The following is a 57671-nucleotide window of genomic DNA, read 5'->3' as shown; positions in this document are numbered from 1 at the left end:
ATTCGCCTGTCATCACGGAGACATCCAGATATAAACTTTCGGCAGAGATTAATCTGGCATCTGCGGAAATGCGATCGCCTTCTTCCAATTGCATGACATCGCCGCGCACCAGTTCTCTTGCAGGAATTTGCTTTAATTCTCCATCTCGATAAACTTTCACCTGCATCGGCAAGACTTTCTTCAATGCTGATAGTGCTTTCTCTGCTTGAAACTCTTGCCAAAAGCTGAATATCGCGTTAATCCAAATTACCGCCCAGACTGCCCAGCCCAATTCAGGGGTACGCGAAATAAAAGCAAGAATTCCTGCTACCCATAGCAACAGCGCCATAAAATGCGTTAATTGATCAGCAAACCTTAGCCACAATGGACGATGGGCAGGTTCAGGTAATTCGTTTGCACCAAATTTTTCTAGTCTCTGTTGGGCTTCGTTTTGGGATAGTCCATTGGCAGTAGTACCTAAAGATTGGTATACCTCTTCAAAGGACAAAGCCCATAGCGGTTGATGAAGTGATGCCATGCTCGTCTACTCCTGTAGTGAAGACTACACGCTGATAGTCTGGAATTGTTGGCATAGCTAAAAACTCAAACCCTTTGTAATGGGTTATTTATAAAGCTTAAAAAATATCCTTGAGTCTGCTTCAGCAGGACTTGAGCTTTTAGCCAAGAACTTGGCTTCTTAGTTTGGTTACCATGAACTAAATCTATCACTAGAAGCTTTCGCAAAATCTTAAGACTCTAAAACCCAAGAGAGAATGGCAGCACTTCGCGCTGCCTATTCTCTCTTGGGTTTAAATCGTGTTTCGCACGTCGCAAATGGCGAAAAATGGGAAGAATCGCTAAGCGATTCTTCCCATTTTTCGCTTTCGGCGAACTGACGTTAAAATAGTGAACGTGTTTTAAAGACCCTCTAACTTATAACTGGTGTTACGTGAAAGGAATTTTTGCGATGGCATAAGTCTAGGGCTTGCCCTGTGGCGCAGCCCCTACGAGATCTAAAATTTACAGGTAGGGGCAATCCCCCCGTGGTTGCCCTGTTATGCTAGCAGCAAGAGGTTCATCATCTGAGTTCTACGTAACATCAGTTATAATGCCAATATGTTAGGCAAGCTACTTGATCGCCGCTATCGCATTGTCAAAGAACTCGCTGAAGGAGGTTTCTCGCAAACTTACCTTGCGGAAGATACGCGCTTGCCCAAAAATCCCCAATGCGTCGTCAAACACCTTAATCCCACCATTGACGATCCTGTTTTTACTCAAAAGGCGCTAGAACTATTTAAAGCTGAAGCTGAAACATTACAAGAATTGGGAAAGCATGATCTCATTCCCCAACTTTACGCATATTTCCAAGAGAATAAAGAATTCTATCTCGTTCAAGAATTTATTGCAGGACATCCACTCAGTAAGGAAATGTCCCCAGGTAGTCAAATGGCTGAGGCGCGGGTTGCCCAAATTGTTAAAGAAGTTTTAGAAATATTGCAATTTGTCCATAAATACAATGTCATTCATCGAGATATTAAACCTAGCAACTTAATCCGTCGGCACAGTGATGGCAAGCTAGTGTTGATTGATTTTGGTACTGTCAAACAAGTACAAATGGAAGTTGCTAGCGCCCACCACAAAGCAAGGGTAACCTTACCCATTGGCACACCTGGATATATGTCCTACGAACAAGAGCGGGGTCAATCGGTATCCTGTAGTGATATCTATTCTTTGGGAATGGTGGCTCTACAAGCTCTCACAGGTAAACATCCTAGTCAATTTCCAAGAGATCGCGATTATGAGATTAACTGGCGGAGCTATGCCAAAGTCAGTCGTGAATTTGCCGCAGTTTTAGATCGGATGACCCGATGCAATCCTCGCGATCGCTATCAGACAGTTGATGAAGTCTTAAGGGATATGGCGAGACTGCCAAAATTAAGTACTGCTTCTCCCAGAATTACTGATGATAGGGATGAGGTTAAGCCAAATACTTGGTTATTACCATCAGCGATCGCTTTATTAGCATTAGCTGGCGGGACTTATTTGTTAATTACAGGATGGAATCCTTTTAAAAGCAATATCCTGCCGAGTAACACCCCTAGTCTTTCTATCTCCACACCTACCTCTGCACCGACGATCGCTCCCTCACCATCTGTTGTAGTTCCGCCTTCACCCATACCTATGCCCGATCGCAAAATTAGCTATGCTCAACTAAGCAGCTATCTCCAAGCAAAAAACTGGAAAGCTGCCGATCTCGAAACCTATCTATTGCTTCTTAAGGCTGCTGGCAGTCAATCTGATCGTGATGGGACATTTCACCCCGATGAATTTAATCGGATTAGTTGCGCGGATTTGGTTTTAGTCGATCAACTATGGACACAGGCAAGTAATGGCAAACAGGGATTAACGGCTCAGAAAAAGATTTACGAAGATTTTGCTAAAGATATTCGTAAAACATACGAAAATATTGGTTGGCTGAGTCCGACGGGTGAACTTGCGATCGATACAGCCTACGATCGCCAAACTGCGCGTTGGGAATATATCGAAGGTCGTCAACCTAATTTCAAGTCTCCGCCCGTTGGTCATCTGCCATTTTTACTACGCGATTCCAACAAAAACTTAGAGCGTATGGCTACGCTCTATCGATGCTCGTCTTAGTTCAAAACATAATATGACTACAAAACCCAAGAATTAGCGGCGCTTCGCGCCGCTAATTCTTGGGAAGAAAGTTTGTTTTTTAGTTCATAAAAGTGTCTTCACACTTTTATGAACTGGTGTAAACGCTAAACAGGATAAAAACATGAGATTAAATTCGTGTAAACTCTTTCTCTTGTCGATGATTGGTAGCTCTCTTAGCTCTATATTTTTGGCTCATCCTGCGATCGCTCAAGTTGCCGAAGTCCCTAGCCCTAAGCCCAATGGCGACTTTAGCACGGCTTTTCAACGTGGTAATCGAGGTTTCTATACGATTAATAAATGGTTAGTCGTGCAGTCAGCAGGATCTGGTGCAGAAGACTATGCCTTAAATTGTCGCTATACACCGAATGGACAGATTAGGTCGCAAATCCTCAGAGGAGCGATCATTACTGCGGTTTTTAAGGAACCTGTAAATTTAGGTCGCCCAGAGCCTCCTGATGCTGCCACTGATGCGATCGTTTTAGATAGCGAAGGTTCTCCTTGGCTGCGTGTTCAAGGGTCCCAGAATGAATTAGCCTATCCAGTCAAACCTGCAAGTTTTGAGCAATTAGGAGAATGCTACGTCAAAGCAAATTTGAAGTACATAGCTCCGATCAATCCCGAATCTGTGATTGCTTACAACAGAGAATCGCTTACATACTGTAAGAATCAGTCCTTGTATTGCCAACCTAAACTTTCAAAATGGCTATCGTTGTAAGCGATTAGCTTAGAGCTAGTTTGAGAAGTATCCTAGCTAGTAAGTAGCTATAGCAATGCAATAGATAGGACAAATCAAAACCCAAAAGATGAGTGGCGGCGCTACTTGTTTTTTGGGTATTACAGCGCTTTGCGCTCAAAACCCAACCAAAAAATTTTGTCTGTCACAGCTTTATAGCACTTTTCAAAATTTTTCTGGATTTTCACTCATAGCAAAGCGCTCTATGCTATTGTGACTATGGGAATAGGTAAAAAATTTAACCAATTTAACAAGTACCTGCTTGGAAGTAGTCTTTAGCGACTATATTCTTAAGCTCATGTTTTGTCTAAAAATTTCGTATGTCAGGGAATAGGCGCATCAGATTGCACAATCAAATATTTGAAGATCGAATTGAGCGATCGCCTTTTCTTTGCATATTTTAAAAATGCTTCATTATTCATGCTCCCCCATGAAAATGAAGCAGGTCGTAAGGCGCAGTTGTCCACCGCTACATACTGAGATATCTGTGCCTTGCTTTTGCTTTCGATATTACAGTGCTTTGCGCTGTAATATCCAATAAAAAAGGTCAGCGCTAGCGCTGACCTTTTTTAACGTCAGTTCGACGAAAGCGAAAAATGGTAAGAATTGCTAAGCGATTCTTACCATTTTTCGCCATTTGCGGCGTGCTTCGCACGCCGCAAATGGCTATATCGAACTCACGTTTTTTTATGTGAAGAATCCAGACAAATCATAGAGACGACGAAGAATAGCCATAATTTTTTTATCGTAATTGGTATCTTCCGCCCAACGTCCTGAAAGCTGACTTAGCAATGGCGCAGTACCACGTTTGACAAGACTAAACCTTGGATCAACTAGCGGCTGTACCAAGGGTTTGGTGGTGGCATAGGCTTTGAGATGTTGGATCTGCGCCCTGACCCCGATGCGCCGATCGCTAAAGCTATCACCTCTAACGCCATTACCGATCGCCCCTATACCAGCAAAATTATTTTGTTCAGGTTTAACATCCCCACCAAATTGGAGGAACCCAGTTTCTAAACACATCTGACAAAATGCGATGTCATAGTTAACGCCCTCGATCGCGGCTTCTTCACGATAGATTGCGGGTAAGTCACCATAGAGATTTAAAGGCGCTTTATTGAGCCTTAGAAGTCGTAAAAGTTGAACTTCGGAGGTACTACCATCGCCCATGATCCGATCCATGCTACCCGTGAGGACACGGGAACATAATTTTTCGCGACTAGATGCTTGGGTATTTACTAAAGCATTTTGGGCTTGAACAGAATTTTGACCGAGACGATCCAACGTAAATAATGCGATCGCCCCAGCCCCAAATTGAAGAAACTGCTTTCTTCTCATAACTGTTCTGTTTTATCTAAATTAATAGTTGATCTTGTTGTAAGTAGCTCACCATAATTACAACCTAAAACCAGAAGCTGTCCCGCCCGCTACGCAGGCGGGACAGCTTTCTAGGTTTTTAGTTTACTTATGCCTAGCTACTTAATAAACGTTAAGTAAATTTTGTGGTTTTTGACAAGGGGGATTTGACGGATATTGAGTTCTGGGGTCATTGCAACTGCGCGGGTCTTGGGAGTAGGCTGATGCACTGGAAATAAATGGCATTAACAAAGCGGAAACGGAAAGAACAGACAGTAAAAACTTCATGGTTTTAACCTTGGTTGTAAATGAGTTAACTATGATAAAAAACTAAATATCTAAAGAATTTAACAGGCTTTTTGCTTGAGGAAATTCGGTATATCAAGCCCAGCTTGATTAGTAGCCTGCGAATTGCCTGTGTAGAGAAGGCTTTCAGAAACAGCAGAGATTATTTCTGGGTCTTGAGTTGAGACTTTAGCTAAGTCCAGAAACAAGCTCTCGATCATCTGCATTGACTCAATGACGCGATGCTTGATCTTGATGCGATCGGTGGCTGACCAAAAGGATTGAGACTCGTCAATCGAACAGTCCGTCATCAATAGCTCAATCTCATCTAGTAAATGATTTAGAGGGCGATCGCAGTTTTGCTGTAGATCATCTTCAGGCTGCTGCACCAACCGAGGCTGAAAATGATGGGTATAGATGGGCGGCGTGGGGAAAGCATCACTTTGCATATGTCCTCCCTTATCGCTGTGTTACTAAGTGAGGATAAACATGATGCGTGCAGCGATCGGCTCTTTCAGCCAAATGCTTAGATAGGTGCATCTGGGGGTAGGGCAAATCTGCTAGCACCTCTAAAATGCGGCAAAAATCTCGCTGTTGCCTTCTACCATTGAGGAACTGCGGCATTTCCGATGAATTAGAGTTTTTTTGCAAGTATTGGCGCAAATTGGCGATCGCATTCCAAAAGCTACACATTTCCTCATAGGTACAAGCCAGTAAAAACGCTTCGATTTCATGCAGTAGCTGCGAAAAGCGATCGGCAATACTGGGTCGAATCGCAAACTGTGATCTTAGGGGCGATCTTTCGCTTGGGTGACTCGGTATTAATCTAAGGTGACGTTGGGGCAAATGATGGGGTGCGCTCATGTTTCAAGGCCTCTGTTTGTGAGGTTATATGAGGAAAAGTCGTTTTTTGTCGGAAAACATTATTTCCCTATTGCTATATGCACTTACCAGTGATACAAGAGTTAAATATTCTTTATGTGAGGATAAGTGAGTTTAGCGGTCACAGGTTGATTGAAGTTGTATAAATCAACTGCAATAGCCCTTGTTGACAAACACAATACAGTTCAAATTTCAATTTGCACACCAGAAAAAATAGTATTTTTTGTCAGTAAATACATGAATAAAGCCCAGAATACTAATTAGTAAGATTCTGAATTCTTTGTATTTATCTAATACAAAAATAGTTCACTACTTAATAAGTAGTTTAGAAGTTGTATTTGTATTAGCCTGAAAAAATAATTTTCATTTAAAAGTCGCCAATCAAGTCGCTAGTATGTTGTAAAAAGTCAAAACAAGATCTTTAAATATTTTGTTTGTAAAAACAAGATTTTAAGATAAATTTGTCTGCGAGTATGGATTAGCCAATACCTACAAGGCTCTATTTATGTAGATATATCAGAAAAGACAAGAAAAAATTGGTGCATATCCAAGCCAATGTCAGACTAAATCAGGATTTAGGAAAAAGCTGGATAAATCCATTGCAAATACAAAAATATATGTTATTTATCTAACGTGAAAAAACAAGAATATGTTGATTTAATTATCTGCAATTGCTGTAATTAGTCATTATAAAAATGTGGCTCATTAAATTGCTAGATAAATTTAGATCACAAGTAGATCGCAAGACAAATTCAAACAAATGTAAAACATTTATTTGAATTCTAAAGTTTGAATTCTAAAGTTAATCCAACTTTTGCATTACTAATCCGATACCGAGACATTAAATTGAGAGGAGTTACGACCATGACTACGATGACTATTGAAGACGCGATCGCAATTGTTGATACAGCCCTACAGCACAAGCGCTTGAGTAATATTCAGGAGCAAGTATTTCGCCAAACATGGGATGGCAAGACTTATGCTGAGATTGCGGAGACTTGCGGATACGATTCTTCTTATATTCGTGACGTGGGTTATCGTCTGTGGAAAATCTTGTCCGATGGCTTGGGAGAACGGGTGACTAAGCACAATCTTCAAGTCGTAGTGCGGACTCAAGCCAAGAATTTTCAGGTTAAGGCAACTCAACAGGAGTCAAATCAGACGAGCGCTCACAATCCTCACAACCCTTTGAGTCTCGTCAATCCTCACAATCCTGAGTCGATTGCTACCGAACTAAATACCAAGCGCTGTGACTGGGGCAATGCGATTGATACTTCAATTTTTTATGGTCGTACCGAAGAACTTAGCAGGGTCAAAAGTTGGGTGATTGACGATCGCTGCCGACTTTTAGGGGTATTCGGTATGGGTGGTATTGGTAAAACCGCTTTTGCCACAAAGCTTGCTGAACAGGTGCAGTCAGAATTTACATTAATTGCTTGGAAATCCCTACGCAATGCGCCCACTGTAGAAACAATGCTTGCCGAATTGGTCAGCTTTTTGACCAACCAAGCGATCGCTACTTTGCCCCAAGATTTAAACAGTCTCTTGGGTATGTTCATTCCTGCCTTGAAGCAATCACGCTGCTTGATCGTGTTGGACAATGTGGAATCAATCCTACGCAGTGGCGAAACCACAGGACAATATAGTGAAGGTTATGAAGGCTATGGCGAATTATTCCGTCAAGTTGGTGAAGTACGTCATCAAAGTTGCTTGATTTTGACTAGTCGCGAAAAACCCCATGATGTATTGCCTCCCGATAGCAGCGATCTCATGGTACGTTCTCTGCAATTAACAGGGCTAAAGGAAGAAGCGCGGCAAATGTTTCAGCCAGAATTGGCGATCGCCCCTGCAACTCGTAAATTGATCGATTTCTACTGTGGAAATCCTCTTGCCCTGACAGTGGTATCACGTTCGATTAACAGCATGTTCGATGGTGACATCCAAGAATTTCTCGATCAAGATGCCAATGTGTTTGGCGATATTCGTTATCTCCTCGATCAACAATATGGTCGCCTTTCAGAACGCGAGCAACAGGTCATGTATTGGCTAGCGATCGAGCGCGAACCCATCACCACCGACAATCTACGTCAAGACATCGTGCCAATGGTTTCCAAATCCCAAATTTTGGAATCAGTGATTTCTCTACGCTGGCGATCTCTAATTGAGAAGAATGCCAATAGCTTCACGCAGCAGCCTGTGGTAATGGAATATATGACCGATCGCTTGATCGATATGGCTTACAACGCGGCGATCGAGCGTAGTCCTGAATTCTTGATGAGCTATGCCCTCGTTCAACATCGCGCCGAAGACTATATTCGCGAAACTCAGATTCGTTATATTTTGCAACCTCTGACCAATCGCCTCTTGGCGCACTATGGCAGTGTCGATACTTTACAACGTGAATTGCATAGCTTACTTGAGACTTTGCGCGATCACCAAACAGCGATCGGCTATGCCCAAGGCAATATCATGAATCTCCTGCGGGCTTCGCAAACCGATCTCACTAAAAGCTTTTGTCGTTTCCCTGAAAGGGTGACAGAGCATTCTGATCTACAAATTTTAGGGAGATTGCTCGAAAGCGATCGCGCTGGCGGACTTGCCACATGGGATCACCGCATTCCTTGGGCAAATAATCCCCTCGCTCAACAGACTTCCGAATCCAAAACCCAGATCCGCAGCAAAAATCTCTACTACCAATGGACAGAAGGTTCTCTCGAACAGTTGCAACAGGAACTGAAGCAACAACCCAAATTCCGCAAGAAATATCATGCTTGGTTAAATGAGACAGAATTTGCAGCGATCGATGCTGATTTTGAAGCCGTAAAAATTACCGACACGCTCAATCAACCCGTTGATGCCAGATTGGTTTTCATTAATGAGGTCAACATTGTTGAGCCTCCTGTCGGACTGCCAACACCTAGCGATCGCCGCGCCCAAGCCAGAAAACAAAAGCAAGATTTGCGAGCCAATCGCTCTAAGCGACTCGGCTAAATAAAAAAGCTTCCTTTTGGGAAGCTTTTTTATTTACTGGTGTTACGTGGAAGGAATTCCTGCGATCATCAAGGTTGGGGGCTGGCACGGGGGCACAGCCCCTACAGTTTCTAAAATTGTACAGGTAGGGGGAATTCCTGCGATCATCAAGGTTGGGGGCTGGCACGGGGGCACAGCCCCTACAGTTTCTAAAATTGTACAGGTAGGGGCAATGCCCCCGTGCTTGCCCTGTCACGCTAGCAGTAGAAGATTCATCATCTGCGTTCCACGTAACATCAGTTATTTAACCTCTTTAAGTAAATTTGCTAGACGGGGATACTTAGAAACTAGACCGAAAGTTTCGGGAGAAACAACATCATAGGTGAAGTGACGCTGGGCAATGCAGAAACGATCCCACTCAGCAACTTCAATGCGGAATAGTTTGATCACCGTATCCACTAGCCACGGAGTTAATTCAAACTGCCAGCCCACTTTTAAGTTCAAATGTTCGCAGAATTGTGTAATTAAATCCTGTACAGTTAAACGCTGCATTCCTAAAACCAGACGGGCGGGGGATGTGGGTACTGAGGTAGCCGTGAGCAAATGTGTAACGATTTGAGCGATATCGATCGCATGGACAAAATGGAAACTACCGTCTGTTTTTAAAAATCTCGCATAGGGTACATATTTGAGAATGTCTTTGAGTCCCTTGGAAAGATGGGAATAGGGCTTATCCGCAGCACCACCAAAAACAAGAGTAGGAAAAACAGTAATTAGGCGATCGCGAATAATTGAATTTTCTAGAGTCTCTAGACAAGAGTGTTTGGAAGCGATGTAAGCTGTGCCAATTTCCCCTGCTTCGTGAATAATTTGATTATGAGAATCGAGAATGCTAGCGGTGGAGAAATAGATCGCCCGTTCGCATACCTGTGGATCGAGCATTGAAAACAGTTCAATGGTTTTATCGCGATTAACGATAAAGGCTTCTTCCCCACCCCAACCTGCGGCTGTACTCACCACAAATTCCATTGTCCGCAGCAAGTCTTTATGATTACCGATATTCTGCATTGAATCTTCGATTACATGTACATTCGGGCGATCGCTGAGGCTGATTTGTAATTTGCGGCGATCGCGTACTAGCAGATATAGCTCATAGTCAGTTTTTGCTAAGAGTTCTTCAATCAAATAATGTCCAACACAACCACTCGCACCTGTAATAAAAACTTTTTTTGGCATTCTCTTAATAGCTCTTAGATTTTAATAATGGATAATCAAGTCATTGCTAAGCAATGACTTGATTGCTGACTTGATTGCTGACTTGATTACTGTCGTGAAAGATTGATATATCCTTCAGGACAAGTTGGGTCAGAAGATAGTTTAAATTTGGGAGGCATTCTACGGGTTGGCTTTAGACTTTCACAGATGAGGGAGAGAGAAATATCCTCATTCATTTCAGATGACTTTGTGATGTAAACTAAGCCAGTATAGGATTTTAAATTATCTACTTTAGCCAAAGCCGTTGTTTGCACGGCTTTTTTGTTATCCAAAACCACAATTTGATATTTGTAGTTTTCGGATTCAGACCCGATTCCTAAACCTAGATCCTTCAGTTTGTTAGTAAAGTACTCTTTTTCTAAAAAGAACGCTTGATGACCTCGATTTATAGCTCCAATATATGTCTCGCCTTCCCTTTGCATTGCAAGCGATGCGGGAGAAACTGAACTTGGGAATTCGATGTTTGCATCAAGTTTGGAGTCAGTAGAAATGCGAGTTAGTCGAAACATATTCGGCATCAGCACAGTACCGACAATATTAGGTAAATTACCTAAAGAGCTTGCATACTGCATTGCCGCAGGTACAATTAATTGCTGGATAATTAGTTGCCCTTTCGAGTTAAACGAAAAAGTTGTTCGGGAACCAAAACTACCCTGAAAAACATCTAGATATGTCTGTCCATCCAAAGAATTAATTTGATATTCAGATGCAACTCCGATCTTTCTAGTCGGATGAATCAGATAAAGCTTGCCGTCAGGCGTAAATACCATAGTGAGAGGCTCTGATTCATTGTTTGGCTCTGTTAGTCGCCATGTGCCAAACAATTTCTGGGCTTCAGCAGGTAGCTCGACTGGCTCAGCCGCGAGCGCCTGACTGAGGGGAGCTAAACTATCACGGGGCATAGCCAATAATGCAGTATTTACACCAATAGCGATCGCGAGAGTGATCATTAATTGATTCAGCCAGCGATGGGATGAGATTTTAAAGAGAAGATATTGCATAAGTACTAATTATATCTACAGTAGGGCATAAGAAATGGCATAGCCATTTCTTAATTTAATATAAATTCACCAAAGTGAACCAACACTTTCGTGAATTAGAAATCAAACCGAGTAAGGGGTTTAGCTTTGATCGCAGCAGCCTGCTCCAGCAAGGACTCAGCAAAAGCGATCGCCTGAGACACCGTATTACTAACGCCCTCCTTATCAATATTTTTTCCTTTTTCCTTTTTCCTTTTTCCTTCCTTCCCTTCCTTCCCTTCCTCAACATTCATTCCCGAAGCAATCTGCGCTAGCTCCTGTTTCCGTTCTTCCAATTCTAATAGACGAATTTGTACTTGAGTCCGATCGCCGATTACCTGTTTGCTGACATGGAAATGCCGATCAGCGATCGCGGCGATTAATGGCTGGTGAGTCACGCAAAGGACTTGAGAACTGCGGCTCAGTTGCCAGAGTTGCGTCGCGATCGCTTGGGCGACGCGACCTGATACTCCTGCATCAATTTCATCAAATACCATTGTGCCGACATTCGCATGATTAAATTCTGTAGATGCTGTTTGAGATTCTTGGGTTTTCTGCTTCACAAAACAGGTTTTCAGCGCTAATAAAAATCGACTCATTTCTCCTCCTGAAGCTGTTTCTGCAAGAGGTTGTAGAGGCTCACCAAGATTGGGGCTGAACTCAAAGACTATGCGATCGCCGCCTAATGCGTTGGGTTCACTCGGATAAATCCCGACCTGAAATCGAACTTTTTCCATCGCTAGCATTTTCAAAGCATCGATTTGCACTTGTTCGAGAGCGATCGCCGTTTGCCGACGTAATTCTGTCAATTTTTTACAAGCTTTCAGTAAGGATTGCAAATCAGCCGCCGCTTTACGTTCCAGATCTTCAATAGAAATACTTTGATCGGTGAGTTCAGCAAGTTCAAGTTGAAGCTTTTCGGTATAGGCGATCGCTTCGGGAAGCGTGCCATATTTACGACAGATTTGCTTGATTTGATTAATTCGTTGTTCGATCGCTTCCAATTGTTCAGGGTCAGATTCCAGACGATTGGCATAATTGTTGATCTGTCTCCCTGCTTCTTCGACTTGAGCAAGGGCGCTAGAAACTAATTCGAGAATGCCCTCAGCTTCATGATCGAGCGTGACCATTTCCGTAAGAATCGATTCTGCTTGTCCTAACAAATCCGCGCAAGCATTACCACTGTCATTCTGATAGAGCGCTTCATACACGGCATAGCCCTGCTTTTGTAATTCCACACTATGGGCTAGCCGATTGCGATCGCTTTCGAGATTTTCCAATTCATCGGGATCGTCTAAATTCGCCGCCTCTAGTTCCTTAAGCTGATAACGCAACATGTCCAAATGCTGCAACCGATTGCGTTCATTTTGCTGACGATCAAATAGGGCTTTACGCGATCGCTCCTTTGCTTCAAATAGTTTCGCGACTTTTTGCCTTTGCAATAACAAAGCCTGATTAAAAGCTTGATCGCCAAAACTATCTAGCCATTCCCTCTGTTGAGCAGCTTGACTCAGTAAAATCGTCTGACCTTGGGCTGTAATCTCGACAAGGCGATCGCGCAATTCTTGAATCTGTTGCTTATTTACAACCACGCCATTAATGCGGGTGCGATTGCTCTTTGCTGTAATTTCACGGCTACAAATCAGCGTTTCGGCATCAATTGCATCAATTTCTTGAATCTCTAGCCACTGGGCGATCGCCTCATTAGTCGAAAAAGTTGCTTCGATATTGGCGCGATCTGCTCCAGTTCGTAGCATTCTCGCTGATACTTTGCCTCCAAGAGCAGCATCTAGAGCATCGAGGACAATTGATTTACCTGCTCCTGTTTCACCTGTGAGAATATTTAGCCCTGCATATAGCTCAAGCTCTAAGCGATCGATCAGGGCAAAATTTTCAATTTTGAGACTTAGGAGCATAATTCTAGTCTTCGTTATCCACAGCTGTATCGTCAGAATCTGTTAATTCGTCGCTGGTGGGTAGATATTGACGATCTATTTGTAGCATCAGCTAACCCCAAATGTGTCTTGCTATCTGATTGTTATTATATCGTGATATCTAGGTTAGGATCGGCGGAATAATGATCGCCTATCCTAACCTAAGTATGCACCTAAAATAGACTCAACTGTTCCGAACCATCTAAACCAATTTTGCGGGGCATTCTTTTTTTATCATCTTTTAATCCACCTAGATTTTTGATATTTTCTAGAATTGTAGGAATGCAATATTCCGTCATTTCTTCTTTGACATGTTGAGAATTGAAACGGATAGTTCGCCAACCAACAGTCTCAAGATCGTTATCCCTAAGATTATCTTCCGCTATACGTTCTCTGACTGAGTGCCAAGTATCACCATCTGTCTCTGCATCTATTTTTCCTTTTTCACAGTAAATTGCAAAGTCCAGGAGATAAGTTTTATTCTTAACTTTCTCTTCCTGTTGGCGCTCGGCCTCTATGGAATAACGCTTTAATTCAGCCCAAAGCTTATCTTCTAACGGACTTTCATCCCATAAATCGTTAATTTCGACTGCATTTATAAGCTTTTCTCAAGTTGTAGAAATGAACAATATACGTCTGAGCCTACGGCTATAGATTGGCTGCGGTAGTTTTTCCATAGACTGTATATCTATTTTGTAATAACGCTTCTGACTTTTTTGATTTTGTGATTCATCAGGGAAAAGCTCGTATCTGAAAACCTGACGAATAGACTTTATGGAAGCATAATAATTGACAGCAAAAGCCTCATCACCAAAAACCTTTGGTTGATAAAAGGCTAACCATTTCGGTTCCCACACATCGCGTTGTTTAAGGCGTTCTACTTGATCGATAGGAATTCGATACCAGTATTGCTCACGAGCAATTTTCATGTCAGATTTTGTTGGAATAATTGCTACAAGTACCTCGCCGCGCTTTGCCATTTTTTCTAAACCTATTCCTAAGTGTCAATAATAATTTGCCATCAATTTTCATCAATACCAAGCGATCGCAGCTTTTCCATTAACAACTCAACCTGTTTCTGTGCGGCATCAGCCCGTTGTTTTTCAGATTTTGCTTTTTGGCGCTCAATATCAGCTCGATGCATCTCAATATCAGCTTTTTCTTCACCTGTAAGATAACGCTGTCCCTGTTCATCAAACCAGCTTAAAACTTCTCGCCTAAAGCGATCGCTTGGCAATACACAGCGTCCGATCCCTAGTCCAATTTCTGGCATCCATAATGGTTCACCAATCTGTAACTGGTAACTACCATCAACTAATTTGTAAATCTCTAAAGGCAAATGTCCATCTCGCCGCCAGAATTGAGGATTATAAATCACATAATATTTGACACCTAATTTGCGATAAATATCTAATTTCTTTTCATACTCATCGCCATAGCTATGAGATACAACTTCTAAGGTCAAGATCGGTGCGGTATCTTCTTCTTCCCACATCACATAACTGCTGCGAGATCCACCATTTTTTCGACGCTCTACACCCAAGCTCAAAAATCCATCGGGAATTACAGGAACTCTTGGACTCACGCCAGTAGTGTGATAGATACCCATATCCACACCAAAGTACCAATCGTCACGATTTTTCCAAATATATTCCAACAAGAATAATAGTAAATTCGGTACAAAATTCTGGTCTTCTTTATCCACAGGTGTATCGTCAGAATCTGGTAATTCATCGCTGGTGGGTAGATATTGACGATCTATTTGTAGCATCAGCTAACCCCAAAAGTATCCTAGCTATCTAGTTGGTATTATACCAATCAACGAAAGTGTGACAACACTTTCGTTGATTGAAACCCAAACCCAGCAAGGTTTTTTAAATCAAGAAATGGCGCAGCCATTTCTTGATTTGTATTATAGGTGATCGCCCCTTGGCTTAGATAGGTAGAGTTTCTCCAGCTAGTAGACGCTTCGAGGCACTCAGTAATTCTTCTTCGAGGTAGGGTTTAGTGAAGTAACCCTTTGCCCCAAGTTGAATTGCTGACTGACGATGGCGATCGGCTCCGCGTGAAGTTAACATAGCCACAGGAATCTCTTTCAGTCGAGAATCCTTTTGTAATCTCGACAGTAGATCCAATCCATCCATACGAGGCATTTCAATATCGCAGAAGATCATGTCGCAAGGCAGACCAGCACGAAGTTTTTCCCAAGCATCCTGTCCATCCTTGGCTTGTTCCACACGATAGCCAACTTTTGCAAAGGTCAACGATAGTAGCTCACGTACCGTAATCGAATCATCAACAATCAGTACCGTCGGATCAACAGCCACATCTTCTTCGACAGTTGGCTGGATCGTGACACCCGAAGTTGAAGGACGTAACCTGCCACTAGCAATGTCAAATAATTCCAACACGTTAGCGATCGCCATGACTCGACCATCCCCTAACACAGTTGCCCCTGCAATTCCCGCAGGTTGGGGAATGGGTCCCTCAAGTTGCTTGATTACAATTTCGTATTCACCAAGGAATTGATCGACCTGTAGCGCAAGATAACTAGTGTCATTACGAAGAATAATAATGCAAAGTTCATCATTTTCCTGCTTACCATAAATGCTGCTGCGGCTGAGGTGACGGCTATAGGAAAGCAAATTGGAAAGATGTTGGAATGGCAAAATCGTATCGCGCCAAGGTAAGCAAGGTTGCCCTTTCTCGTTGAGAATAATCTGACCCTGTGGTACTTCCACCATGTCCTCAAAGCCATCAACGGGGAATGCAATCCGAGCGCGATCGCTAATACAGAACATCGCCTTAGAAATACTCAGGGTAAGCGGTAAGCGAATTGTAAAGGTTGTACCCTTACCAACTACTGATTCCACAATAATTACGCCACGAATATCATCAAGACAGGTTTTGACCACATCCAGACCAACTCCGCGCCCTTTAAATTCATCGGCTTGAGCCGCAGTACTAAATCCAGCTTCAAATAGCAAAGCATAAACTTCAGTGTCATTAAGGCGATCAACTTCAGCTTGCGATCGTACTCCCTTCGCAACAGCGCTTTTCTTCACTTTGTCAGTACTAATGCCTGCGCCATCATCACTGATGGAAATTACAGTTTGGTTACCTTGGTGATAAGCTCTGACAGTCAGTCTACCAGTTGCCGATTTACCTGCCGCTTGACGAGTAGCAGGATCTTCTAAGCCATGGTCGATCGCATTATTCACAAGATGTGTTAACGGATCGGTCAGCGATTCTAGAATCGCCTTGTCGATCAGAGTCTCACGCCCAAAAATTTCTAGCTCCGCCTGTTTGCCAGTTTTGAGAGCGCGATCGCGTATACCTCTAGGCAAGCGATCGGCTATTTGCGCGAAAGGAACCATGCGCGATTGTTTCAAATCGTCTTGAACTTGGGTGGTAATCGTTCCTAACTGACGAGTTACCTGATCTGTCTCACCAACCACGAACTCAATATCAGAAGCCGACTCACGAACTCGGACAATTAACTCAATGATCTCTTGCGATAAAACGTGGAAAGTATTGTAGCGATCAAACTCAATGCCCTCAAAGTCATTGCTAACTGAACTATTTGAGCTAGATCCATCACCCGAATATGATGATGTCTCAAAACTACTACTGAACGAACGTCCTCGTCCAGCGGTTAAAGATGCTTCCAGCAAAGAGCGATCGTATTGATCGCGCATCCTTTGCGATACATCGCTCAATAGTTGTACTTGATGCAATAGATTTGTAATAAATTGCTGTAATCTCTCCTGATCCTGCTCCAAAAGGTTACGGTTAACAACTAATTCTCCAACAAGGTTATTAAGACTATCGAGATACTTTACATCAACACGCATAGTCGAGTCCGTCAACCTTGGCTTGCGCGTAGTAACAGGTTGACGGATAGGAGCTTTAGTTTTGATGGGTCCGACATCTTTGGCAAAAGCGCTCTGGAGCATGTTCTCTAACTCATCAAAGTCATCAGTAGAACTTGCTGGTGTGCTAGAAGTAGTATTTCCTGAGCCAGTGGAGGGTATTACAGGGTTTGAGTCAGAGCCATCAAAGTTACCAGCGTCACCTAAAAGAGCTTCTAATTCATCAAAATCCATGTCATCAGAAATCATGGATGACTGAACATTGATAGAAGTTTCCGTACTTTGGTTATCAAATTTCAGATTGCTCTGATCGTTAATATCATTTGGCATATTACCAGAGCTACTAATCATTGCTTCTAAATCGTCAAAGTCGAAATTATCATCAATTTCATTTAATTCTTCAGTTTGTAATTGATGCTCGGCTAGTAAGGCATTCATTTCTGAATTTTGAGTAGGAGCATAATCCAAAGTTTCAGAGCGATCTTCGTTGAAGGGTTCAAACTCATTAAGTTCTCCAAAACTCAGAGGTTCATCAGTTGCTATGTTCTCACTTACAAACTCCTCTGGCATCTGTAGCAAACTTGCTTCTGAATCATCATCACCTTGGAAAAAATCCACCAAACTATCAATAGTTGTGTTTGCTGTAATGTCATTGTTGTCAAGAATGATCTCTTCTTGAGAATCTGTCAATTCCGATCCTAAAGTCGGTAAAGTATCGTACTCAAAGGATTGATCCGATGTGCTTCCAAAATCATCGATATTATTAACTTGAGTTAAAGATTTATCCTGATCAAAGTTATCTTGATTAAAGTTAAGATCATTTTCTAGTAGAGATAAATCTTCTTCAGACAACTCTGATTTAGCAAATAAATCAGCCAAATCAGAGTTGTCTGAAGAACTCATCTGTTCAAATAGTCCGTCTGATGAACCTATTGAATTCACATCAGACAGGTTCTCATCTGCCTCTATCCTTGCCAAGAAATCAGAATTGATATCTTGAGGAGTATCAAAATCAATGAAGTCTTCTGTCTCTTCTTCATAAGTGTCAACTTGATCAACCACATTAATAGCAGCAACCCCATTGTTATCAGTCAGATTGCTGCTAAATTCTTCGTTTGCAACATCCTCTACTAAACTATGATGTTCTTCTTGTACTTCACTAAAGGAGTCAGTTAAATCACCAATATCATTTACATCAGAATATTCATCTAGTTCATTATTGACATTGCCTGAAATAATTTCAGACTCGTCAGAATCTGCGAAGAAATCACCTAAATCATCAGCCGTATTAGTTAATTCGTCAAAAATTTCACTGCTGTCAGGAATACTGTCAGGAATATTGATAGTGGCAACTTCCATCTCTTCAGAATCTGCGAAGAAATCACTTAAATCATCAGTGCTAATTAATTCATCAGCAATTTCACGATTATCAGAAATATCACTAGCATTAATCTCAAGTTCTTTAGAATCTGAGAAGAACTCGCCTAGATTATCAGTGCTAGTTAATTCTTGATCAAAATCATTAAAATCATCAACATAATCGCTAATATCATCAGAAATAATTGCAGGCTCGTCGGAAGTAATGAAGGAATTATTTAGTTCATCAGAGTGATCAACCTGTTCAGTGAATACAGCAAACTCATTATTTACATCATCCGAAACTTCAATCTCTTCGGTAAAATCAAGGGAATCACCTGCGTCAACATTGTTAGCAAATTCTAGATCAAAACTATCAACTATATTGTTAGAAGTGATTTCAGGTTCTTCAGAAGCTTCATCGATAGACAAATCATTTAACTGGTTGTTTTGACCAGTTAAATCGACTGATTCACTAGCTGATTCGTCATCTATGCTATCAAGCAGTTCAGGTTCTTCAAATGTCGTAGAAGCAAAGAAATCTCCTAAGTCATCAGCGCTGTTAAATTCATCTAGATCATTGTCAACATCATAGATATCTGTAGTAATTACAGGAGCTTCAGGCTTTGCGAAGAAATCACCTAATTCATCAATGTTAGTAAATTCAGCATTAAAGTCTTCATTAGCGATTGCTTCAGAGTCGTCTTCTTCATATTCTGATTCTGCAAAGAAATTAGTAAGATCATCGGCATCATGAATTGCTTCATTAATTTCATTGTCTTCGGAGAAATTCACAAAATCTAAGGTTGATCTATCTTCGGCTAAAGCACCTAAGTCATCATCTAATTCAGTACTATTGACATCTAAGACCGCCTCTTCTATCAACTCAATACCTTCATCAAAAAGGTTTAGATCATTGATATCTGAAGTGTCCGTTGCATTTATCTGAATGTTATCAGGATTTTCATCAAATGTATTCTGCAATGCGCTTGTTGATTCCGCTAACTCTTGAGAGCTAACGGCTTCATCAAATTCATCATTGTCAAACCCCAGTTCATCAAATAAATTCAATCCTGTAGTATCGATGCCCTCAAAGTCACTACTTTCTGATATTACCTCTGCGTAATCATTAACAGATTCAATTGTTTTAGGCTCTTCCCAAAAATCATTAACATCAGAATTATCGCCTTCCTCATTGCCTATATTCGGAGGTTCATCCAAAAGGATTTTGTCAAGATTTTCATCGATCGCAAAGGGATCTTCAAGCAAATTCATGCCCTCTTCCGAAAAAGTCAAGGCAAAGGGGTCGCTGGGGTTATCATTGTTGTCATCACTATCGATCGCATTTTCGTTCATGGCGATCGTCGCAAAATATTCTTCACTAGAGAGCGTTTGAGACTCATCCGTATCAGTAAATCCACCATCTATAAACTGATCAATAGCTGTAGTGTGTTCTGGCAAATCAGAAAAATCAATATCATCAATATTGATTTCACTAACATCCATATCACTTACATCTATATCGTCAAACTGATCATTGATCGCAATCGCACCATCAATTTGAGAATCACTAATTTGTTCAACAACCTCTGAATCTACATCTCTTAAATCCACATCAAATTGAGATTCTAGGGAATCCTCAGAAGTAAAATCGTCAGAAAATAGAGAGTCTAAGCTGGACTGTTCACTTTCTAGAACCATCTCAGAATTAATTTCCGAAACAATATCAGTAGATTGCTGCCATGAATCATCAAGATCATCTGGGAACAGAGAATTACCGCTCTCTTCACCCTCAAAATTTTGGACGGAATCTTGGGCAGAAAAATCTCCAAATAGTTGATCAATGCTAGATTCCTCACTGTTTAGATTAGGAACTATTGAGTCATTATTCTCAGAGCTATCGCTAAGCAAATCAGCAAATTCATCTTGACTGTCTGAATTTGCCGTGGCTCCATGATTTGCTATATTTGTTTCATTGGATTCTATATCTTCCCAAGCAGCATCAAAATCAATATCATCATTTTCAAACAAAATCGCTAGAGATTTTAACTCTGAAGCACCAACTTTTGGTCCATCAATATGTTGGTTTTCAGTAATCTCATATTCACCATCCATCCAATCCATTTGGTTCTCATGGATATCCGTCAAATCAAATGCTTCTTTATTGACCTGATCTGCAAATAGATCGATATCCACATCTGGATTGATGGCTATATCCCCACTAGATGTATCAGTAGTATTATCAAAACCATCTACTACTGAGTCCTCGCTAATATCCTCAGAAGCAGTTGTAAAAATTGTACTAACCTCGTCATCCTCTGGCTCCGAAAATCGATAGGGTAATAGATTTTGCAGTTGTTGAGATACTGCAATTTCTGATTCCCGATTTGAGAGTACGAGATCTTGAGCTTCCTTTAGCTCTCGGATTAGGATAGGTGCAAGGGTACGATATGTGTTACTCGGCTGAGCGATCGCATTTTTCATTTGGACGACTAAATTAGTCCAACTTCGCAAATCAAATTGATTGCCAATCTCTTGGAAGTAATTGCAAACTGCTTGTAACTGCGATCGGCTTTCTGCATCATCTGCCGACCGAAACAATTGCAGCATATCTCGCATTTTAGTCGTAATTTCTTGCTGAAATATTGATTGCTGAGAAGCAACTACTGGTTGTGGTTGAGGGATGCTCTTTTGTTCTTGACTAAATGTATCCGTAGATATCTGCCCACCAGAATCTGAAACCAACTGATTTAGATAGGATTCTAACTCAGCAAATACAGGCTTAACGCGATTATTAGTTTCAATTGTTAGCTCATCAGATATTTTGTAACCCCCTTGCAACTCATCTAGAAGTTCTGACAGGGGATCAAATCCTGCAAGTAGCAAGCTTTTTAAGCGCTCATCGACGGTTATTTGTGAATTTTCTTTGAGAATCTTAAAAAAGTCTTCTAATCTGTGAGCAACATGCTGAATACTTCCAACCCCTAGCATTGCAGCGCCGCCCTTTATCGAATGAGCAGCACGAAAAAGCTCATTAATAGATTCTGAGTCGTGAAGAACATCTTGTAAGTTTAATACGCCTTGCTCAATTGTCTGAAGATGTTCACGGGCTTCTTCAATAAAGTAACCCATGATTCGCTGCTGTTGTTGTTCCGAGTTCATGACAGAATCCTCTCAATGATTAGGGTGTGAGTAGCATAGCTAGAAGGTAATAATCCTAACGAACTCCCGTTGTTTTATCACCCGAATCAACGCGGAATCGTTCCACAGAATCTTGTAGGCTGCGGGCAACACCCACGAGATTTTGTAGTGAAGCTGACACCCTTTGAGACTCTTGCGAAGTTTCTTGAGCGGTCAACTCAACTGATTGCATAACTTGCGATACTGTCCTTGAAGTCTCAGTTTGTTTAACTGTATCTTCAGTAATGGATAGTACCAAAGTTTCAATGCGATGGGAAACTTGGATAATGTCTGTGAGTGATTGACGCGCCTGTTCAGCACGTTTTGTCCCATCGATAACCTGTTGTGTGCCGACTTCCATCGCTTGTTGCACGTTACTGGTTTCACTCTGAATTTGCAATACGATTTGTTCGATTTCTTTAGATGCTTTCGCAGCGCGGTCGGCAAGCTGTCGAACTTCGTCCGCAACGATCGCAAAACCACGACCTGCATCACCTGCCCTCGCTGCTTCAATACTAGCGTTAAGCGCGAGTAAGTTAGTCCGCGAAGCAATTTGTGAAATCAAACCAACGATCTTAGAAATTTCCTGTGATGATTCGCCTAACCGTTTTACCTTACGGGTAGTTTCGGCAACTGTTTCGCGAATGTCTAAAATACCAGCCACAGTACGTTCTACCGCGTCGCCGCCCTTAATTGCGGTTTCAGATGCAAGCTTAGCAACCTGATCAGCTTCACGCGCACTTTCAGCAACACGTTGAATCGATTCGGTCATCATTTGTACTGAGTTTAGGGTGACGCTCAATTCTTCAGCTTGACGTAACGCATCCGATGACAAACTACGGGCGAATGCTTCATTTTCGCGAGAGCTTTCATTTACCTGACGCGCCGCAATTTTTACTTGGTTAACAATTTCGCGCAGGTTTTGAATCGTGAGGTTAAATGAGTCAGCTACGGCTCCAAGTACGTCGGCGGTCACCTCAGCCTGCACAGTCAAGTCGCCTCGAGCCGCACCTTCCACGTCATCAAGTAGTCGAATTACCTGACGTTGTAAATCTTCCTTAGCTTGTTCTTGTTCAGCCGCTTTGCGCTGGGCTTCCGTAGTGTTGGAGACAATCGACTGAATCATTTGGTTAAAGCTTGTCGCAAGTCTGCCAAACTCATCTTCGCTATATACAGTGGCGCGAGGACTCATATCACCACGAATAACAGCCTCAAATTGAGCTTGTAAGTTAGCAGTTGATTGATCTATCAGCCTCGAAGATCGTTTGCCAAGTCCCCAAGCGATCGCCCCACTTGCCAAGGCGGCTGCACCACCCATCATCCAGCCCGTATTTCGTACTTGCTCGCGTGAGCCTTTATCGGCAATTGAACCTGTGGCAAAGTTTGTAACTACACCTGCGGCAACCATGGCAACCACCCCTGCGGCGATCGCCGTGATCACACTCTTAGTCTTAAGCGGCATATTATCAAAAGGAGAAAATAAACCACCTTGTTCAGATGATTCAGAGACAATATCAGCACCAGCTCTTTTTGCCCCTACTGGTGTATTAATAGCCCCTAATCCAAATAGCTCAGCTTCATTTCCTGTTTGGTTAAACCGCGCTGCGGATATATCCTGATTGGCTAATGATGTTGTATTTGAGCGCCCCGAAGTTGTAAAGTCTTGGTTTCCAAAATCTGTCATAGATCTTTCAGAAACCATCTGTGTTGCTTCTGAATCACCAAATGAACTCGAAAAGGATGATTCGCTAATGTCATCAAAGTCATCAAACTCATCCATAAAGACAACATCAGAGTCGGCATTTAGGTTGCTTGAAGAGCCACTGGTTTTGTAACCAGAGTTAAAACTTGATTCGCCTGTGAGTTGAGTTTCGGTACTATAGGTATACTGGCTAGTCCCATTCATTGAAGTATCAGAACTAAAATCTTCAAAATCAAAGTCATCAACCCGATTTGATCCAGTACTTTGCCCGCCACTATCATCGGTAGACCAAGATCCCTGCATATAAGCTGATTGATTATAGGTATTATCTTCGTAAGCGTATTGCTGATTACTAAATTCGCTTACTGAGTTATCTATAGAACCTAGCCCATAGCTATTGTCATCATTGAGATCTAGTCTTTCTTTGGCAGCCGCAATACCACTATGGGCATATTCCAAAATTGAGTTGTCGTCAGTCAGATGTAAGACCGTTTCATATTCACCAATTGAATCTTGATAGCGCTCAAGGGCAAGATTAATATGGGCATGAAGTAGGCGATACATGGGATCACTAGGGCAGACCTTAACTAGTTCCTGTGTCAATTTACCAGCTTGACTGTAGTCTCCTTGCATGTAGGCTAAGGAAGCCTTTTCATATTCTTTTTGATATTGTGTACTTGAGGCCATGTGCTTTCTCCTAAAATCCCTAAAGTCTCTGACATTTGTGCGAAATCATCTTGAAATTACTTTATCTAGGATGCCCACCGTGCTGATCGTAAAATGTTGACTTGATCTAGCAACTTCAGGGGATCGCTATCTTCCATTATCCACTCACCTTTAATAAACGGAGCCATACTGTCAGAGCTATTTCTAGAGACATTGATTTGTGAAGAATCAAGCCAAGCCATTACGCCAATTTGTTCTACCGCTAAACCTAACATCATGCCCTGATCTTCGATCGCAATAATTGAAATTTCTGCGCGATCAGTATTAACTGGAGGAGCTTCTCCCAAAAACTGACCGAGATCTCCTACCCAAACTACTCTACCCCGAATATTTACTGTACCTAACAATAGTGGGGAGACATTGGGCATGGGGTTGATCCGATCTGGAGCATATTCCAAAACTTGACTGACTCCAATTGCTGGTAAAGCAAACTCAATTCCAGAAGCCACAAAAAAACGTAAGTGTAGCTCACCTTCTGGAGCTTCGATACCTTGATCAAAGTCTGTAGCCTGATCTTGTCCGATGCCAGGGAAGAATTCTTGGTTTCCTACCATAATTTGAGGATCTCTACCTTGCAAAATAGCTGATTTTAAATGTCTTCAAGTTTTAAGAAATAAACTGAAAAATAAATATTGAGAACATTGAGAAAATATTAAAGTATTGATGTTAACCAACAGTCATTAAATAATCAAGAATTGTCTACACTTTTAGCATTCTTCATGAAATTCTTAAGCTTTTCTAAGTAACTGCTTTACAGTGCCTACTAGTTCTTGAGGCTGAAATGGCTTTGCTATATAAGCATCAGCACCTTGCTTCATTCCCCAGTAGCGATCAAATTCTTCACCTTTAGATGAACACATTACGACGGGAACGCGCTCAGTTTTGGGATCAGTTTTAATACGACGACATAGCTCGTAACCATTCATGCGGGGCATGACAATATCCATAACTACGATGTCTGGGCAATTGCCTTGCATTTGTTCTAGTGCTTCCACACCATCACCTGCTGTCTTAACGGTTAGACCGCTACCCTTGAGTAAGTCCTCAATCATTTCTCTTTGTGTCACGCTATCTTCAACCACCAGAACTGTACTCATACATGAATGCCCCGATAGGATTCTTCCACTAGCAACTCACCAAACAAATATATTAGGGTTAATATGATTGGCATTGTGCTTTGCCCATCTTAATAATTTTAAGTTAGCGCTTAACCATTTATAAAACTGTTCATATTTTATTCTTCTCCGATATAGAGATTAAGAGTACAGCCGAAAGACAAGACACAAAATAGCATGTATAGGGCTTTACTCTTGCATTAAAGCCAAAATAATTTTTTTAATCATTCGACAAGCGGCTCTGGCTATAGCTGTATCAGGACAAATCAAAACCCAGATAGTGTGAGGCGGCGCTTCGCGCCGCCTCACACTATCTGGGTTTTATGTTCTAACAAGAATGGCGACAGCTATAAAACCCTTACGGGGTTTGTTTTTTAATTCACAAAAGTGTTGTCATACTTTAATCAAAACCAAAAAGATGAGTTGCGGCGCTTCGCGCCGCAACTCATCTTTTTGGTTTTAAGTCCTAAGCAAAACTTGCATTGCTATATAACCTATTCCAGCGCTTTAGGTTCAAACCAAGAAAGTGAGAAAGCACTGCTTTCTCACTTTCTTGGTTTTTTGATTTAAGTAACACGATCAAGGGTGCGATATTGAACCGCCTCAGCTACATGGACTACTTGAATATTTTCAGCATTAGCGAGATCGGCGATCGTGCGGGATACTTTGAGTATGCGATCGGTTGCGCGGGCAGATAAACCTAAACGTTTAATTGCTGACTCTAACAAGTCACGGGAAGGGTTGTCTAGTTGACACCATTGACGTAAATGTCTGGACTGCATCTGAGCATTGCAATTTACTTTTGCTTCTTTCTGGAAGCGGGCTTGTTGAATTTTGCGTGAGGCTTGTACTCTCTCTTTGACAGCACTAGAGGTCTCTCCTTCTGGCGATCGCGTCATTTCTTCAGGCTTTAATCTTGCTACAGTCACTTGTAAGTCGATGCGATCCATCAAGGGTCCTGATAGCTTTGCCCAGTATTGTTCACGCTGGCGTGGGGTGCAAGTACAAGGCTGAACTGAATCACCGTAATATCCACACTGGCAAGGGTTTGTACTTGCTACTAGTGTAAATACTAATGGGACAAACCATGAAAAGATGTAGCAAAGTTGTTAAAGAGGTCAGGAATCGTGATGACAAAACCTGTCAATGCTGTGGATTAAAGTGCGATATCGAAGTTCACCATATTCACCCATTAGTTTTTGGCGGCAGCGACACGGCGAACAATGCGATCGCCTTATGTCCAACTTGTCATCAGGGAGCGCCTAACAATCCTGACGAATTTCTTAAATATCAAAAATCTGGCGGCTTGAGAATTACCTTAGCAGTTGCCAAATGTGGCGAGGTTATGACACCAGAACTACAAGAAGAATTGGCGAAATTACGGCTAGCTGTCTTTGGTATGGGTAAATGACTAATTTCATTAGGTTTGTAAATAATTGTTGCTAGTGGCGAGTTAATGACCATGGAAAACTTTAGACAAGCAGAAATTGATCAGGCGATCGCATCACTAGAAACAAACCAATCACTTTTGATAATCGGTGAAGAGGGATCGGGCAAAACGGCGATCGCCGAATCGGTGCGGACTGCTTTTAAAAGTCGTGGTTGGAATGTGGCGATCGCAGACTTTAGCGGATCGGCAAAGACTACCCTGCTAGAAATTTGCGATCAATTAGGTTGTGATACCGAGGATACTTCAGGTAAAAAGCCAGTTCCCTACACAGCCGACCAATTGCGCGGAGAAATTGCCAAGGAACTTGATCGATCCAATGTATTACTAATCTGTGATAACGCCCACCGTTACCCCGTCAGTTTGCGCTACTGGTTACAAGATTGTTTGGGGGATCGGGCACTGTTACTGATGCTTGCGACTAAGCCACCAGTGGGCGGTATTTTTTTTAAAATGCCCCGCATATCTATACAGCCGATGGCATCGCAAGAAATTCGGGAGATCATGTTGGAGGAAGCGGCGGAAATTAATTTAAAGTTACCAGCCTCGACAATTGCCGATCTTGAGCAGAGGTGTGGGGGCAATCCCTTCCTAGCGCGTAGAGTTGTGCGCGAGCATTCTTTGAATTTGGGTGCAGATGAACAAGGCGATCGCATCGACTATATAGATGGGACACCGTTTTTAATTGCAGCACTAAGCGCTGTCAGCGTTGTTAGGCTTATTGGTTTAGGGCTTGGAGATCGCAGTCTTTACATCATTGGCGGGATGCTTGGACTATCTGCGATCGTATTGCGAATAATCGCCAACAGAATTAACTATCGGAATAAGTCGAGGATTGAGTCATGAGTATCAAGGGTATTTATGGCGATGAGTCCCACTTGTTTAGCCCCGAACAATGGGTGAATCTGTATGTTAATCAATGCGATCGCGCAATTTATTACTGCACTACTCAGGTTAAATATGTGGCGGCTCAGCCAGATTACGATCTTGAGGACTTCCTGCTAGAACCGACTACTGAGGATGGCGAAATTATGACTATTGCGGAGGCGAAACAATGCTGTCAGTGACCCATGCTGCGATCGCAACTTGCGCGACATCTTTAATAATTGGCACTGCCGATCCCGCTGTTCTGGCAGCAAGTGCGATCGCCTCACAGTTGCCCGATGTGGACACAACTAAGAGTCACATAGGCTTAGTTTTATATCCGATCGCCCGTTGGTTTGAGGAGCGATACCCACACCGAGGCGTAACCCATAGCTTTATGGCAAGTGCGATCGTTACCGCAGTCACCGCACCGATCGCCCTATGGTTTTCATGGCAAATTTGGCTAGGCATTGCGATCGGCTATTTCTTTGGATGGTTTAGCGATGTATTCACTAAGTCGGGAGTAGCGGCGTTTTACCCTAGCAATGCAAGGCTAGTTATTCCCGGAAATCCCAAGGCGCGATTGTCAACTGGGTCGAGCGGTGAATATTGGGTGCTTAGTATTGCGATCGCATTATTAGTAATTTCCTGTCAGTTCATCAGCAATGGTGGCATTACCGAATTATTTGAAAGGTCATTTTTTCGTAGTCCCCAGACCGCAGCCGACATTTTCAAAAAAGAGGGTGCGACGCGACAGGTATTTGTAAAGGTGACGGGTGTAAATATTTACACCTCAGAAAAGATCGATGGTCAGGAATACAAGGTCATCGCCGCCAATGAAGCTTCAGTGATTGGCAAAGATGCCAACGGTGACTTGTACCAGATTGGCAACAACGAAGCATCGCAAATTCGGGCTACTAGCGTAGAAACTAGGCTAGGCGATAGGATCGAGATACAGGCGAACGAGGTTAGCCCCAAGGATCAATTTGTGTCTGAGTGGCTTGTTTCTGTCCCAGAAAATGCCTATTTAACGGGCAGTTTGCTAGTTGATAATGTCGAGGATTTACGACTTCCACTAGAACAAATAAAATTCAATGTTTTTAGAATTACAGTTGGACAAATTCAAATCTTAAATGCCCGTAAACAAAATCTAGAGCCAATTTTGGACAGTTTTATAATTGATGGAAGAGTGATTTTAAAGGTGAGAAGTGATGAACAATCGATACGACAATCTACCAGAACAATTAGGGGAGGCGATCGCCCAACAATTGATATTGAATGGTGCAGAGCATCGGATCAAATCTTCGGCATTGGCAACTTTGGCTAAACACCGTGACGGGCGGCGTAAATCTCGCAGGAATAAGATCCTCACAGCGATCGCTATTACTTGGATATTTGGATCATTTGGTTATTGGATAGGCGGTAAACTGCCCTTTGCAGTGGCACAGTCGGAAAGCAAAACTACTTTGCCAAGTGCAGCCGCCACACAGCCAAGGTTATTAAGAATTAATTTGAGTCTGTCGAGTCCTTCAGATCTCAAGGTTGTCCAAGGTCAGCGACTAGTCGCAGGTCAGGTCATTAGCGATCGCGATGAAGAACGTAAACGGCTCACCTCACAGCTTGAAAGTTATCGAAATACGATCAAGCGCTTAGAACTTGACGTACCTAAGCCCTTGGAGCCATTGACTATTAATCGGTCTAGGGAATTGCCAGCCCAGAGTTTTGCCGAGTTTGAGGCGGAAACGGACTTGCAACGGGTAAAAGTTGAAGCGGCGAAGGAAAAAGTTACTTTGCAGCAAAGGAAACTTGATCTCATGGCAACCATTGATCCCAAAGACTTGCCAGCAGGTGCGGATGCTCACGAACAGCAAAAATTGGCACAGGCTAAATCAGATTTAGCTAAGGAAGAAGCGGTTATGCAGTTGAAACTAGGTCAATTTGAGACGGCTAAGGCTAATCGTTCTTTGAAAGAATACGATGCCGAACAGGAAAAGGTACGCGCCGCCATTGCTGCTAATCAAACACAGCTTGAATATCAAAAGGCTCTTGCTGATTGGAATCGTGGGGAGCAGGATCGGCAATTTCGGATCGCTGACTTGCGTAGCAAGATTGGTGAAGTTGAAAATAAGCTTCAGGAAATTTCGACAGTGAGGGCGCAATATGCCAGTGAAGTTAAACGGATTCGCTATGTTAAGCAAGTTAACAACAATATTGATGTTGAATTGCTTTTGTATGTCGCCGATGGCAGCGATCGCCCAAAAGTTACCCAGTCCCAACGGTCAACAGTTGAGCAGCCCTTTAATCAAGAATCCTTCACCAAGCCAAGCGCCAAGCCTTAAATTACAACGCGATCGCCAAGGTAATCCCGTTATTGATATCGTGCGACCCACTGTAAATATTTACAGTCGTTCTAGTAGAGATTCCGACACTCCCGAAGATATCCCAGAGGAGGGATCGGGGCTTGATGAGAAATTGGAGGGCAGGGAAGAAGCCGAACAAGAGGAGATGCTTAAGGGTGACTTGCCTTGCTTGGATAGTAAGCCCGAATGTATTACTCAGTTGCAAAATTTGGCTATTCAAAATAGTCCCGAAATCAGATCTATCGAAACCCAGATTGCTAATAGTAGCGATGCTGTCAAGTTAGCGCGGGTACAAGGTCAAGGCAGTTTTGTGGAAAGTATTCAGCCCTATGTGTCAGCGATCGCGCCGATCTTGCTGCAAAATGCTAGACCGCAGGGGATAGGTGAACTGCGAACGCCTTTAGAATCAAGGCTATTGTTTGAAGCTTTGCCCACGATCATCTCTGGACAGGCGACTAGCGCCGCCAATCAGACCCGCAATAATCAAGCCAATGCCGACTTACAAATTAAGTTAGCCGAACTCGAAAAAACTAAGGTACAAATAACGATCGCCATTAAGGGCAAGGTACTAGACGAGGTTATCGAGTTTGAGCGCATTAAGGATGAATCAAATTTACAAAGCACCATCGTCAAGCGTGAGACTGCTCGCGCAAAGCTAATCGAAATTTCTTACCGTATGGGTGAGTCATCGACCATTGATCAAATTGCGAGGTTAAACGAGTTTGACCGTAAAAAGATAATCGCAGCCCAGTCTAAGACTAAGCTGCGATCGCAAGCGTTGAGGATTCAGAGATTAGTTAAAGGGAATAGCGAGGGCTAATTAACTTTGTAAGTTAAACCTGTAGATGTGCAACGAGGGGCAACACCGTCAGGCAAAGAGCCAACCGTCTGAGTTACAGAATTTAAAGTAAACTCAGTCCCTGTGGTCAAAGGATAGGAGGTTGTAGATCTTAGAGTTGCGATACCACAAGCATTGGCAGTTAAGCTAACGTTGCGATCGCTTGTTGTACTTAGAGCCAAGATTGAGCGGCTACCGATGGATAACCCAGGATAGTTTCTAATAAATACGCGACCGTCATTAGTTCTAAATGAGGTTAGATTAGCATCCCAAGGAGAGTTTACATTTCCCGTAGCGTAGGCGTATCCAGTCTCTCCACCCTCACTATATTGCCCACAGGTTTTAAGCGTATTAATAGGCAAATTCGAGGTGTCGATAGAAACGCCATTAATTGTGACTGTGCCTGAAATTGGAGCCGAAGTGCTTCCGATCACCAGCCCAGAGCATCGATCACTAGTGACCGATCTAGTAGTCACAGCCCCTTTTACAGTTAGAGGTACTAACCCAAGAGGCGTTGTCTTGATAAAGACATTTGTTGAATTTCTTGTTAAATCAGCGATCGGGGGGATTGCAACTTGGTTAGACACAAGAGAGGGCAACTGCGTTGCATACAAATCACCGTTGATACAACTCAAACTAGCTCGTTGCAAGTTTGAGATCTGAGAACTAGAGCCACCTTCAAGAGCCACTGAAGTCGCGGAGCTAGGAATAGTAATAACTCCAAACCCACAAGCATTAATAGTTACATTTCGATTTTGGGGTGCAGTATCGGTATAGCTGATGTCTTGAACCGTGTTTGGAGGCAACCCCTTGATCAAAATTGTTCCGCCACCAACATTAAAGAAATTTCCTGTAGTTGGTAAAGCTGATGATAAAACGCCGTTCACACAAGACGGAGGAATTATAGGGGTAGAAGCTGAAACTGTTGCCGCATTGAATTGTCCAACAGGTGTGCCAATAACGCCAGAAGTGATGCTCTGAGCATTACTAATTCTTCCCACTCCACAGGCATCAACCCGAACAGTTCTAGTCCGAGGAGATGAAATACCAGAAAAGCCAATTCTCTTGATTGTGTTTGGCGTACCTTTAACACCCAGTTGAAAGGTTGTACCAGATTGCGCCGAGATTCTAGTTTGCAAATAAAGATCTGGCAGGGATAGCTGTGCAAATGCCTCTCCAGTAATGGCGATCGCCCCCGCAAACACCAAAGAAACTGAACCAAATTTAATTAAACGCTTCACTTGTTTAGCCTCACGAAATATATAAAGATATTTTGAGGCGAAAATATTATTAAATTTATAATAGCTGTTACCTATGCTTATGCAATGGTTTCAGCTATTTTTATTGGTGAAATATGCGGAAGATTTTTGATACTGCTATCGAGATTTCAATAATTGTTGGAGCGATCGCCTTATTTATGTACCACCGCAATGAACAAGAGCTGACCAAACGCCCATCCTATGAAGGTAATCAGGCTGCGATCGCTCGAGCAATCAGGTCGGAGGATACACAATATAAAATTTGCCAAACTACCAAAGTCAGTGATGGGGACACGATCGCAGTTGATTGTGATGGGGAAAAGCTTAGATTACGATTCTGTGGAATAGACGCACCTGAATCTAAACAACCATTGGGCGCAGAATCTAAGGCTCTATTATCAAATTTGGTTGAAGGTAAGCAAGTGATTGTCCGTCCTATGGAGCAAGATCGATACGATCGCACAGTTGCCGAGGTCAGTGTCAAAGTTGGCAATGATGAGTATGCTCACAATGTAAACACTGAGATGGTCAGGGCAGGGATGGCTTACCACTACAAACAATATTCAAGCAATTGTCCAAGTCGTGAGGCGATCGCTGAAGCAGAGGATGAGGCTAGGTCTAAAAAAATCGGTGTGTGGTCTGGTGATTATGAAAAGCCTTGGGAATATAGGAAAAAGAATAAGTAACGGAATAAGTAACGCTTAGTGTGACAACTGTTGCTTAGCCTGTAACGTTATGCGATCCTATTTTGATAGAAGTTGTAACGGACTGCGTGACACACTTGCTTAGTCAGTAACTCTCTGCGATCCTGATGCTATAAATTTTGTAACGGAGAGCGATCTAATCATGGAAACCATCACTGTACCTAACTTTCGTACTAATCGCGAAGTTGCTGAAATGTTCGGTTGTACGCCTGAATATATTAGAAAGTTAAAATCGACTAAGGCTGATGAGCTAGAGGGGCTTTGGGAAAACAACAATCCCGATGGGGAAACTACTTGGAATGAGGAAGGAGTTGAAAAACTTTCTGAATTGATCAAGACTGATAAAGCCAAAGAGTATCGTGCAAGTGCCTTAGCTCGTCGGACGCAAGAAGCGATCGCTGTCGATCGCTCTGAATTGAATTATGGTGAGTCTCTTGATTCCCCTAGAACGGGACAGGATATTAATAGCTATGAAGTGCCAAGTCCAACCGCACAAGGTGGAAGGTATGCAGATTTGCCTGAGAAAATGGGTGACATGATCAGCGATCGCATGATTGATGATGGCGCGATCGCAAGGATGGATAAAAGGGTAGCAACTAACTTGCTTAAGGCTGCAAATTTAAGCGATATTGGGATAGATTTGGATGCCTTACTAGGTAAACACTAGAAACTAACAAATCCCCATCACATTTAGAAGCGATCGCCTGTCCGCAAACAGCGATCGTTTTTTTTACTCATATTGCAGATTAATTTTAGTATTGATCAATAAACAAAAAAATGATCGCTTGGAATAGCAATCACTTTTTTGTTTATTGAGGGTTTCCTGTAGTTTGGAAATCAGTAATAGCATTTTTGAGTTTTTGAAGCGCACGACAGCCTTTTTGCCTCATGTTTGATTCTGTAGTTGGTTTGTCATTGTATTTGGCAACTGCCTCCGTTACCTCCTTCCAACTCTTGTCTTTGAAAATTTTTACTGAGAGGATGAAGCGTTCATCAGGCGATAATGACTCGTTCCAAGCCTTTTTCAGAAATGGAGAGTAATAATCAATGGTTTTGCCCTTAATCACAACATCATCACTTTCTTCTACTTCATCGCATGATGCTGAATTGCTGTAGTCATCAGAATCATTAAACTCAATGCGCTCTCTATCTCTACTCTTCTCCCTCACAATATTGAAGCTGGTAACCTTAAACCAAGCTTCAGGGTTACTAATTTGATAAGGGCATTTAGCAGCTCGAACACAAACCTCGTTCATTACCTCATGAACCATCTGTGTACTAAACCCGAACTGAGATAGTTGCTTCCCAACAACTTTAGTAATCGGATGATTATTGTTGTCGATCGACTTTTTGCGTAAAGCAAATATTGCTTCTAGGTTTGTTTGTTCTGCCATGGAGAACCTCTTAAAAGTGATGGAGTTGAATTTACAAGTTTCTAAAAGCATCCTCCTGCCTAGATATGAATTAGGTTATTAGTTTGTGACACAAAATCGATAAATTTGTAACAATCAATTCAAAGCATTGAAATTTTGTGTAGTACCAACTGTAGATTTCAGTAAAAATCATCTATAAAAATATGCTAATTCAAAGATTTTTTGATTGGTTTAAAAACTAGACAAACTGATATTAAGATTTACATAAAATCACTATTGAATTATGTACACAATTCAATAGTGATTTTATGTAAATCTAAAAAATTAAAAGGTATGAGTATCAATATCCGCAAATTTCTTCTTGTCACATAAAATATCAGTTTTTCATTTCCTATTGAGGTTCAGATTAATGGAGAGCCATCATGAATGTAAAAAATAGAATTGTAAGTTTGGACGAACAAAGTACTGATCTTATAACTTGCCCTAATTGTGATAAAAAATCTTTGCACACTCACTCTGTAGGGCATTATCAATGCATTTTTTGTGGCTTTGAAAAAAATTTACCACTGGAGAACAGTCAGAACTTCTTTTTAACGTTTGTAACCGTAATTTCTGTTGGTCTAATTCTGCTTGGCGGAATATATTGGGTTAATAACCGCGAAGTCATGACCGATTTATCTAAAGTACGGAATGGTCAAGTCCGTTAAATCAAAAAATTAGTAGGGAATTTAGTAGAGCAAAGCTTTATTTAGAGAGTCTTTGCTCTAATTTTTTATGAATTTATAAATAAATTCCGTGTTATTTATCAAATTCTGTCACATTATCGGATTCAGTTTCATATCTAAAAGCAAGTATATAATCAGTTACTAACTAGCCTGACTTGGAATAAGGAACAAATCCGTAATCTGATGTCATTGTTGAATAAGTTAGTTAAACTGCACTACCTCACACGTAAACTTATAAACGATACTGCCCACTATATGTCTGCACGTATAGATACGGGTAAGTCTAAGGAGAACAATGAAAAGAACAATGAACCTTTCTGCCTCTAAGAAAGGAACACATCTGGGTGGCTTCAATTCTAAATCTACACACACCACTAAGTCATTTAGTTCCTTACAACTTAGTTTGTTTGATAATACAGAGGAAACTACTACTTTGGATGATGTTGAGTTTTTTAATATAGTTCAACATCAAATCTTGCCGATTGTGATAACTTACCAAGAACTAATGAGTGAAGACAGGATCAACGAAGAGCAATCAGACATTTTAGAAAAGATTCTTAAATTAAGCGAAGCTAACCCGATTCTTTGTCAAATGCTCTCCATTGTGGATGAAAACCTTCCTGTTAATGAAGATGAAATGTCTAAGGAGTTTTCAAAACAGTTAAAACAAAGGCTTGGTAATGACGCTTACCAAGCATGGCGTGAAGTTCGATTCATGTAATATCTAAGCAGGGTGTAAAGTAAACCCTGCTTAGAAAGTTCTTTATTTTGAAATTGTAGCTACATTTGAATTGGGTGGGGTTGGATTAACGTCACAGAGAGACTTTGTTGAGTATGTAAGTTGCTGACTAAATACAAGATGCCAAATCATGACAATGATCAAGACACAAAACATGAAAACAAAATATTCAATTGAGCAAACCTTTTTGTCCGCTGTAAGCCTGTTTCGTTGAATTTGTCCCAAGAATAGCTTTAGTAATTCAAACATGGCGTTTTCCTGTTACTAGCTTCACTTATATGTGAAGCCGAGCAATGTTTTGAGACACTTTCAGCGCAAGTTCATGCTTATGGATGATGCACAATGCTGAGTTAGGCAAAATTTATTTTTCATTTAAAAAACAGTGGAATAATCTGCGAAATCGAATAACCAGCGATCGGACCAGCGATCGCCATCGCCACGAACCAAGGGAATATTTGCCAAATACAATATGCCATAGTCAATAAAGCGGCGATCGCAGGGATGAAAAATAAAAGCCGCAGATATCTCAATCTAGATTTGGGTCGAGCAGACTTTAGTTCCATAATTGAATAGTTCTAGTGGAAAAGCAAAACGATTCCATACTCATAGCTTAATTGCTTTTACAGCTTATTTTAAGATTTAGCCCCAAGCCGTCTAACCAAGACGCTAATTCATACAGAGATTGACTTTTATCGTTTGCTGCAAAATCTTTTACCCATTGGCGATCGTTATCATTGCCCAATGCAGCCGCAACATGCCCCAAACATAAAGGTAATAACTCAGGCTCAGGATTTTCTTCTTCTAAAACAGCAGTCACATAAGCCGCCGCTTCTTCATGATCTTTGAGGGAATCAATTAAAAAGTCTTCGTGGTTTTTCATAACCGTTAGTCATTACTTCTACAACATCATAAACCTTATTCATGCAGTAGATTTTAGTTCCATTTAGATTAAAGCTGCTCATAAAATAAGCAGATCTTTGCCTTGATCTTTCAAGGAGTTGAAGTAAATATTTATATTCTTTAAAGCAAGAGAAGATGGCATAGCCTTGTGATTTTCCCATCTGTTAAGAGAAGAGAATGATACTCCTAGTTGACTAGCAAACTTTTCTTGAGATAGCTGCAAATCATGGCGAATAGATTTAATTAAATTTCCAATGTCAGGCTGCTTTAGTCTCTCTATGTTCATTTTTTAACCTTTCCACTTAATTAATGATTCTAGCCTCTGCATAAATTTTTGAGATGGAGATAGATCCCAATGATTTTTTTTGTTAAATTTCTGAGGATTGTATAAACCATTTTCCCAATCACCATATATCGGATTTGGCAAAGTTACATAGGCAGGTTGAAACCCGTCTGGATTTATAACAAGTATCCCCTGCTGCTTTTGAGTTTTGGCAACAAATTCTTTCCTCACTGTATTGTCATTTTTAGAGATATCAGCAAAGTCATTGAGGTTATCTCCTATAAAAATGACCACATTATGATTTATTCCATCGACTTTTCCATTAGATACTGCATCTATTCGCCACTGTTTTGATGTGTCATTTCTACCATTAATTGTTTTTGTAAATTCACCCTTTAATAAAAGAGTTTGTTCATTTACACCTTCAAAACCTAACCTAAGCATATTACGTTTAGTTGAGATTTCTAGATCATTTATTTTACTATTGCCACTACTAACACCTCGATTAGAAACAAAGAAAACTTTACCGCCACTGGTGTTGATATAGTTTATAAAATCAATGGCTCCGGGAATTGCTAAAGTTTGCTCCGCTTTAATCCATTGATCCCATGTCTTACTCTCAAAACCTTTTTGGCTGCCAATTAAACTAGCTTGATATGGACTATTGTCTAAGATAGTTTCATCTAGATCGACGATTACGGCAGGCTCACTAATCCCATTGACTAAAGCAGTATTAAAAGCAACTTTGGCTATATTGAAGGCTTGATAAGCCAACGCTTGATATTCACCAGATTGTTGCATCCAATTCACAGCTAAAATTGATTGATTATTTAGTTCTAGTTGTGTTATTGCCTTGGGATTGTATGCAATTGCACTGAAGCTAATTGACAGTAAAGCAATAAACATAGTTAGAGAGTATAAAAGTTTTTTCATTTTTCTTATTGACATTGTTTTCTTCTAAAGTCCCAAGGGAAGCATATACTTGCCTGATTCCAAAATCCCAGTCTTTTGCTCTTAGCCTGTGCTTCAGATTGGAGGTATTCATTTTGTGTTTGAACACAGCTAGACAAATAGCGTTGATATACTGGAGCATAACCATTGGCAACCATCTCTACATTTATGAGTACGTTGCCTCGATATACTTCTGCAACAGTTCTGCCGTATCTGTCTATGTCCGCTACGCGGTATTGAATAGTTGTACCGACAGGAGTGAGTGACTGCATAAATTTGGTAGCGTTGTCGCCCCAAGGCTTTTGATTAGACTCTGGAGCATCTATACAAGCTAGTCTAATTTTGATGACACCTTGACCAGAATCAGCAGAGATAGTGTCTCCATCATGAATTTTAATAACTTTGGCGCTAGATAGATCCTTTAAATTAGTTGCTAATTTATTAGTAGGGGTAACTGAAATAGTAGGTTTGTCTTCAGATCTAGGCATGACAGTCAATTCAGCATTTTTTTTTGCACAACTCTCAATTGCGTAGGTTGAGTGATCACAATTGAGTTGTTAGACCCAACTTCTTGGACTTTGACTACAACTGACATACCTTGAATATCTGTGAGTTTATTACTACCAAATATCTTTTGGACAATCTCCTCATTAACTTTGATGTTATAAACTGTGTTGCTAGCAGAAAACTTGAATATAAATTCATTACTTACGACTGAAGCACTGTTAATTACTCCCTCAAAAGTCAGAACATTTGTATTACAGCCTAGAAATACAGGACTCTTACTGAAGTCAGCACAGACTAAAATTTCCTCAACTCTTTGAGAGATCTTCTGAAATTCAGTGTAATCTGGTTCTGGTTTGTCTCCATAATTGGCTTTTTCTCTAATATCTTGGGGAGCATTGAGCATTAACTGCCTAATTTGCTCGTAATCTGACGCAGATAAGTTCGGCGAAGCATATACCCCTGCTCCGGGAATATCTCTACTGACATGAATAATGCGAATGGTAGGGTCATCTTTTCTTATAGAGTCTCCAATAGCTGCTGAGCCAACGTCTACTTTCCCCTCTTTAACTAGCTTGATAATAGCCGTACCCCTATTTCCTACATTTGCAGTTATGGATTTCCCATAGAGGTCATAAACAGGCATATAAAAACTAGATGCGGACGAGAATGATCCCAGCCCCACTCTCGTATTGGCTTGAATATCTTTGAGCGATAGAATATTGCTATCTGCTCTTACAAATAGACCAGCTTGATAAGAACTGGAATTAGGGAACATTCCTGTAATATGCCTGTAGTTATTTTCTTTGGCTGACACAGAGAGTATAGGAGAGTTGGTAAATGCAATGTCCCACTGCTTAGATTCCATACGTTTTTCTGCTTCTTGATAAGCTAAGGTTGAATCGCCATTGATCCGCACCTTAACTTTTTTCCCTTGTAAAAAATCAAAATAATTTTCAGGTACTGCTTTAGCTTCTAAGAAATCAGCTAATCCCTGCAAATCCTCGGGTTTCCACAGTGTCCCAATTGTGATCTCGGTCTTACTCAGTTTTGCACTGGTAAGATAAGGCAAAGAATAGATAATACCCAGACCAACAGTAAAGACACCGACTACGCAGCTAATCAAAATTGGGATGCCTAATTTTTTCTTGGATTTGGTCGGCTTCACTTGTTTAGGGGATGAGATCTTGGTCTTTGGCAAAGTCTGTTGTTGCCTAGAGTCTGGAAACGGATCTGAGAAATCTTTGCTAGATTGACGTAGTGTTGATTTATTGTCTTGGCTGTAAGATGGTGGTGACTGAATAGGAACAGACGGATTGACAGGCGCTTTTTCCCAACTTACCAAGGTATCAAAGGCTTCGATAGCATTTGCATATCTATCCTTATAGTCATCACAAATCATCTTCAAAAGAATAGCTTTAAATTCACTACTGATATTGTCCATATCTGTTACTAACTGATATGGAGTTCTGCTGTTATCCAAATCATTAACTCTCTTGCCATACAATGCTTCAATAGCAATAATGCCTACTGCGTAAACATCACAACTAGGGAGAATATAGCCTCGAGTTTGTTGTTCGGGAGACATATATCCTCTTGTCCCCATAACCGAGCCTTGACTATTGCTTTCATCTACGATTTGTTTTACAGCACCGAAATCAATCAATACAATTTTATTGTCATCTGCTCTACGAATTAAGTTATCTGGTTTTACATCTCTATGAACAATTGCCTTGCCATGTAAACTCTTATCATGGATGTATTTTAAAGGAGACAAAATATCCTTAACTAAACCCAATACATCCTTTTCTTCCCATTTTTGATTAGATTCTATTTTGCTACTTAACTCTTCGGCAAGTGTATAGCCAGCAATATAATCCTGAACTATAAAAAAGCGACCTCTTTCTTCAAAAAATGCTTGCAAAGATGGAATTTCAGGATGCTTAATCTGGCTTAATACGGAAGCCTCCTGATTAAATAAGTTTTTTGCTCTTTCCGAGATGTTGCTAGTTCTACCAGTTGAACTATACATAGATGGACTTAGCTCTTTAACAACACAAAGAGCATTATTTGGTTTGTCCAAATCTTCAGCTATGTAAGTAACACCAAAACTACCTGAACCTAGTTTTTCTCCAATCTTATAACGACTTCTAATAATTTCACCACTGCTCAAGCTTTGATCATCATCAGAACTAGAAACAAAATCTTCGATGATTTCTATTTTTTCTTTGATCAAATCTTCTCTGGATAATTGCTCATCTAGAATACTTGGATCAGAAATTGTTCGAGAAGCAATTTGCGCCAGATTATTTTGCAATTCATCAGAAGAGTCTACATAGTCTCTGATTTGCTGACTAACAGAGAAAGCCTTTTGAGTATCTGTATCATCAACTTTATTCACAGTTTCCATGGGGATCTGATAGCGTGGCAGTTCACCTTCAGGCTTATCCAAAGAAAACTTGTAATGATACCAAACAGCAATTTTATGAAGCTGGCGTACATGTTTAAAAGCTCTAATAGGCTCAACTTCGAGACTCTCATGTGTTGCCAAGTTGCCATATTTTCTGATCGCAGTAAAAAGATAGAAAATCTCTTTGCCGACTATATTTTTTTGGCGTAACTTATTTAAAACTGTATAAAATGGTGTTTTCTTAGGAACTGTATATCCTGATGCTGATAGAGCATACTTGGCGATTAGCTCACAACACTTACGAGCGACCATGTGAGCAGTTTCAGGATCAGATAGGCAATATTGTTCGGCAGATGTAGCGTATTTTGCAATATCTTGCTGTTCGAGGAATTGAAAATTCTGGCTGATTTCTCTATTAGTCATTGGCTAATTTACGCAAGTATATTATTTGTAAACTCTCAAGACGGGGACGCAGGCAGTGCGTTTGAGACTCATTAAATGACCTAATGTCAGAGGAATCTGTATTAGACCATCTTGAAATAACCATTTCTTGCCACCCCCCCTAAACACTACAATTATGTGTTTCAAAACAAATATATCAAACTCTATAGCTAGTGACATAAATAAATATAAACTTTTCGTGTTTATTCAGCCGAAAAAATCATGTCAAGATAGTCTTTGCGTCTTGGATTACGCAACATATACCAAGATTCGTATGCTCAATTTTTTTTGCTAGAGGTATTCGTCAGTTAATAGGGGATTTTGCTTAAAAAGTACATCACATAGCATCAAAAGAGATTTAGCTTAAATAATCCATTTCATAAACATTGCTTTTTTGTTACATCAAACATAATAAACATCTGATACATTAAGTAAAACACTTGATAAATTTCGCTGTCATGAAGTTACAGGTAAAAAATTATGCAAACTTGATTGAAGCACTACAAAGTAGACTCGACCTAAATCAAGTTCAATTGGCTCAACGGGTAGGGACAACGCCTTTATCGCTCAGTCGCTGGAAGAATGGACATACTACACCTTCACCTATGGCGATCGCTTTGTTAAAGCAAGCGGTCAATGACTTAGGTGATCGGGGGACAGATTTACAAAAGTATTTCTAGACTCTCGTTGTAGAGATTATTTTTTTGTGCGATCGCATATCAGATGATATCGGTTCTAGTGGAAAATTTGGTTCTAGTGGAAAAAGTTTAAGTGGCACAGCAATTCTTTGAAAAGCCCATTCTCAATTCTCCCTATGAGATCCCTTCACAGCATTGGGAGCTAGATAAATCTGGACAACCAACTCACCAATTAATCAAAAGTCGCAGACCTGCGGAATTTATTAGTCCGATTCCTAAGCCCAGAAAGCAAAAGTTTAATCAGGGTGAATTGCTTGCTGAACAGGATATTTCAAATAATCGCCAAACCTATGCGACATCTTTGTTTATCAATAGTGTGCGCGAAAAAGTCAGTGAATGGCGCAAGATTGTTAGTCCTGAAAAATGGCAGGTTAGCCCAGAAACAGCAAGGCTTTTACAACATTGGCGACATTACGATTTTCATGGGGTTAGACCGTTCTTTTGTCAGCTAGAAGCAATAGAAACCGCAATTTGGTTAGCTGAAGTTGCACCCCTCAGTAAGCAAGGTCAAAACTTCATTGAGCAAATCACAACAGCAAATAAAGACGCAAATCCTGAAATATGGCGAGTTGCTTTAAAACTAGCGACAGGGGCAGGTAAAACAACAGTCATGGCAATGTTGATCGCATGGCAGACCATCAATGCTGCGCGTCATCCATCCAGTAAGAAGTTTACACGCGGATTTCTAGTTGTTACTCCTGGCATTACGATCCGCGATCGCTTGCAAATATTGCAACCTAATCATCCTGATAACTACTACAGCAACCGTGAGTTAGTCCCTAGCGATATGTTAGGGGATATAGCCAAAGCGAAGATTGTAATTACGAATTACCACGCATTTAAACTGCGAGAGCGTTGGGAAATTGCTGCAAATACTCGCAAACTATTACAGGGCAGGGATGAACCACTGCAAACCCTAGAAACTGAAGGGCAGATGCTGCAAAGGGTTATGCCCGACTTAATGGGGATGAAAAATGTTTTAGTGATCAATGATGAAGCTCACCATTGCTATCGTGAAAAGCCTGATAACGATGAAATAGATGATCTCAAGGGTGATGACAAGGACGAAGCCAAGAAAAACAACGAGGCTGCAAGACTTTGGATTTCTGGCATTGAAATAGTCAAGCGCAAGCTCGGAGTCGATAGGGTATATGACCTATCAGCCACCCCATTTTTTCTAAGAGGATCTGGCTATGCCGAAGGTACTTTATTTCCTTGGACAGTTAGTGACTTTTCGCTCATGGATGCGATCGAGTGTGGCATTGTCAAACTGCCCCGTGTGCCTGTATCTGACAATGTGCCAAATGAAGATATGCCCAAGCTTCGTAACCTTTGGGAGCATATCCGTAAAAAAATGCCCAAGAAAGGCAGAGGTTCGGGAGGCAGTTTAGATCCTTTGAGCTTACCGTCTGAATTGCAAACGGCTCTTGATGCACTGTATGGACATTACAAGAAGACCTATGACCAGTGGCAAGAAACGGGTATTAGAGTCCCACCTGTGTTTATCGTAGTTTGTAATAACACATCGACATCTAAGTTAGTCCATGACTTTATCTCTGGTTTTCACCGAGAAATAGATGATGAAACCACATACCACGCTGGCAGACTAGAGCTATTTCGTAACTATGACGAGTTCGGTAATCGTCTAGCCAGACCACGAACCCTCTTAATTGACAGTGAGCAGTTAGAGTCAGGTGATGCTTTAGATAGCAATTTTCGAGAAATGGCATCCGATGAAATCGATCGCTTTCGCCGCGAGTTAGCCCAACGCAAAGGTTCAGCAGAAGTGGAAAAACTGACCGATCAAGACTTGCTGCGAGAGGTAATGAACACTGTCGGTAAAGAAGGTAAGTTAGGTGAGTCAATTCGTTGTGTCGTCTCAGTTTCCATGCTTACGGAAGGATGGGATACCAATACCGTAACCCACGTTCTAGGAGTTCGTGCATTTGGTACGCAATTACTTTGTGAACAGGTCATCGGTCGTGCTTTGCGGCGCTATTCCTATGAACTCAATGACGAGGGTTTGTTTGATGTGGAATACGCCGATGTGTTGGGGATTCCTTTTGACTTCACGGCAAAGCCTGTTATTGCTAAGTCCAAACCACCAAAGAACACAATTCATGTCGAAGCAGTCAGTCCCGATCGCGATGAATTAGAAATCACATTTCCCCGTGTCGAAGGTTATCGCGTGGAATTGCCAGAAGAAAAGTTGACAGCAGTATTTAATCCAGATTCAGTCCTAGAACTTAATCCCCAACTTGTAGGGGCAACGGTTACGCAAAATTCAGGCATCATCGGTGAAGCAGTGGAGTTAAATGTCAAACATTTAGACAGTGTTCGCCAATCGACGGTTTTGTTTCATGTGACTAAGCATTTGCTTTACAACAAATACCGTGACCCTGGGGAAGAGCCAAAAATGCACCTCTTTGGTCAACTCAAGCGGATTGTCAGGCAGTGGCTAGACGGAGGCTATTGTCGGTGTACTGGTGGCACATATATCGCTCAGTTGCTATATCAAGACATTGCAAATATGGCTTGCGATCGCATCAAAGCAGCAATCACAGAGACAATGATTGGCGATCGCCCAATAAAAGCAATTCTTGACGCTTATAACCCCACAGGCTCAACTAGTCATGTCAGTTTTAACACCTCAAAACAGACTCTATGGAAGACAGCACCCAACAAAAGTCATGTCAATTGGGTAGTTTGCGATAGCGATTGGGAATCTGAATTTGCCCGTGTTGCCGAATCTCATCCCAGAGTCCGCAGTTATGTCAAAAATCAAGGCTTAGGTTTAGAAGTTCCCTATCTCAATGGCTCAACTCAGCGCCGCTATATCCCAGATTTCATCGTACAGATCGATGATGGACACGATGACTTAATGAATTTAATAGTCGAAATAAAAGGGTATCGCGGCGAAGATGCTAAGGACAAAGCCAATACGATGAAAACTTACTGGATTCCAGGGGTGAATAATTTAGGCAAGTTCGGACGTTGGCAATTTGCAGAATTTACATCAGTATTTGAGATTGACTCAGATTTTCACAAGCTAGTTGATACTTTAGTACAAATCGGCTCAAGTGCTTGATGATTAAAGCTTTTAAGTAATTCTATCCAGTCAATATTTCGCAAATTAAAATCATGGCTCCACGAAAAAACACCAAGCAATCCAAACAAATCGAAACCATCAAACACGAAGAAGCCAAGCGGCGCAACATTCCCACAGCAGAGCATCAGTCAGTAATGGCAGATGATGAGAAAAGCCCGATCCGTGTTGCCTACGATCGCCGCAATCGCGATCTCGATCCGCAGTTGGTTTGGCGCGGCAAAGACGAGCAGGACTGGTCAGATTTGGTTGTGTCGGCTCCACCGCTTTACATTCAAGAAAAGGTACATCCGAAGGCGATCGTTGACGATTTGCGCCGCCAGAGTCAGGAGCGATCGGAGGCAACTCAAGATACGCAGTTAGATTTGTTTGCAGACTTTAATGGGTTGCCGAAGGATGCAACGGCAACGGAATTTTATAAGCACGATGCGAACTGGACAAATCGCATGATTTTAGGGGATAGCCTTCAGGTAATGGCAAGCCTAGCCGAGCGTGAGGGTTTGCGCGGTAAGGTGCAATGTATCTATTTCGATCCGCCCTATGGGATTAAGTTCAATTCAAATTTTCAATGGTCAACAACTAGCCGCGACGTGAAAGATGGGGATAAAAAGCAAATTACTCGCGAACCTGAACAGGTAAAAGCTTTTCGGGACACTTGGCGCGATGGGATTCATTCTTATTTGACTTATTTGCGCGATCGCTTGACGGTAGCGAGGGATTTATTAACGGATAGTGGTTCTATTTTTGTGCAGATTGGCGATGAGAATGTGCATCGGGTTAGGGCTTTGATGGATGAGGTGTTTGGGGATGAGAATTTCATTGGTTTAATTACCTTTAGAAAGAAAAATATGCCTTTTGGTGCTCGATATATTGAGGGAATGTCAGACTATATAATCTGGTATTCTCAAAATTCTGAAAAAACAAAATTCAGAGAAATTTTTTCTTTTAAAAATGTAGAAAGTGCTTCACGATGGAATTATGTAAGACTTAGCAATGGAGTAGATCGAACTCTATCAAGTGATGAATTTCATAGCCATAAACTTTTGCCAATAAAGAGTAGAGTCTATAGTCACCAAACACTAAAACCGTCAGGCACTTTTACAGGGGGCTTTTTCAGTGTCAATCACAACGGGAAAGTATACCAAACACCAAAAGGAGGATGCTGGGCGACAACTGAAGAAGGGATGCGTAGACTTCTTTACGCAGATAGAGTTGGTGTAGAGAATACTAATCTACGCTATAGATTTTTCATAGATGACTACCCCGTTTCAAGAATTAATAACCTATGGACTGATACATCTGGAGCATCGAATAAAACCTATGTAGTCCAAACTATGGAAAAAGTAATTGAGCGTTGTATCCTAATGGCAACAGACCCCGGCGATCTAGTCTTAGATCCCACCTGTGGTTCAGGAACTACCGCCTATGTTGCCGAACAATGGGGAAGACGCTGGATTACCATTGATACATCTCGCGTAGCCCTAGCTCTAGCCAGAGCCAGAATCATGGGCGCACGCTACCCCTATTACATCCTAGCCGACAGTCCCGAAGGTCAGCAAAAAGAGGCATCAATTACTCGTACCATGCCATCCGACAGCCCGACACATGGCAACATCCGCTTAGGTTTTGTGTACGATCGCGTTCCCCACATCACGCTTAAATCCATTGCCAATAATACCGAAATAGATACCATTTGGGAGTCATACCAAACCAAGCTCGAACTTTTGCGCGGAGCATTGAATCAAGAACTAAGCAAATCTTGGGAAGAGTGGGAAATACCCCGTGAGGTTGATGCGAAATGGTCGGACAAAGCCAAGCAATTGCATAGTGACTGGTGGGAAAATCGCATCGCCAAACAGAAAGAAATTGATGCGTCCATTGCGGCTAAAGCCGATCAAGAATTTCTCTATGACAAGCCCTATGAAGATAAAAACACGGTACGGGTAGCTGGCCCATTCACAGTAGAAAGTTTGTCACCTCACAGAGTCTTAGCTGTTGATGAAAATGATGACCTCATCGATCCAGATGCAAAGCCAAAAGACAATGGCGAAATCGACTTTGTAAATGTGATTCTGGAAAACCTCAAAACCTCTGGTGTGCAACAAGCCCACAAAGAAGACAAGATCAATTTCACATCGCTTGTACCCTTTCCCAGTCAATACATCTGTGCTGAAGGTCGTTATGTCGAAGGTGAAAACGACAAAGAAAAACGCGCAGGTATTTTCATCGGTTCTGAATTTGGCACAGTGTCCCGTCCCGATCTAGTTGCCGCCGCTAGAGAAGCGGGTGACATTGGCTTTGATGTCCTGATTGCCTGTGCCTTTAACTATGACGCTCACTCAGCCGAATTTAACAAACTAGGTCGCATCCCGATCCTCAAGGCTCGGATGAATGCCGATCTGCACATGGCAAATGATCTCAAAAATACAGGGGCAGGAAACCTATTTGTCATCTTTGGTGAGCCTGATATTGATATCACCCCGCTTGACGATGGCAAGTTACAGGTCAAGATTCACGGTGTAGATGTCTTTCATCCTCAATCTGGTGAAGTCAGGTCTAGCAATGCCGATGAAATCGCCTGTTGGTTCATAGACACCGACTACAACGAAGAAAGCTTCTTTGTCCGTCATGCCTATTTCTTAGGTGCGAGTGACCCATATAAATCTCTCAAAACCACCCTCAAAGCCGAGATTGACGAAGAAGCATGGTCAAGTCTTTACAGCGATACATCTAGACCCTTTGCTAAGCCTAAGTCTGGACGCATTGCGGTTAAGGTGATCAATCATCTTGGCGATGAAGTGATGAAAGTGTTTAATGTTAATTAAAAAATACAGGAGAACAATTATGGAAACTACAACTACTTTACATAGCGCCACATTACATAACAATGTAAAGCCTAGACTGAAAGAGCTTATCAAACAAGCGGAATGCCTACGAATGGCGGTAGCCTATTGGACAATTCCAAATGATTACTTTGGGGACGATTTAATTGAAGTCTTAAAGAAAAAAGATTCTTTTGCTTGTGTTGATATTTCTTTGCCAACAGATATAGATGAACTATGTAAACTTGCAAAGCAGTCTTGTAATCTATATTTTTATACTGAATCCCTAGTTTGGGATGGTACAGATAAAAAGCCAACTAACAGGAATTTATTACACTCTAAAGTCCTTTTGTTTGATTTACCTGATGATTTGGCAAGTATTTGGATTGGTAGTCATAATTGGACTGACAGATCACTAATTGGCAAAAATATTGAAACATCTCTAGAGATTTGTGTTGATAAAAATAGTGATATCTACACTGAAATCAAATATTTGTTAGAGAAAATCAAACAAGACTGTGAACAAATCATTCCTGATCCACTTCACGAAAGAATATATAAAATAACTCGAAGACAAGAAGATTCATTATTTTATCTACGAGCTAATTGTATAGAATCTCCAGAACATCCATTATTATCTACTTCGTTTATTCATCTTATTTTAGATAATAACAAGCCAAATTCTAAAATCTTCCCTGAAGGTAAAAAAATGGTTTTTCTGATGAATAGTTTGCAGAGTAATAAGCAGTTTCTTCTACATGGAGAAGTCTATAACAGTGGAGGACTTCGCGCATCAAACAAGAAAGCTACAGAATTCCAAACTTTTGACGACGGATACTATTGCTTGAGGCAAGGCAAAAGATTTGTTGATTTCAGACTAAAGCCTGACAAAGAGACTTTTGAAAATATAATAAGAGATTTCCACCACTACGCAACATTTGTCATAGGGGATGATATTCAGGAAATAAACGCAAATAATTTTGATTCTCATTTTTCCTCAAAATATGAAACTCCTATAACCCTCCTAAATGAATTCACGCAATTTGAGTTTATGAATGATAGATGGCAGAAAAGCGAATCATTTGAACTTAAAAAAGGCGATAAAGCTATTAAACAGGATCTTGATAATCGTGATACTGATGAAATCGAAAACGTTTATGATGATGAGGATAATGCCGAAAAATCAATATGGAGATTACTAGACAATCTTCATTTTTGCGGATCTTTTCAGATTGAAGAAGGTTCAAAACTAGATGCAATTTTAAAAGTAATCTCTCCATCTGAGGAAAAAGTTCTCATTAAAAAACAACTGGTTAACGACACTGAGAAAGATAACAAAATTCATCGAATTCGACGAGGACTTATATCGAAGATTGTAAAAAAAAGAGACTAAAACATATTCGTAATTGTCCAATTGAAAACTATGGAATTTCGTATCGCCGACACCTTCACCGATAGCCTCAGCAAGCTTACTGGACAAGAACAGAAAGCCGTGAAAATGACTGCTTTTGACTTGCAACTAAACCCCAGTAGCCCCAGTTTGCGCTATCACAAACTCGATCGCACCAAAGATCAAAATTTCTGCTCGATCGCTGTAAATCTTGACCTGCGATTAATCGTGCATCGCACCGAAAACAGCTTGTTACTTTGCTATGTCGATCACCATGACGATGCTTATGCGTGGGCAAGTCGCCGCAAAATTGAAAACCACCCTAGAACGGGAGCCGCCCAACTTGTCGAAGTACGCGAAACCGTTGAAGAAGTCATCGTTAAAAAGTCAATTATCAGAGGTGTTCAAAAATCCCTGCTATTTGCCCATATCTCCGATGATGACTTGCTTAGTTATGGCATCCCCCTAGAATGGCTGTCTGATGTCAGAATTGCCGATGAAGATCGACTTTTCGATATTGTCGATCGCTTACCCCAAGAGGCAGCCGAAGCATTGCTAGAGATTGCCACAGGCGGCAAACCTAAACCGATTATTCCGACAGTTGCAGTCAACCCCTTCGATCATCCTGACGCACAGCGTCGCTTCCGCATTATGTCCAATGCCGAAGAACTGCAACAGGCTCTTGATTATCCTTGGGAAAAGTGGACTGTATTTTTGCATCCCAGTCAGCGATCGCTAGTCGGACGAGACTATAGCGGTGCTGCCCGTGTGTCTGGTTCGGCAGGAACGGGTAAAACTATCGTTGCTATACATCGCGCCGTATTCTTAGCTCGTAAATACCCCAACGCCCAACTATTGCTAACTACCTTTTCGCCAGCCCTAGCCAATGCTTTGCAAATCAAGCTAGACAGGTTAATTGGTAACGATGCTAAGGTGATTAGTCGCATTAAAGTTAGTGCGATTCAAGATATTGCATGGGAGCTTTACAAGCCTTTAGGCAATTTCAAAATTGCTGATCCGATCAAAGTGCGGGCTAAGTTAGTGGCGATCGCTACTCAAAACCCTAACCGTAAATTTTCTGAGTCATTGCTATGGGATGAATGGAATGATGTTGTTGATGCTTGGCAACTGGACACATGGGAAGACTATCGAGATGTCACCCGTTTAGGCAGAAAGACTAAGCTAGGCAGCAAACAACGGGAAATACTCTGGGAAGTGTTTCAAGAGGTCAGAAATTGGTTGCGATCGCAAAATCTAATTACATGGTCGGGAGTTTTCCGTACCGTAACCGATTCTCTTAGCCGAACTAATGCTTACCCATTCCAGTTTGCGATCGTTGATGAATGTCAAGACATGGGTATTGCCGAGCTTCGTTTCTTGGCAGTGATCGGCACACAAAGACCTGACAGCTTATTTTTTACAGGTGACTTAGGACAGCGCATATTTCAACAGCCTTTTTCGTGGAAGTCTTTGGGTGTTGATATTAGGGGGCGATCGCAAACTCTCACGATCAATTACCGCACCTCACACCAAATCCGTTCTATTGCCGATCGCCTATTGCCTAGTTCTATAGCTGATGTGGACGGCAACCAAGAACAACGCAAAGATACTATTTCTGTGTTCAATGGCATAGCGCCCACAATCCAAATCTTAGATGACGAAGATGCAGAGAGCGAATACGTTGCTCAATGGATTGCCAAGCATTTAGCTAACGGTGTTCAACCCGAAGAAATCGGTGTATTCGTGCGTGATAAACCTCAAATCGAAAGAGCGATCGCCGCAGTCATGGAAGCTGGTATAAAGCCTGTTGAATTAAGCGATCGGTTATCTTTTGCCGAGGGACGTATTGCAGTTAGCACCATGCACCTAGCCAAAGGTTTAGAGTTTAGGGCTGTAGCTGTCATGGCTTGCGATGACGAGGTTTTACCACTACAGGAGCGAGTCGAAAGCGTTGGCGATGAATCGGACTTAGAGGAGGTTTACAACACTGAAAGGCATTTGCTCTACGTTGCTTGTACCCGTGCGAGAGATTACCTGTTAGTTACAGGTGTCGATCCTGCTTCAGAGTTTTTAGATGATTTGAGGAGTAACTGATATGAAACAACTGGTTTGCTATGAGTGGTTTAAGCCTAGTAATTAATTAACTTTATAACTTCAAAAATTAATGGACATAAATTGGGCTAAAGAATTTTTCGTGTCAATGTGGAGTAAATTTCCTTGGTTTACAACTGGACTTGTGTTTATAGCTCTACGTTTTGGCAATATAAAAATAGGTGTAGATATTGTTAGTTGGGAACTTATTCCATTTTCCAAAAAAACTAAAAATATTTTTTTTCTAATTGGCTGCTCGCTAATAATTTTTCAAGGAATACTATTGATTCGATTTATTGACACCAGCAATTTAACCAAAAATGTCGGCAATTCATTTTCTGGTTTCTTCAATCAGAATATAGTTTATGAGTTCCTAGAGGCTCCTAAAGAATCAGAAGTAAATCAACTAATATTAAATTATTATGATATTAAATTTCTTAATAGTCTTTATGGGACATCTTACAACTTAGAAGAATCAAAAAAATACATAATTGGCGAGAGGTATAAAGAGACAGAAAAGTTAGTTAATCAGTTAAAAAATAAAAATGCTTATCTTGTGTATGGCTATCAAAATTCTAGAATAATTCGCCAATTTATATCTAAGAAAGACAACGGATTTTATGTGGATGTTTTTGTTGTAGGTACATATCTTTACTATCAAGATAGCAAATTTGTTGAAAGTAAAAATAATTACTGTAGAAAGAGTAAGTTTAAATTAGCTAAGGATGGAAGTAACTTGAAAATAGCAAGACTTGAAAGCGTAACACTTTGTCAATAAATTTACATTCTCAAACTCTAAAAAAACTCATGGCTAAACCACCACTTCCCCAACCCCAACTCGATCGCACCCCAATCACCCTCGATCAGTACCGCGAATACACCCCCGACAAACTAGAGTTCATCAATGGCTACTATGGCTTTGCCTATCAAGACATGACAAGCTTTCACCTTGCAATACTCACCAATATGGGGCTTCGCGCCGCCGTTAGCCATGTCCCGATCGCAAAATGGTTAGCCGCTATCCAAGAGGTTGCTTTGCAAAATCCCAAGCTTGACGATGCTTTGCGCGATCGCTTAGTGCGAGGGATGGCTGAGTTGAATGCAGTAGTGGAGTGTTTGGAGGAATAAGTTTAAGGCTTCAGGAATTTTCAATTATCACAACTTAAAAATGACCATATCACCGTTACTTCAATCATGGAAAGACTTGCCAACAGAGGCACAAGAGTCTGTCGTTACCACAAATTTTGTGGTGGCTCAGTTATTTGACACATTGGGATTTAATCAAAGGGAGAGAATCCCAGAGTTTCAGACTAGCCCTGCTGGTAAAGCCGTTGATTTTGCTGCTAGATACAATCGGGAGGGAGACATATTTTTAGAAACGAAGTCCAATCCCTATCTGCTCGTAGAACTAAAGGGACGAGATGTCAATTTAGCTCCACCATCTGCTCAATATTTTTCAACGGTCAGGCAATTGCATGGGTATCTACTCTCTCCCAATAGCCATAGCGCTCAGTGGGGACTGATCACCAATAGCAAACACTGGCAACTATTTCGCAAGCATGGCAAGGTGGTTTTTCCTGTGACAGAATGCTTGGCAACCGATGAAACTAATTTAGATGAAACAGTGAGCCTAATTCGGCACAAGATTGAGAACCCATCAAAAGCCCTTGTGGTAGCTGTTTACAACAACAAGGGAGGTGTGGGCAAAACCACAACCACGATCAATCTAGCCAGTATTCTTAACTTGCTTGGCAAAAAGGTTTTAGTGATTGACTTTGACCCTAATCAACGAGATCTCACCCAATATTTGCAACGTCCTGCCAAGTCAGTAACTTTGTACAAGTGCTTAGACGATCGCCGCCTCGATCCAGTGCAAGCAGTGCAGGAATTTCGACTAAAAACTAAGAAAGGTCAAGAGTTTGGGTTTGATGTATTACCCGCCGATGATGACCTAGCTAAATCAGATGGTTATGGAGGCATCCAGAGAAGCGCGAAGAAAGAAAGGCTCGGCGAGTTGATTGACGAATTTTTTAGAGACAAATATGACTACATCCTGATCGATGCCCCTCCCAATTGGCAATATTTTAGCCAGAGTGCTGTCTATGCTGCTGATGTGGTATTTACCCCAATTCAGCACAACAACTTTCTCTCTATCAAAAATGCTGCCCAAGCGATTTCACAGTTAATTCCCCAGATTAGGCGGGAGCGCAAAACAGGCAGTCCCAAGGTATTGCCTGTTTTCTTCAATGGTGAACGTATGACTGAGCCACAACGGGAGGCTGCGGTACATTTGATTGACAAGTTAATTGAAAAAACCAAAAAAGAGGAAAAGTTTGACCTAACCCATTACTTTTATCCTCGTTGCTATTGGCAACCAGCTAAGAAGGATAAGCATATATTTACGATGCCAAGCTTTGCGGCGATCGCTAGTGCAGGATTTTCCAATATTCCTGCTGTCTATGCCAATAAAACTGCCAGAGAATATTATCAAGCTTTAGCTAAGGAGTATTTCATCTAATGACTAATAACATCCAATTAATGCATTTGTGGCTACATGAGATTACTGTCCCAGAACCCACCGATGCACCTCAATTCCTGCTTGATGTAGTTTCTGAAGCTCTCAAACAGTCTGGCGGCAAGAACTGGATTCCTGTGATCGTCAAAGAGGTCAGCAAGGGTGAGTATGTGGTCGTAGCGAACTCCTTTATCTATGCGGCGGCAGAAAATGCGGGACTAGAAAAGGCTTGGTGTGTCATCGTTGACCATGATGAAAGTGCAGAATATCTCACCAAGGTATTGGCTAGAGAGATTGTTCCCAAGCTAGACCTTGCTACTGCTTCCTACGAGCAGATCCAAGGAGCTTTAGAGTATGTCTCTGAGAAACCTAATAGTGCTTTAAAAGGCTTTAAGTTATTAGTTGCCGTCAACCGTATTGCCGAAGCACCAAGACAGAACTGGAAAAGCCTTGATGAGTTGACTAAGCTGAAGTGTGGCATTACTAAGGGCAAAAAATTGGATGCCCTCAAAGAAGTATTTACTCTCAATGTTAAGAGTGTAAAAGAACCAGTTGAGGTCAATGCACCTAAGCCAATTCAATCTCTTGATTCTTTGAGTCTTACCGAGCTTAAAGCTATGGCTAAGGATAAAAAACTTAAAGGTTATAGCAAAAAAACTAAGGCTGAGTTGGTTGATTTGCTGAGTTAGAAAGTGCGTACTTGCGATCGCTGAGTGTTTGGAGTCTGAGTAAATCGATCTGTTCTGGTAGAAAAAAATCTGTTCTGGTAGAAAACCACCATGAAAAAGCGATCGCCCTTTCGGCAATTTCTAGACTTCCTGATAGATGCTTTCAATCAACTAATCTCACTCAGAAGCAATACCTACCGATGGAAACGCCGCCAGTTTGACCGAGCTAGACAAAAACACAATAAAAAATAGCTAATGTCCACATTTCCAATTTTCTTAGTCCCCGATCGCATCCTACGCGCCAAAAATGCTATGCCGATCGTTCCACTGTTTAGCGCGATCGCCCCAAATAAACCATCGTCACCACCGCAACCCTATGACACCAATGCACTGATAACTTACGCAACTATTGGCTTTGCTGTGTCAGTGATATTTGTTTTCATTAATCTTGTTTTAGGGGCTGTCACTGGTTTACTTAGCATGGCAGCGATCGCCTATGCTGCATGGACAATGAATCAAAGCTTTCCCCAACGCAAGCGGGAGCATGATGACTATGTGCGGCAATATCCAAGTCTTGAAAAACAGTATCAAGCGGCGAAAATTAATCACAGTGAGGAAGTGGCAAAGATTAACAGTCCTGAAAATATAGCCAGATATCAGCAAGAGCAGTTATTACTAGCTTTCAGACAGACAGAACCTCATGACGGTGAAAATAGCACGGCTCAAGAGGGTTTTTTAGAAAATAAACTGTATGCTCACCTCAACCATCATTTCAGGGGCAGGATTCACCGTAGGCTGACATCCACTAATCAATTTAAGCCTCCCTATAATCTCTATAGTCCAGACTTTACCTATATCGATCGCTCGCTGAGTTTGTATATCGACATTGAGATTGACGAGCCGTATGTGCATGGGACTGTCACACCCACACATTTTGAAGGTGCGTCCAAAGATATCAAGCGAAATAACCACTTTCTTGCTAAGAATTGGTTAGTGATTAGGTTTGCCGAGGAGCAAGTTGCACGGTGTCCACAAAGTTGCTGTAAGGCGATCGCCCAAATCATTGCCGAGGTTATAGGGGATGACTTAGAGCTAAGGCAGTTTAGCGGTATAGAGGACTTGCTAAATATGAAGCAGTGGACAGAGGCAGAGGCGGCGCAAATGGCAGGGGCAAATTATCGACAAACTTATTTGGCAGGGGATTGATGACAGAATTTAGTCCTGAAGGTGTGGAACATAGAGTTAGTTCTAGCCTAGTTCCCATAGGCGGCAAGCTGCCTAACTTTATCGAAGTACCGACTAGTAAATTGCTAGACATATTCATAGACCTGTATCAAAAGCCAGACTTAGATCGTTCTAAGTTAAGGAAAAAGGTCAATGAGTGGCTATACAGGCGGACTAAGCCTAGTTTCTATGTCGAGTTGCATGAATATTTGCATCTAGCCTATATCGGTCAGCCTAATGGATCAGGTAGTCAGCACCTATGGCGATTATTTTTTGACGATCGCATTAAGCAGAAAATTGAAACGATTACCAAGTCATCGGCGCTAGTTGTGGGCGGACAGCAACCCGCACAAGGTCAGAGTCCCAATGCCGATGTTAACCCACCGATGGAATGGGGAGGGATGTATTTTCGATCTGCTGTCGAAATCAAGATTGCGGAACAGTTGGATAAACGGGGTGTATTGTTTTTTGCTAATGCCAGAGGTCGGATTAGTGGCAATAGCTCACCTGTATCGGACATGACGATGACGGGCAGATTGGAGGTCGATTTTCTGGTATTTCACAAAGGTAAGTGCATATCCCTAGAGGTCGATGGTAAACACCATCAACAGCAAGGCAATACCGAACGGGACTATGTACGCGATCGCGTTCTGTTGCGAGAAAGTATTGCAACTGCAAGGTTTACGGCTAGTGACTGTCGCAAGGATGCCGAATTAGTGGTAACTGAGTTTTTGAACTTGTTTTAATGCAGGATCGCTAATCGTTACAAAGTGCGATCGCCGACAAAGACTGAAACGGTTCGGTCTATCCCCTACTCGCTAGGGGATAGACCGATTGGAAACCTCAATTTGTAACAATTCATATAATCTTTATTGAGTACAATTATTTATCCTGCGATTGAAAAACAATGCTATATTCATTGTCAGATGCAAGAAATATGGATAATTATCAATGGCTTCTTTAACTATTAGTGATGAAAACATAGAACTATTCAATAAAGTAAAGATAGAACGAGATTATTCTTATATTTTATTTGGATTAAGCTCTGACAATTCAACACTTGAATTTCGAGGTTCAGGTGATAAAAATCATAACTTTGATGACATTAAATCTGAACTTCCCAAGGCAGATGTTGCGATTGTTGTCTATGACTTTGAGTATGAAACCAATGAAAACCCTCCTCGCCAAACTTCAAAATTAATCATCATTTTTTGGTGTCCGATGCAGGTTCCGATGAGACGGAAATTTGCTTTGACCAGTGCAGAATCTGAAATAAAAACGTCCTTCGTAGGAATACAAAAAGCCTTTAAATTAACTGAGTATGAAGAAGTTGATTTTGTCGATATAACTAAGAAACTGCTTTAATCATATTAAATTGTTGGGAATACACCTATTAGGTGTTTTGCATACCCTAATCGATTGGAAACTGTAATATTAAAAGACCGTCTCAATTAGATTGAGACGGTCTTTTAGTTTGGATTATTAACACTTTCAAAGCACTGTCTATATTTACACTTGTTCTAGTAGAAAATGTTGTTTCGATTTTCTACTAGAACAACGAGATCCAAACCGTACATTTAATTTCTATATAGCTTTTCTTGTAGATTGCACCACTTCAAATCAATCGCAGTTTTAGTATCAACAAGATGATCGCCAACAGGTAGTCTTTCTCCCGTAAGCCATGCTTTTTCAGGTACAAATTGATATAGTTGACGGACTGAATCCACAGCAAAATCGGCTCTTCTGGGTTCATGGGGATAAGCACAGCTAATAGTAATCAGAATCCTCTCGGAGCAACAGTTACAGCCCTACCATGTCGCCAATAATTGTATCGACACTGTACCATTTACCCCTCAAACCCAGATGAGCCGCAAAATCTTCAGCAGTTTTCATTTTCCTGAGCTTGCTAGACCGTTGATAAGTCAATTCAATTACTACAGGTAATAATTCTCTTTGCACTTGCCGAGCAGTTCCATAAAAGTACAAACCTTTCCCAGTAGCCTCTGCAACTGTTGAATCGAAAATAGCAACTGCTACCTTTCCTTGATTTTGCTCAATGTTCTGTGAGTGTTTAGATGCAACGGCTGAACACCAATACAGATGCCACTGCCGATCAAAGGCAAAAAAGACTGGACTAACCCAAGGTTCCCCATCAGGAGAGGCGGTAGATATACTTTAGACGGTCAGAACTTGAGCTTTGAGAAAATGGGATAATCGGCTAAAGAATTTAATACTGCCGCCAAAATTAATTCATGATTACAATCGAATTTTCAGAAGACGAGAAGAAAAAACTACT

The 57671-nt window shown here is 41.4% G+C and carries 50 protein-coding genes and 2 pseudogenes (1 of these 52 running past the window's edge); 26 read left to right on the top strand and 26 right to left on the bottom strand.

Annotated features, from left to right (window positions below; translation table 11 throughout):
- Positions 1-517, bottom strand: the 5' portion of a protein-coding gene (locus tag VB775_RS11835; RefSeq protein ID WP_281008836.1) for a cation-translocating P-type ATPase. It extends 2429 nt beyond the left edge of the window; 517 of the gene's 2946 nt are visible here — the first part of the coding sequence; it begins with the start codon at positions 515-517; the stop codon falls past the left edge of the window.
- A 578-nt stretch (positions 518-1095) separates the two neighbouring features.
- On the opposite strand from VB775_RS11835, the gene VB775_RS11830 reads away from it, so the two are divergent.
- The 3 genes from VB775_RS11830 to VB775_RS11820 all read left to right on the top strand — a co-directional run bounded on the left by VB775_RS11830 (position 1096) and on the right by VB775_RS11820 (position 3871).
- On the top strand, positions 1096-2637 hold the full coding sequence (locus VB775_RS11830) for a protein kinase domain-containing protein (RefSeq protein ID WP_281008837.1): 1542 nt from the start codon (positions 1096-1098) through the stop codon (positions 2635-2637).
- Positions 2638-2779: 142 nt separating this feature from the next.
- Entirely contained in the window at positions 2780-3373 is a 594-nt protein-coding gene (locus tag VB775_RS11825; RefSeq protein ID WP_281008838.1) for a hypothetical protein, read from the top strand.
- A gap of 321 nt (positions 3374-3694) precedes the next feature.
- Positions 3695-3871, top strand: coding sequence for a hypothetical protein (locus VB775_RS11820; RefSeq protein WP_323216797.1), 177 nt, complete (start codon positions 3695-3697; stop codon positions 3869-3871).
- Positions 3872-4078: 207 nt separating this feature from the next.
- Here the strand turns inward: VB775_RS11820 and VB775_RS11815 are convergent, their stop codons facing one another.
- The 3 genes from VB775_RS11815 to VB775_RS11805 all read right to left on the bottom strand — a co-directional run bounded on the left by VB775_RS11815 (position 4079) and on the right by VB775_RS11805 (position 5896).
- Positions 4079-4729: a glucosaminidase domain-containing protein gene (locus tag VB775_RS11815; RefSeq protein WP_281008839.1), complete on the bottom strand. Its 651-nt coding sequence runs from the start codon at positions 4727-4729 to the stop codon at positions 4079-4081.
- A 365-nt stretch (positions 4730-5094) separates the two neighbouring features.
- Positions 5095-5481, bottom strand: a complete 387-nt coding sequence (locus VB775_RS11810) for a hypothetical protein (protein WP_281008840.1) — start codon at positions 5479-5481, stop codon at positions 5095-5097.
- A gap of 10 nt (positions 5482-5491) precedes the next feature.
- Positions 5492-5896 carry a hypothetical protein gene (locus tag VB775_RS11805; protein ID WP_281008841.1) on the bottom strand — a complete coding sequence of 135 codons (405 nt, stop codon included), beginning with the start codon at positions 5894-5896 and terminating at the stop codon, positions 5492-5494.
- Positions 5897-6778: 882 nt separating this feature from the next.
- On the opposite strand from VB775_RS11805, the gene VB775_RS11800 reads away from it, so the two are divergent.
- Positions 6779-8905 carry an NB-ARC domain-containing protein gene (locus VB775_RS11800; protein ID WP_281008842.1) on the top strand — a complete coding sequence of 709 codons (2127 nt, stop codon included), beginning with the start codon at positions 6779-6781 and terminating at the stop codon, positions 8903-8905.
- Positions 8906-9184: 279 nt separating this feature from the next.
- Here VB775_RS11800 and VB775_RS11795 read toward each other — a convergent pair whose 3' ends face one another.
- The 11 genes and pseudogenes from VB775_RS11795 to VB775_RS11750 all read right to left on the bottom strand — a co-directional run.
- Positions 9185-10120 carry an NAD-dependent epimerase/dehydratase family protein gene (locus tag VB775_RS11795; protein WP_281008843.1) on the bottom strand — a complete coding sequence of 312 codons (936 nt, stop codon included), beginning with the start codon at positions 10118-10120 and terminating at the stop codon, positions 9185-9187.
- An 86-nt stretch (positions 10121-10206) separates the two neighbouring features.
- On the bottom strand, positions 10207-11160 hold the full coding sequence (locus tag VB775_RS11790; protein WP_281008844.1) for a type IV pilin-like G/H family protein: 954 nt from the start codon (positions 11158-11160) through the stop codon (positions 10207-10209).
- A gap of 95 nt (positions 11161-11255) precedes the next feature.
- Complete coding sequence (recN, locus tag VB775_RS11785; RefSeq protein ID WP_281008845.1) at positions 11256-13094, bottom strand: DNA repair protein RecN; 1839 nt, start codon at positions 13092-13094, stop codon at positions 11256-11258.
- Between the two features lie 191 nt (positions 13095-13285).
- Positions 13286-13696: an endonuclease domain-containing protein gene (locus VB775_RS26450; protein WP_281009390.1), complete on the bottom strand. Its 411-nt coding sequence runs from the start codon at positions 13694-13696 to the stop codon at positions 13286-13288.
- 24 nt (positions 13697-13720) lie between these two features.
- Entirely contained in the window at positions 13721-14092 is a 372-nt protein-coding gene (locus VB775_RS11780; protein WP_281008846.1) for a hypothetical protein, read from the bottom strand.
- Positions 14093-14133: 41 nt separating this feature from the next.
- Positions 14134-14883, bottom strand: a complete 750-nt coding sequence (locus VB775_RS11775; protein ID WP_281008847.1) for a Uma2 family endonuclease — start codon at positions 14881-14883, stop codon at positions 14134-14136.
- 163 nt (positions 14884-15046) lie between these two features.
- A complete protein-coding gene (locus VB775_RS11770; protein ID WP_281008848.1) occupies positions 15047-21502 on the bottom strand; it encodes a response regulator in 6456 nt (2151 codons plus the stop codon).
- Positions 21503-21557: 55 nt separating this feature from the next.
- Complete coding sequence (locus VB775_RS11765; RefSeq protein ID WP_281008849.1) at positions 21558-23909, bottom strand: methyl-accepting chemotaxis protein; 2352 nt, start codon at positions 23907-23909, stop codon at positions 21558-21560.
- Between the two features lie 65 nt (positions 23910-23974).
- Entirely contained in the window at positions 23975-24502 is a 528-nt protein-coding gene (locus VB775_RS11760) for a chemotaxis protein CheW (protein WP_281008850.1), read from the bottom strand.
- Between the two features lie 174 nt (positions 24503-24676).
- Complete coding sequence (locus tag VB775_RS11755; RefSeq protein WP_094532768.1) at positions 24677-25045, bottom strand: response regulator transcription factor; 369 nt, start codon at positions 25043-25045, stop codon at positions 24677-24679.
- A gap of 584 nt (positions 25046-25629) precedes the next feature.
- Positions 25630-26142 (bottom strand): annotated as a pseudogene (locus VB775_RS11750) (ATP-binding protein); the annotation flags it as partial.
- Between the two features lie 8 nt (positions 26143-26150).
- Here VB775_RS11750 and VB775_RS11745 point away from each other — a divergent pair.
- From VB775_RS11745 to VB775_RS11720, 6 genes are read left to right on the top strand one after another with little or no spacing between them, the layout of a single operon-like run.
- The gene (locus tag VB775_RS11745) at positions 26151-26474 is read left to right on the top strand and encodes an HNH endonuclease (protein ID WP_281008851.1); all 324 of its coding nucleotides are present in this window, start codon (positions 26151-26153) and stop codon (positions 26472-26474) included.
- A gap of 51 nt (positions 26475-26525) precedes the next feature.
- Positions 26526-27356 carry an ATP-binding protein gene (locus tag VB775_RS11740; RefSeq protein WP_281008852.1) on the top strand — a complete coding sequence of 277 codons (831 nt, stop codon included), beginning with the start codon at positions 26526-26528 and terminating at the stop codon, positions 27354-27356.
- Positions 27353-27577 (top strand): hypothetical protein, encoded by a 225-nt coding sequence (locus VB775_RS11735; RefSeq protein WP_281008853.1) that lies wholly within the window; start codon positions 27353-27355, stop codon positions 27575-27577. Before VB775_RS11740 ends, VB775_RS11735 begins: the two co-directional genes overlap by 4 nt.
- Complete coding sequence (locus tag VB775_RS11730) at positions 27565-28701, top strand: metal-dependent hydrolase (protein ID WP_281008854.1); 1137 nt, start codon at positions 27565-27567, stop codon at positions 28699-28701. The genes VB775_RS11735 and VB775_RS11730 overlap by 13 nt, the downstream gene beginning before the upstream one ends.
- Complete coding sequence (locus tag VB775_RS11725) at positions 28586-29713, top strand: hypothetical protein (protein WP_281008855.1); 1128 nt, start codon at positions 28586-28588, stop codon at positions 29711-29713. The genes VB775_RS11730 and VB775_RS11725 overlap by 116 nt, the downstream gene beginning before the upstream one ends.
- On the top strand, positions 29607-30554 hold the full coding sequence (locus tag VB775_RS11720) for a hypothetical protein (protein ID WP_281008856.1): 948 nt from the start codon (positions 29607-29609) through the stop codon (positions 30552-30554). Before VB775_RS11725 ends, VB775_RS11720 begins: the two co-directional genes overlap by 107 nt.
- Here the strand turns inward: VB775_RS11720 and VB775_RS11715 are convergent.
- Positions 30551-31813, bottom strand: a complete 1263-nt coding sequence (locus tag VB775_RS11715) for a hypothetical protein (protein WP_281008857.1) — start codon at positions 31811-31813, stop codon at positions 30551-30553. The two genes, VB775_RS11720 and VB775_RS11715, sit on opposite strands and share 4 nt — an antisense overlap.
- A gap of 113 nt (positions 31814-31926) precedes the next feature.
- Here VB775_RS11715 and VB775_RS11710 point away from each other — a divergent pair, with 113 nt between their 5' ends.
- Complete coding sequence (locus tag VB775_RS11710) at positions 31927-32517, top strand: thermonuclease family protein (RefSeq protein WP_281008858.1); 591 nt, start codon at positions 31927-31929, stop codon at positions 32515-32517.
- A 160-nt stretch (positions 32518-32677) separates the two neighbouring features.
- Positions 32678-33202: a hypothetical protein gene (locus tag VB775_RS11705; protein ID WP_281008859.1), complete on the top strand. Its 525-nt coding sequence runs from the start codon at positions 32678-32680 to the stop codon at positions 33200-33202.
- A gap of 142 nt (positions 33203-33344) precedes the next feature.
- On the opposite strand, the gene VB775_RS11700 is transcribed toward VB775_RS11705, so the two are convergent.
- Positions 33345-33929 (bottom strand): hypothetical protein, encoded by a 585-nt coding sequence (locus VB775_RS11700; RefSeq protein WP_281008860.1) that lies wholly within the window; start codon positions 33927-33929, stop codon positions 33345-33347.
- 401 nt (positions 33930-34330) lie between these two features.
- Here VB775_RS11700 and VB775_RS11695 point away from each other — a divergent pair, with 401 nt between their 5' ends.
- The gene (locus VB775_RS11695; RefSeq protein ID WP_281008861.1) at positions 34331-34615 is read left to right on the top strand and encodes a hypothetical protein; all 285 of its coding nucleotides are present in this window, start codon (positions 34331-34333) and stop codon (positions 34613-34615) included.
- A gap of 325 nt (positions 34616-34940) precedes the next feature.
- On the top strand, positions 34941-35354 hold the full coding sequence (locus tag VB775_RS11690) for a hypothetical protein (protein ID WP_323216796.1): 414 nt from the start codon (positions 34941-34943) through the stop codon (positions 35352-35354).
- A 386-nt stretch (positions 35355-35740) separates the two neighbouring features.
- On the opposite strand, the gene VB775_RS11685 is transcribed toward VB775_RS11690, so the two are convergent.
- The 6 genes from VB775_RS11685 to VB775_RS11660 form a co-directional block, all read right to left on the bottom strand.
- Positions 35741-35935, bottom strand: a complete 195-nt coding sequence (locus tag VB775_RS11685; RefSeq protein WP_281008863.1) for a hypothetical protein — start codon at positions 35933-35935, stop codon at positions 35741-35743.
- Between the two features lie 47 nt (positions 35936-35982).
- The gene (locus tag VB775_RS11680) at positions 35983-36252 is read right to left on the bottom strand and encodes a hypothetical protein (RefSeq protein ID WP_281008864.1); all 270 of its coding nucleotides are present in this window, start codon (positions 36250-36252) and stop codon (positions 35983-35985) included.
- Positions 36253-36330: 78 nt separating this feature from the next.
- A complete protein-coding gene (locus VB775_RS11675) occupies positions 36331-36558 on the bottom strand; it encodes a helix-turn-helix domain-containing protein (protein WP_281008865.1) in 228 nt (75 codons plus the stop codon).
- A 3-nt stretch (positions 36559-36561) separates the two neighbouring features.
- Positions 36562-37488: a 5'-nucleotidase, lipoprotein e(P4) family gene (locus tag VB775_RS11670; protein WP_281008866.1), complete on the bottom strand. Its 927-nt coding sequence runs from the start codon at positions 37486-37488 to the stop codon at positions 36562-36564.
- A gap of 5 nt (positions 37489-37493) precedes the next feature.
- A complete protein-coding gene (locus tag VB775_RS11665; RefSeq protein ID WP_281008867.1) occupies positions 37494-37994 on the bottom strand; it encodes a thermonuclease family protein in 501 nt (166 codons plus the stop codon).
- Positions 37995-37999: 5 nt separating this feature from the next.
- Positions 38000-40843, bottom strand: a complete 2844-nt coding sequence (locus VB775_RS11660) for a serine/threonine-protein kinase (protein ID WP_281008868.1) — start codon at positions 40841-40843, stop codon at positions 38000-38002.
- A gap of 476 nt (positions 40844-41319) precedes the next feature.
- Between VB775_RS11660 and VB775_RS11655 the strand changes: the two genes are divergently transcribed.
- From VB775_RS11655 to VB775_RS11600, 12 genes are all read left to right on the top strand, one after another.
- Positions 41320-41541: a helix-turn-helix domain-containing protein gene (locus VB775_RS11655; protein WP_281008869.1), complete on the top strand. Its 222-nt coding sequence runs from the start codon at positions 41320-41322 to the stop codon at positions 41539-41541.
- A gap of 91 nt (positions 41542-41632) precedes the next feature.
- The gene (locus VB775_RS11650; RefSeq protein WP_281008870.1) at positions 41633-44647 is read left to right on the top strand and encodes a BPTD_3080 family restriction endonuclease; all 3015 of its coding nucleotides are present in this window, start codon (positions 41633-41635) and stop codon (positions 44645-44647) included.
- Between the two features lie 53 nt (positions 44648-44700).
- Entirely contained in the window at positions 44701-47490 is a 2790-nt protein-coding gene (locus tag VB775_RS11645) for a site-specific DNA-methyltransferase (RefSeq protein ID WP_281008871.1), read from the top strand.
- Between the two features lie 19 nt (positions 47491-47509).
- Positions 47510-48880, top strand: coding sequence for a hypothetical protein (locus VB775_RS11640; protein ID WP_281008872.1), 1371 nt, complete (start codon positions 47510-47512; stop codon positions 48878-48880).
- Positions 48881-48910: 30 nt separating this feature from the next.
- Positions 48911-50971 (top strand): 3'-5' exonuclease, encoded by a 2061-nt coding sequence (locus VB775_RS11635; RefSeq protein ID WP_281008873.1) that lies wholly within the window; start codon positions 48911-48913, stop codon positions 50969-50971.
- Positions 50972-51041: 70 nt separating this feature from the next.
- Complete coding sequence (locus VB775_RS11630) at positions 51042-51746, top strand: IMS domain-containing protein (protein WP_281008874.1); 705 nt, start codon at positions 51042-51044, stop codon at positions 51744-51746.
- Between the two features lie 29 nt (positions 51747-51775).
- Positions 51776-52096 carry a hypothetical protein gene (locus VB775_RS11625; protein WP_281008875.1) on the top strand — a complete coding sequence of 107 codons (321 nt, stop codon included), beginning with the start codon at positions 51776-51778 and terminating at the stop codon, positions 52094-52096.
- A 40-nt stretch (positions 52097-52136) separates the two neighbouring features.
- The gene (locus VB775_RS11620; RefSeq protein WP_281008876.1) at positions 52137-53486 is read left to right on the top strand and encodes a ParA family protein; all 1350 of its coding nucleotides are present in this window, start codon (positions 52137-52139) and stop codon (positions 53484-53486) included.
- Positions 53486-54172 carry a transcription termination factor rho family protein gene (locus VB775_RS11615; protein ID WP_281008877.1) on the top strand — a complete coding sequence of 229 codons (687 nt, stop codon included), beginning with the start codon at positions 53486-53488 and terminating at the stop codon, positions 54170-54172. Before VB775_RS11620 ends, VB775_RS11615 begins: the two co-directional genes overlap by 1 nt.
- A 234-nt stretch (positions 54173-54406) precedes the next feature.
- Positions 54407-55357, top strand: a complete 951-nt coding sequence (locus VB775_RS11610; RefSeq protein ID WP_281008878.1) for a hypothetical protein — start codon at positions 54407-54409, stop codon at positions 55355-55357.
- Positions 55357-56121 (top strand): DUF559 domain-containing protein, encoded by a 765-nt coding sequence (locus tag VB775_RS11605; RefSeq protein WP_281008879.1) that lies wholly within the window; start codon positions 55357-55359, stop codon positions 56119-56121. The genes VB775_RS11610 and VB775_RS11605 overlap by 1 nt, the downstream gene beginning before the upstream one ends.
- A 205-nt stretch (positions 56122-56326) precedes the next feature.
- Positions 56327-56740, top strand: a complete 414-nt coding sequence (locus tag VB775_RS11600) for a hypothetical protein (RefSeq protein WP_281008880.1) — start codon at positions 56327-56329, stop codon at positions 56738-56740.
- A 212-nt stretch (positions 56741-56952) separates the two neighbouring features.
- On the opposite strand, the gene VB775_RS11595 is transcribed toward VB775_RS11600, so the two are convergent.
- From VB775_RS11595 to VB775_RS26445, 3 genes and pseudogenes are all read right to left on the bottom strand, one after another.
- Positions 56953-57102 (bottom strand): hypothetical protein, encoded by a 150-nt coding sequence (locus VB775_RS11595; RefSeq protein ID WP_281008881.1) that lies wholly within the window; start codon positions 57100-57102, stop codon positions 56953-56955.
- Positions 57103-57175: 73 nt separating this feature from the next.
- Positions 57176-57334 carry a hypothetical protein gene (locus tag VB775_RS11590; RefSeq protein ID WP_281008882.1) on the bottom strand — a complete coding sequence of 53 codons (159 nt, stop codon included), beginning with the start codon at positions 57332-57334 and terminating at the stop codon, positions 57176-57178.
- A 51-nt stretch (positions 57335-57385) separates the two neighbouring features.
- Positions 57386-57547 (bottom strand): annotated as a pseudogene (locus VB775_RS26445) (pyridoxamine 5'-phosphate oxidase family protein); the annotation flags it as partial.
- Between the last annotated feature and the right edge of the window lie 124 nt (positions 57548-57671).

This window comes from Pseudanabaena sp. CCNP1317 (assembly GCF_034931345.1).
Lineage (GTDB): Bacteria > Cyanobacteriota > Cyanobacteriia > Pseudanabaenales > Pseudanabaenaceae > Pseudanabaena > Pseudanabaena galeata.
This window is presented reverse-complemented; position numbering and strand designations above follow the sequence as displayed.

What these genes read in the sequence shown, in the direction of transcription:
- VB775_RS11805 (WP_281008841.1), bottom strand. Translation starts at nt 5,896, where the DNA reads ATGAGCGCACCCCATCATTTGCCCCAACGTCACCTTAGATTAATACCG.
- VB775_RS11605 (WP_281008879.1), top strand. Translation starts at nt 55,357, where the DNA reads ATGACAGAATTTAGTCCTGAAGGTGTGGAACATAGAGTTAGTTCTAGC.
- VB775_RS11705 (WP_281008859.1), top strand. Translation starts at nt 32,678, where the DNA reads ATGGAAACCATCACTGTACCTAACTTTCGTACTAATCGCGAAGTTGCT.
- VB775_RS11810 (WP_281008840.1), bottom strand. Translation starts at nt 5,481, where the DNA reads ATGCAAAGTGATGCTTTCCCCACGCCGCCCATCTATACCCATCATTTT.
- VB775_RS11610 (WP_281008878.1), top strand. Translation starts at nt 54,407, where the DNA reads ATGTCCACATTTCCAATTTTCTTAGTCCCCGATCGCATCCTACGCGCC.
- VB775_RS11765 (WP_281008849.1), bottom strand. Translation starts at nt 23,909, where the DNA reads ATGGCCTCAAGTACACAATATCAAAAAGAATATGAAAAGGCTTCCTTA.
- VB775_RS11830 (WP_281008837.1), top strand. Translation starts at nt 1,096, where the DNA reads ATGTTAGGCAAGCTACTTGATCGCCGCTATCGCATTGTCAAAGAACTC.
- VB775_RS11695 (WP_281008861.1), top strand. Translation starts at nt 34,331, where the DNA reads ATGAATGTAAAAAATAGAATTGTAAGTTTGGACGAACAAAGTACTGAT.
- VB775_RS11815 (WP_281008839.1), bottom strand. Translation starts at nt 4,729, where the DNA reads ATGAGAAGAAAGCAGTTTCTTCAATTTGGGGCTGGGGCGATCGCATTA.
- VB775_RS11635 (WP_281008873.1), top strand. Translation starts at nt 48,911, where the DNA reads ATGGAATTTCGTATCGCCGACACCTTCACCGATAGCCTCAGCAAGCTT.
- VB775_RS11755 (WP_094532768.1), bottom strand. Translation starts at nt 25,045, where the DNA reads ATGAGTACAGTTCTGGTGGTTGAAGATAGCGTGACACAAAGAGAAATG.
- VB775_RS11665 (WP_281008867.1), bottom strand. Translation starts at nt 37,994, where the DNA reads ATGCCTAGATCTGAAGACAAACCTACTATTTCAGTTACCCCTACTAAT.
- VB775_RS11600 (WP_281008880.1), top strand. Translation starts at nt 56,327, where the DNA reads ATGGCTTCTTTAACTATTAGTGATGAAAACATAGAACTATTCAATAAA.
- VB775_RS11645 (WP_281008871.1), top strand. Translation starts at nt 44,701, where the DNA reads ATGGCTCCACGAAAAAACACCAAGCAATCCAAACAAATCGAAACCATC.
- VB775_RS11685 (WP_281008863.1), bottom strand. Translation starts at nt 35,935, where the DNA reads ATGGAACTAAAGTCTGCTCGACCCAAATCTAGATTGAGATATCTGCGG.
- VB775_RS11710 (WP_281008858.1), top strand. Translation starts at nt 31,927, where the DNA reads ATGCGGAAGATTTTTGATACTGCTATCGAGATTTCAATAATTGTTGGA.
- VB775_RS11720 (WP_281008856.1), top strand. Translation starts at nt 29,607, where the DNA reads ATGTCGCCGATGGCAGCGATCGCCCAAAAGTTACCCAGTCCCAACGGT.
- recN (WP_281008845.1), bottom strand. Translation starts at nt 13,094, where the DNA reads ATGCTCCTAAGTCTCAAAATTGAAAATTTTGCCCTGATCGATCGCTTA.
- VB775_RS11690 (WP_323216796.1), top strand. Translation starts at nt 34,941, where the DNA reads ATGAACCTTTCTGCCTCTAAGAAAGGAACACATCTGGGTGGCTTCAAT.
- VB775_RS11630 (WP_281008874.1), top strand. Translation starts at nt 51,042, where the DNA reads ATGGACATAAATTGGGCTAAAGAATTTTTCGTGTCAATGTGGAGTAAA.
- VB775_RS11800 (WP_281008842.1), top strand. Translation starts at nt 6,779, where the DNA reads ATGACTACGATGACTATTGAAGACGCGATCGCAATTGTTGATACAGCC.
- VB775_RS11680 (WP_281008864.1), bottom strand. Translation starts at nt 36,252, where the DNA reads ATGAAAAACCACGAAGACTTTTTAATTGATTCCCTCAAAGATCATGAA.
- VB775_RS11625 (WP_281008875.1), top strand. Translation starts at nt 51,776, where the DNA reads ATGGCTAAACCACCACTTCCCCAACCCCAACTCGATCGCACCCCAATC.
- VB775_RS11640 (WP_281008872.1), top strand. Translation starts at nt 47,510, where the DNA reads ATGGAAACTACAACTACTTTACATAGCGCCACATTACATAACAATGTA.
- VB775_RS11655 (WP_281008869.1), top strand. Translation starts at nt 41,320, where the DNA reads ATGAAGTTACAGGTAAAAAATTATGCAAACTTGATTGAAGCACTACAA.
- VB775_RS11730 (WP_281008854.1), top strand. Translation starts at nt 27,565, where the DNA reads ATGCTGTCAGTGACCCATGCTGCGATCGCAACTTGCGCGACATCTTTA.
- VB775_RS11735 (WP_281008853.1), top strand. Translation starts at nt 27,353, where the DNA reads ATGAGTATCAAGGGTATTTATGGCGATGAGTCCCACTTGTTTAGCCCC.
- VB775_RS11760 (WP_281008850.1), bottom strand. Translation starts at nt 24,502, where the DNA reads ATGGTAGGAAACCAAGAATTCTTCCCTGGCATCGGACAAGATCAGGCT.
- VB775_RS11770 (WP_281008848.1), bottom strand. Translation starts at nt 21,502, where the DNA reads ATGAACTCGGAACAACAACAGCAGCGAATCATGGGTTACTTTATTGAA.
- VB775_RS11825 (WP_281008838.1), top strand. Translation starts at nt 2,780, where the DNA reads ATGAGATTAAATTCGTGTAAACTCTTTCTCTTGTCGATGATTGGTAGC.
- VB775_RS11620 (WP_281008876.1), top strand. Translation starts at nt 52,137, where the DNA reads ATGACCATATCACCGTTACTTCAATCATGGAAAGACTTGCCAACAGAG.
- VB775_RS11795 (WP_281008843.1), bottom strand. Translation starts at nt 10,120, where the DNA reads ATGCCAAAAAAAGTTTTTATTACAGGTGCGAGTGGTTGTGTTGGACAT.
- VB775_RS11700 (WP_281008860.1), bottom strand. Translation starts at nt 33,929, where the DNA reads ATGGCAGAACAAACAAACCTAGAAGCAATATTTGCTTTACGCAAAAAG.
- VB775_RS11660 (WP_281008868.1), bottom strand. Translation starts at nt 40,843, where the DNA reads ATGACTAATAGAGAAATCAGCCAGAATTTTCAATTCCTCGAACAGCAA.
- VB775_RS11780 (WP_281008846.1), bottom strand. Translation starts at nt 14,092, where the DNA reads ATGGCAAAGCGCGGCGAGGTACTTGTAGCAATTATTCCAACAAAATCT.
- VB775_RS11790 (WP_281008844.1), bottom strand. Translation starts at nt 11,160, where the DNA reads ATGCAATATCTTCTCTTTAAAATCTCATCCCATCGCTGGCTGAATCAA.
- VB775_RS11775 (WP_281008847.1), bottom strand. Translation starts at nt 14,883, where the DNA reads ATGCTACAAATAGATCGTCAATATCTACCCACCAGCGATGAATTACCA.
- VB775_RS11615 (WP_281008877.1), top strand. Translation starts at nt 53,486, where the DNA reads ATGACTAATAACATCCAATTAATGCATTTGTGGCTACATGAGATTACT.
- VB775_RS11740 (WP_281008852.1), top strand. Translation starts at nt 26,526, where the DNA reads ATGGAAAACTTTAGACAAGCAGAAATTGATCAGGCGATCGCATCACTA.
- VB775_RS11670 (WP_281008866.1), bottom strand. Translation starts at nt 37,488, where the DNA reads ATGAAAAAACTTTTATACTCTCTAACTATGTTTATTGCTTTACTGTCA.
- VB775_RS11725 (WP_281008855.1), top strand. Translation starts at nt 28,586, where the DNA reads ATGAACAATCGATACGACAATCTACCAGAACAATTAGGGGAGGCGATC.
- VB775_RS11745 (WP_281008851.1), top strand. Translation starts at nt 26,151, where the DNA reads ATGAAAAGATGTAGCAAAGTTGTTAAAGAGGTCAGGAATCGTGATGAC.
- VB775_RS11675 (WP_281008865.1), bottom strand. Translation starts at nt 36,558, where the DNA reads ATGAACATAGAGAGACTAAAGCAGCCTGACATTGGAAATTTAATTAAA.